The 55,147-nt window shown below is 59.2% G+C and carries 53 protein-coding genes and 1 pseudogene; 28 read left to right on the top strand and 26 right to left on the bottom strand.

Annotation, left to right across the window (positions count from 1 at the left end; translation table 11 throughout):
• Positions 1 to 445 precede the first annotated feature (445 nt).
• The gene (locus tag NCR35_RS27970) at positions 446 to 850 is read right to left on the bottom strand and encodes an HU family DNA-binding protein (protein ID WP_250537161.1); all 405 of its coding nucleotides are present in this window, start codon (positions 848 to 850) and stop codon (positions 446 to 448) included.
• Between the two features lie 356 nt (positions 851 to 1,206).
• Positions 1,207 to 1,827: pseudogene (locus NCR35_RS27965) on the bottom strand (TetR/AcrR family transcriptional regulator); the annotation flags it as partial.
• Between the two features lie 357 nt (positions 1,828 to 2,184).
• On the opposite strand from NCR35_RS27965, the gene NCR35_RS27960 reads away from it, so the two are divergent.
• The 3 genes from NCR35_RS27960 to NCR35_RS27950 all read left to right on the top strand — a co-directional run bounded on the left by NCR35_RS27960 (position 2,185) and on the right by NCR35_RS27950 (position 4,887).
• Positions 2,185 to 3,996 carry a site-specific integrase gene (locus tag NCR35_RS27960; protein WP_250537160.1) on the top strand — a complete coding sequence of 604 codons (1,812 nt, stop codon included), beginning with the start codon at positions 2,185 to 2,187 and terminating at the stop codon, positions 3,994 to 3,996.
• Positions 3,997 to 4,333: 337 nt separating this feature from the next.
• The gene (locus NCR35_RS27955) at positions 4,334 to 4,591 is read left to right on the top strand and encodes a type II toxin-antitoxin system ParD family antitoxin (protein ID WP_250537159.1); all 258 of its coding nucleotides are present in this window, start codon (positions 4,334 to 4,336) and stop codon (positions 4,589 to 4,591) included.
• Positions 4,588 to 4,887, top strand: a complete 300-nt coding sequence (locus tag NCR35_RS27950) for a type II toxin-antitoxin system RelE/ParE family toxin (protein ID WP_250537158.1) — start codon at positions 4,588 to 4,590, stop codon at positions 4,885 to 4,887. The genes NCR35_RS27955 and NCR35_RS27950 overlap by 4 nt, the downstream gene beginning before the upstream one ends.
• A gap of 172 nt (positions 4,888 to 5,059) precedes the next feature.
• On the opposite strand, the gene NCR35_RS27945 is transcribed toward NCR35_RS27950, so the two are convergent.
• The 5 genes from NCR35_RS27945 to NCR35_RS27925 all read right to left on the bottom strand — a co-directional run bounded on the left by NCR35_RS27945 (position 5,060) and on the right by NCR35_RS27925 (position 11,548).
• Positions 5,060 to 5,359, bottom strand: a complete 300-nt coding sequence (locus tag NCR35_RS27945; protein ID WP_250537157.1) for a DUF4148 domain-containing protein — start codon at positions 5,357 to 5,359, stop codon at positions 5,060 to 5,062.
• 599 nt (positions 5,360 to 5,958) lie between these two features.
• Complete coding sequence (locus NCR35_RS27940; RefSeq protein WP_250537156.1) at positions 5,959 to 6,984, bottom strand: helix-turn-helix domain-containing protein; 1,026 nt, start codon at positions 6,982 to 6,984, stop codon at positions 5,959 to 5,961.
• Between the two features lie 304 nt (positions 6,985 to 7,288).
• Positions 7,289 to 8,296: a ParB/RepB/Spo0J family partition protein gene (locus tag NCR35_RS27935; protein WP_250537155.1), complete on the bottom strand. Its 1,008-nt coding sequence runs from the start codon at positions 8,294 to 8,296 to the stop codon at positions 7,289 to 7,291.
• Positions 8,289 to 8,984, bottom strand: a complete 696-nt coding sequence (parA, locus tag NCR35_RS27930; RefSeq protein WP_250537154.1) for a ParA family partition ATPase — start codon at positions 8,982 to 8,984, stop codon at positions 8,289 to 8,291. Before parA ends, NCR35_RS27935 begins: the two co-directional genes overlap by 8 nt.
• 1,052 nt (positions 8,985 to 10,036) lie before the next feature.
• Positions 10,037 to 11,548: a replication initiation protein gene (locus NCR35_RS27925; protein ID WP_250537153.1), complete on the bottom strand. Its 1,512-nt coding sequence runs from the start codon at positions 11,546 to 11,548 to the stop codon at positions 10,037 to 10,039.
• A 1,785-nt stretch (positions 11,549 to 13,333) separates the two neighbouring features.
• On the opposite strand from NCR35_RS27925, the gene NCR35_RS27920 reads away from it, so the two are divergent.
• The 14 genes from NCR35_RS27920 (at position 13,334) to NCR35_RS27855 (ending at position 28,394) form a co-directional block, all read left to right on the top strand.
• Positions 13,334 to 14,038 (top strand): VirB8 family type IV secretion system protein, encoded by a 705-nt coding sequence (locus NCR35_RS27920; RefSeq protein ID WP_062607219.1) that lies wholly within the window; start codon positions 13,334 to 13,336, stop codon positions 14,036 to 14,038.
• A gap of 2 nt (positions 14,039 to 14,040) precedes the next feature.
• Positions 14,041 to 14,913 (top strand): TrbG/VirB9 family P-type conjugative transfer protein, encoded by an 873-nt coding sequence (locus NCR35_RS27915; protein WP_250537152.1) that lies wholly within the window; start codon positions 14,041 to 14,043, stop codon positions 14,911 to 14,913.
• A gap of 83 nt (positions 14,914 to 14,996) precedes the next feature.
• A complete protein-coding gene (locus NCR35_RS27910; RefSeq protein WP_250537151.1) occupies positions 14,997 to 16,166 on the top strand; it encodes a TraB/TrbI/VirB10 family type IV secretion system protein in 1,170 nt (389 codons plus the stop codon).
• Positions 16,159 to 16,959, top strand: coding sequence for a transglycosylase SLT domain-containing protein (locus NCR35_RS27905; protein ID WP_250537150.1), 801 nt, complete (start codon positions 16,159 to 16,161; stop codon positions 16,957 to 16,959). The genes NCR35_RS27910 and NCR35_RS27905 overlap by 8 nt, the downstream gene beginning before the upstream one ends.
• Positions 16,956 to 18,218, top strand: a complete 1,263-nt coding sequence (locus NCR35_RS27900; RefSeq protein WP_250537149.1) for a TrbG/VirB9 family P-type conjugative transfer protein — start codon at positions 16,956 to 16,958, stop codon at positions 18,216 to 18,218. Before NCR35_RS27905 ends, NCR35_RS27900 begins: the two co-directional genes overlap by 4 nt.
• Positions 18,215 to 18,637 (top strand): lytic transglycosylase domain-containing protein, encoded by a 423-nt coding sequence (locus tag NCR35_RS27895; protein WP_250537148.1) that lies wholly within the window; start codon positions 18,215 to 18,217, stop codon positions 18,635 to 18,637. Before NCR35_RS27900 ends, NCR35_RS27895 begins: the two co-directional genes overlap by 4 nt.
• Entirely contained in the window at positions 18,544 to 19,302 is a 759-nt protein-coding gene (locus NCR35_RS27890; RefSeq protein WP_502801733.1) for a toxin co-regulated pilus biosynthesis Q family protein, read from the top strand. Before NCR35_RS27895 ends, NCR35_RS27890 begins: the two co-directional genes overlap by 94 nt.
• Positions 19,303 to 19,307: 5 nt before the next feature.
• Positions 19,308 to 20,939 (top strand): type II secretory pathway protein, encoded by a 1,632-nt coding sequence (locus tag NCR35_RS27885; RefSeq protein WP_250537147.1) that lies wholly within the window; start codon positions 19,308 to 19,310, stop codon positions 20,937 to 20,939.
• Positions 20,940 to 20,958: 19 nt separating this feature from the next.
• Positions 20,959 to 22,239 (top strand): type IV pilus inner membrane component PilO, encoded by a 1,281-nt coding sequence (locus NCR35_RS27880; RefSeq protein WP_250537146.1) that lies wholly within the window; start codon positions 20,959 to 20,961, stop codon positions 22,237 to 22,239.
• Between the two features lie 34 nt (positions 22,240 to 22,273).
• Entirely contained in the window at positions 22,274 to 22,831 is a 558-nt protein-coding gene (locus NCR35_RS27875; protein WP_250537145.1) for a hypothetical protein, read from the top strand.
• A 3-nt stretch (positions 22,832 to 22,834) separates the two neighbouring features.
• Entirely contained in the window at positions 22,835 to 25,294 is a 2,460-nt protein-coding gene (locus NCR35_RS27870) for an ATPase, T2SS/T4P/T4SS family (RefSeq protein WP_250537144.1), read from the top strand.
• Between the two features lie 11 nt (positions 25,295 to 25,305).
• Complete coding sequence (locus NCR35_RS27865) at positions 25,306 to 26,424, top strand: type II secretion system F family protein (protein WP_250537143.1); 1,119 nt, start codon at positions 25,306 to 25,308, stop codon at positions 26,422 to 26,424.
• A gap of 11 nt (positions 26,425 to 26,435) precedes the next feature.
• Positions 26,436 to 27,077 carry a hypothetical protein gene (locus tag NCR35_RS27860; protein WP_250537142.1) on the top strand — a complete coding sequence of 214 codons (642 nt, stop codon included), beginning with the start codon at positions 26,436 to 26,438 and terminating at the stop codon, positions 27,075 to 27,077.
• Between the two features lie 15 nt (positions 27,078 to 27,092).
• Entirely contained in the window at positions 27,093 to 28,394 is a 1,302-nt protein-coding gene (locus tag NCR35_RS27855) for a hypothetical protein (protein ID WP_250537141.1), read from the top strand.
• Between the two features lie 789 nt (positions 28,395 to 29,183).
• Here NCR35_RS27855 and NCR35_RS27850 read toward each other — a convergent pair.
• From NCR35_RS27850 to NCR35_RS27825, 6 genes are all read right to left on the bottom strand, one after another.
• A complete protein-coding gene (locus NCR35_RS27850; RefSeq protein WP_250537140.1) occupies positions 29,184 to 30,176 on the bottom strand; it encodes a CAP domain-containing protein in 993 nt (330 codons plus the stop codon).
• A 210-nt stretch (positions 30,177 to 30,386) separates the two neighbouring features.
• Complete coding sequence (locus NCR35_RS27845; RefSeq protein ID WP_250537139.1) at positions 30,387 to 30,761, bottom strand: hypothetical protein; 375 nt, start codon at positions 30,759 to 30,761, stop codon at positions 30,387 to 30,389.
• A 3-nt stretch (positions 30,762 to 30,764) separates the two neighbouring features.
• A complete protein-coding gene (locus tag NCR35_RS27840) occupies positions 30,765 to 30,935 on the bottom strand; it encodes a hypothetical protein (protein WP_250537138.1) in 171 nt (56 codons plus the stop codon).
• Between the two features lie 11 nt (positions 30,936 to 30,946).
• Entirely contained in the window at positions 30,947 to 32,146 is a 1,200-nt protein-coding gene (locus NCR35_RS27835) for a FlhC family transcriptional regulator (RefSeq protein ID WP_250537137.1), read from the bottom strand.
• Between the two features lie 67 nt (positions 32,147 to 32,213).
• A complete protein-coding gene (locus NCR35_RS27830; RefSeq protein ID WP_250537136.1) occupies positions 32,214 to 33,455 on the bottom strand; it encodes a coiled-coil domain-containing protein in 1,242 nt (413 codons plus the stop codon).
• Between the two features lie 396 nt (positions 33,456 to 33,851).
• A complete protein-coding gene (locus tag NCR35_RS27825; RefSeq protein WP_250537135.1) occupies positions 33,852 to 34,538 on the bottom strand; it encodes a nuclease-related domain-containing protein in 687 nt (228 codons plus the stop codon).
• 386 nt (positions 34,539 to 34,924) lie between these two features.
• Here NCR35_RS27825 and NCR35_RS27820 point away from each other — a divergent pair, with 386 nt between their 5' ends.
• The 6 genes from NCR35_RS27820 to NCR35_RS27795 all read left to right on the top strand — a co-directional run bounded on the left by NCR35_RS27820 (position 34,925) and on the right by NCR35_RS27795 (position 38,783).
• A complete protein-coding gene (locus NCR35_RS27820) occupies positions 34,925 to 35,224 on the top strand; it encodes a hypothetical protein (protein ID WP_250537134.1) in 300 nt (99 codons plus the stop codon).
• 107 nt (positions 35,225 to 35,331) lie between these two features.
• Positions 35,332 to 35,766, top strand: a complete 435-nt coding sequence (locus NCR35_RS27815; RefSeq protein ID WP_062255929.1) for a hypothetical protein — start codon at positions 35,332 to 35,334, stop codon at positions 35,764 to 35,766.
• Between the two features lie 10 nt (positions 35,767 to 35,776).
• Entirely contained in the window at positions 35,777 to 36,559 is a 783-nt protein-coding gene (locus NCR35_RS27810; protein WP_250537133.1) for a hypothetical protein, read from the top strand.
• An 11-nt stretch (positions 36,560 to 36,570) separates the two neighbouring features.
• Complete coding sequence (ssb, locus tag NCR35_RS27805) at positions 36,571 to 37,110, top strand: single-stranded DNA-binding protein (RefSeq protein WP_061138281.1); 540 nt, start codon at positions 36,571 to 36,573, stop codon at positions 37,108 to 37,110.
• Between the two features lie 256 nt (positions 37,111 to 37,366).
• A complete protein-coding gene (locus NCR35_RS27800) occupies positions 37,367 to 38,449 on the top strand; it encodes a DUF7146 domain-containing protein (RefSeq protein ID WP_250537132.1) in 1,083 nt (360 codons plus the stop codon).
• Positions 38,450 to 38,558: 109 nt separating this feature from the next.
• Entirely contained in the window at positions 38,559 to 38,783 is a 225-nt protein-coding gene (locus NCR35_RS27795; protein ID WP_008343128.1) for a hypothetical protein, read from the top strand.
• Positions 38,784 to 38,851: 68 nt separating this feature from the next.
• Here NCR35_RS27795 and NCR35_RS27790 read toward each other — a convergent pair whose 3' ends face one another.
• From NCR35_RS27790 to NCR35_RS27775, 4 genes are all read right to left on the bottom strand, one after another.
• Complete coding sequence (locus tag NCR35_RS27790; RefSeq protein WP_250537131.1) at positions 38,852 to 39,070, bottom strand: hypothetical protein; 219 nt, start codon at positions 39,068 to 39,070, stop codon at positions 38,852 to 38,854.
• Positions 39,071 to 39,074: 4 nt separating this feature from the next.
• Positions 39,075 to 39,227: a hypothetical protein gene (locus NCR35_RS27785; RefSeq protein WP_250537130.1), complete on the bottom strand. Its 153-nt coding sequence runs from the start codon at positions 39,225 to 39,227 to the stop codon at positions 39,075 to 39,077.
• 267 nt (positions 39,228 to 39,494) lie between these two features.
• On the bottom strand, positions 39,495 to 39,851 hold the full coding sequence (locus tag NCR35_RS27780) for a hypothetical protein (protein WP_250537129.1): 357 nt from the start codon (positions 39,849 to 39,851) through the stop codon (positions 39,495 to 39,497).
• An 8-nt stretch (positions 39,852 to 39,859) separates the two neighbouring features.
• Entirely contained in the window at positions 39,860 to 40,876 is a 1,017-nt protein-coding gene (locus NCR35_RS27775) for a PRTRC system protein D (protein WP_250537128.1), read from the bottom strand.
• Between the two features lie 1,774 nt (positions 40,877 to 42,650).
• On the opposite strand from NCR35_RS27775, the gene NCR35_RS27770 reads away from it, so the two are divergent.
• A complete protein-coding gene (locus tag NCR35_RS27770) occupies positions 42,651 to 43,787 on the top strand; it encodes an integrase domain-containing protein (protein ID WP_502801732.1) in 1,137 nt (378 codons plus the stop codon).
• Between the two features lie 125 nt (positions 43,788 to 43,912).
• Here NCR35_RS27770 and NCR35_RS27765 read toward each other — a convergent pair whose 3' ends face one another.
• From NCR35_RS27765 to NCR35_RS27725, 9 genes are all read right to left on the bottom strand, one after another.
• Positions 43,913 to 44,053 (bottom strand): hypothetical protein, encoded by a 141-nt coding sequence (locus NCR35_RS27765; protein WP_250537126.1) that lies wholly within the window; start codon positions 44,051 to 44,053, stop codon positions 43,913 to 43,915.
• Between the two features lie 69 nt (positions 44,054 to 44,122).
• Positions 44,123 to 44,788 (bottom strand): Lar family restriction alleviation protein, encoded by a 666-nt coding sequence (locus NCR35_RS27760; RefSeq protein ID WP_250537125.1) that lies wholly within the window; start codon positions 44,786 to 44,788, stop codon positions 44,123 to 44,125.
• A gap of 101 nt (positions 44,789 to 44,889) precedes the next feature.
• Positions 44,890 to 45,078 carry a hypothetical protein gene (locus tag NCR35_RS27755; protein WP_250537124.1) on the bottom strand — a complete coding sequence of 63 codons (189 nt, stop codon included), beginning with the start codon at positions 45,076 to 45,078 and terminating at the stop codon, positions 44,890 to 44,892.
• 51 nt (positions 45,079 to 45,129) lie between these two features.
• Positions 45,130 to 45,525, bottom strand: a complete 396-nt coding sequence (locus NCR35_RS27750) for a DUF7682 family zinc-binding protein (protein ID WP_250537123.1) — start codon at positions 45,523 to 45,525, stop codon at positions 45,130 to 45,132.
• Between the two features lie 70 nt (positions 45,526 to 45,595).
• Positions 45,596 to 45,895 (bottom strand): hypothetical protein, encoded by a 300-nt coding sequence (locus NCR35_RS27745; protein WP_250537122.1) that lies wholly within the window; start codon positions 45,893 to 45,895, stop codon positions 45,596 to 45,598.
• Positions 45,896 to 45,903: 8 nt separating this feature from the next.
• On the bottom strand, positions 45,904 to 46,335 hold the full coding sequence (locus NCR35_RS27740) for a hypothetical protein (protein ID WP_250537121.1): 432 nt from the start codon (positions 46,333 to 46,335) through the stop codon (positions 45,904 to 45,906).
• A gap of 137 nt (positions 46,336 to 46,472) precedes the next feature.
• Positions 46,473 to 47,678 (bottom strand): DUF1173 family protein, encoded by a 1,206-nt coding sequence (locus tag NCR35_RS27735; RefSeq protein WP_250537120.1) that lies wholly within the window; start codon positions 47,676 to 47,678, stop codon positions 46,473 to 46,475.
• A complete protein-coding gene (locus NCR35_RS27730; protein WP_250537119.1) occupies positions 47,662 to 47,991 on the bottom strand; it encodes a hypothetical protein in 330 nt (109 codons plus the stop codon). The genes NCR35_RS27735 and NCR35_RS27730 overlap by 17 nt, the downstream gene beginning before the upstream one ends.
• A 34-nt stretch (positions 47,992 to 48,025) precedes the next feature.
• Positions 48,026 to 48,472 (bottom strand): hypothetical protein, encoded by a 447-nt coding sequence (locus tag NCR35_RS27725; protein WP_250537118.1) that lies wholly within the window; start codon positions 48,470 to 48,472, stop codon positions 48,026 to 48,028.
• 413 nt (positions 48,473 to 48,885) lie between these two features.
• On the opposite strand from NCR35_RS27725, the gene NCR35_RS27720 reads away from it, so the two are divergent.
• The 4 genes from NCR35_RS27720 to NCR35_RS27705 form a co-directional block, all read left to right on the top strand.
• On the top strand, positions 48,886 to 49,692 hold the full coding sequence (locus NCR35_RS27720; RefSeq protein WP_250537117.1) for a hypothetical protein: 807 nt from the start codon (positions 48,886 to 48,888) through the stop codon (positions 49,690 to 49,692).
• A 63-nt stretch (positions 49,693 to 49,755) separates the two neighbouring features.
• Positions 49,756 to 52,875 (top strand): SNF2-related protein, encoded by a 3,120-nt coding sequence (locus NCR35_RS27715; RefSeq protein WP_250537116.1) that lies wholly within the window; start codon positions 49,756 to 49,758, stop codon positions 52,873 to 52,875.
• Positions 52,876 to 53,124, top strand: a complete 249-nt coding sequence (locus tag NCR35_RS27710; protein WP_250537115.1) for a hypothetical protein — start codon at positions 52,876 to 52,878, stop codon at positions 53,122 to 53,124.
• A 386-nt stretch (positions 53,125 to 53,510) separates the two neighbouring features.
• Positions 53,511 to 55,147 (top strand): P-loop ATPase, Sll1717 family (locus NCR35_RS27705; RefSeq protein WP_250537114.1); only part of this gene is annotated, 1,637 nt, incomplete at its 3' end.

The following is a 55,147-nucleotide window of genomic DNA, read 5'->3' as shown; positions in this document are numbered from 1 at the left end:
TATCGGTCAGATTCATTTTGCCCATGACCTGCATCTGAACACACTTGGGGTGCCAATTCAATGATGCAATGCACTAGGCGACTGCAAACACGCGGCGTTCGTCGAGAGGCGAGCGACGAACGAAGAAGCGACGCACAGTAATAGGAAGTACCTAGTTCTCGGCGTGCTTTGACGGATACACGCGGCACGGCAAACCTTGGCATAATCAGAGCGACACATGCTCCCGCTCGCTCATGCCCTCATCGACTCGCCGTCGCACGAAGCGAAAACCGTCACGCGGCACGCTGGCGCGCTACCGCGATCGCATTGTAGAGATCTTGGGCGACGCGCGCGGTCAGCGCGTCATGATCCGCTCGATTCATCCCGATGGGCGCGAGCGTCTGACGGCCGTCAAGCTAGCTAATTTACTTCCCCTTGACAGCCAGTTGTTCTGATTTGGGGGCGCTCACGCTCCTAAATTGAATCCTCCAGACGCATTGAGCACGTCCTTGAAGGGCCGCACCGGCGGAAAACTGACGGTCTTCGCGGCGGCGGTCTCGCCGGCCTCGCCGGTGTGAGCGTTATGGCCAGTGCGCGCCGGATGCGCGCCCGGTCGAAGCTGTCCTATCCCAACGGTTGCACCGCGCGCCCGCACGCGTCTCTTTCGTGACCAAAAATCCTGCTCGTGGCCCGGATCGGAGCTGCTTTCTCGCGGCTTGCCGCAACCGAGCAAAACTTTTCGGCGGCCGCTTATGAAATTCGCGTCACTGCCGATATGTAGGCATGGAACGCCACCTTCACCCTCCCTCGGCCGCTTATGAATTGTTGCTGATCGACGCGGACCTTGAGCACCTGCACCGCGCGATCGCATTGGAAGTCGCCGCCGCGCGCCCAGTCCTGCCACTCACTTACTGGCGACGTCGTGTCACTCAAATTATCGAAACGCGGCATCTTCTACCCGCGCAGTTGGCCGTCGCGTGCGCATTGATGGACTTAATCGAGTCGACCAGCACTAGCAACCCATTGCTCGCTAAGGCCAGTTGATTCGCACACTCGTGCCCGCTCGATAAAGCGACAGCGCGATGGTGGGGGAGCAAGCAAACTGCACGGAAGTGAATGACCGATCGTTCGGTCCCGTATTGGACGCGTCCGGTGAGTTCCGGGAACAAACGCGACTGAGGCCTGGGACGCAAGAGCCTTAGGCGATGCGCCCTGCGACGTCGGCTGTAAATACGCAATGAGCATCTTGACTTGCATCTCAGTCACTGCCGCGATGACCGATGGTTCGCTGTAGTCACGCCCGACGAACGCTTTCAGGGTGAAGCGATTGGACACGAGGTAATAACCCATGGCGGCCAGCGTGACGTAGAAATCCAGCGCGTCCACATCGGCGCGGAACTCCCCCGCGGCTGCTCCGCGCGTCAACGTCGCGCGCAACAAGTCGATCACGGGCGAAAGGGCCTCGGTCAGCTTTGGCGACCGCTCGAGGTACCGCCCTTCATGCAGGTTTTCGTTGTTGATAAGATTCAACCACTTCGGATTCGCCCTGAAGTAACCCCAGATGGAAAGCGCAAGCGTTCTGATTGCGGCTGCAGGCTGCAGGCCTGCAAGGTCGAGGCTGACCTCATGACGCGCAAATTCTGCGTACATCGCCTCGAGGACTGCAACGTACAGGCCCTCCTTGCTTTGAAAGTAGTAATAGAGCATCCGCTCGTTGGTGTCCGCGGCCGTTGCGATCGCGTCGACGCGGGCTCCCGAAAGTCCATACGTTGAAAACTGGTGTGTCGCTGCCTCCAGGATGCGCCGACGTGTGCCCTCGGGGTCTCGCCTAATTCTCGGCTCGTTCATTCTCGTCGCCTCCCGCGATGCAGCTTACAACGGGATTATGCGCGCGGCGTGCCTAAAGGTCGCGACATGCCGATCCCGGCGCGCAGCGATCCGGGTCGAATCTCCAGTTCGGGGCCAGACCCGACGCGCAATGCGCCAAGCCATCCGTAGTGGCAGGCATGCATTAGTGGCCCGATCGCGGCCGAAAACCGGTTCGGCAAGCTGCGCGGGAAGTGCGGCCTTAAAACTGGCGACGTCTAGCTTATGTTCAAGCGTGATAAGTCGTATTATCACGCTTGCGTTTAATGGATAAAATCCGGGGGGAGGGCGTCTACGTCCCGTCCAGACGGGCCCCTAGCCACCATAAACGCCGCCAACATGGCCAACAAGCCGCAGACCGTCACCAAAAGCCGCGCCGCGTACACGCGCAATCACTTCGCCGCGCTCCGTGCGTACGTGCAGCGGATTCCCGCGTCGACGATCATGCGGCTGTATTTTTCCGAGGACGACGATGGGAACGAAGCGACGCCGGGCTGGGTCGAGTCGTTCCTGCGGCGGATGCAAGCGGAGTTGGTTGAGCTGGCGCTCGAGCACGGCTCGTCGGTATTAGCCGACCACCTCAAGTCATCGGCCAGAGCCCACGGCAGCGCCCGACTGACGGCGTTGACGCTCAAGATGGTCGAGCAGGCGGCGCTGTTGGCCGTCGCCAAGCCCGAGCCGACGCACAGCGTCGGCATGTGGTTCCGGCCGCTGGTCGCCCGACGGCTGAAAGACGCGGGCATTGGCACGCTGGCCGAGCTGGTGGACTTCTGTAACCGCAGAGGCGGGAGTTGGTGGCGCGCAGTTCCGCGCATTGGGCCCGGGCGCGCACAGCGGGTTGTGTCGTGGCTACGTCAGAACGAGGACGCGATCGGCGCCCACGTCGGCACAGACGTGTCGCTCGACGATCCATTGTCCGCACCGGAAAGCAAACTCGTCACGATCGATACGGATTCGGGCGTTTTCGTACCACTGGAGCGTGTGCGGCTGCCGAGCGAACTGTCGGGCGCCGGCGGCCTGAACCGACACGCGAGCTTCCCGTACATCTTGGCGCACAACGACCTCGAGGCGATCCGCGCCTACCTGCACCGCTACCGCGAGCAGCCCAAGACCCTGCGCGCTTACACGAAGGAGCTGGAGCGGTTCCTGTTGTGGACTGTAACCATCAGGCGCAAACCGCTCAGTTCCCTGCTGGCCGACGATTGCGAGGCCTACCGCGACTTCCTTAAAGCGCCCTCGCCGGCTTTCGTTGGTCCGCGCCAGTCACGGGCGAGCGGGCGCTGGCGGCCGTTTGCGACGAGCGAACTGAGTCCTGAAAGTCAGCGGTATGGGGTACGCGCGCTGCGGGCGGCGTTCGCGTGGCTGGTCGACGTCCGCTATTTGGCAGGCAACCCTTGGAGGGCCGTATCCGACCCCGTTGTTATTGAACGAGAAAATGTTCTCAAAGTCGAACGCGCCCTGCCCGCCGAGCTTTGGGCGCGTATGCGTGGTTATATCGACAGCCAATGCAAGCCCGACACGGCGACCCATTGGCGATCGGTGCGCGTCGCGCTCCTCCTAGCTGCCGACTCTGGTCTTCGCCGTGAAGAACTAGCGGGCGCGCGCAGGGAACGAATGTCGCCGACCACCTACGGGGACGGCGACGATATCTTGTGGCAGTTGTCGGTCATCGGTAAGCGGAACAAAGAACGAACCGTGCCGGTCAGTCCCGCCACCATCGAAGCGCTGGCGGCACACTGGCGCGATCGCGGCGAGCATTTCGAGAGCGCAAGCGCCGGGCCCCTGCTCGCGCCGATTTTCATCCCACCAACCGCGCAAGCCCAAAGGAAGCACGCCGACGGGAAGCCGCTGGGCTATCACGTGAACACCGTCAACTTACTGATGGAGTGGGCCAGGAAGCGGATCATCAAAGGGATGCCATATCTAAGCACCGACGATATGAAGCTGCTGGCGGGCACGTCGACGCACTCGTTTCGCCATACCTTCGGCACGCACGCTGCGGCCGAAGAAGTCCCACTCGATGTGGTGCAAAAGATTCTCGGACATGCGTCGCTGCAAACGACGTCTATTTACGTTCAAGCGGAGAAGCAGCGCATGCTTCAGCAGGCGGCGGCGTTCTATCGGCGCCCGGAAGACAAATCCGGCCCCTGACCTCACGCGACCTACGGTCGTAGGCCGCGCTCCATGCGCTCTGGGGAATGACGGGAGCGGCTAGAGTACGAGCGCCGACGCGCCTATTATGGTTGTAGAGAGTTGATAGGTACGACGATTGCAAATTGACGAGCGTCTTATTCTCCAAAATCCTGCCCCTCGGACATGGAATTAGCCCGCCCAGTGAGCGGGCTTTTTTCTGCCGGCGCGATGCGGCCCGGCCTAGGCGTTTGTCGAGTCTATCTTCGGAGGTCGTCGTTTTTTGGCACCCTCCCCAGCATCATGATAATAGTTGATAATCGCTGCATTATTAACGCTCTACTCGGAGGGCGAACCCATGATTAGCGCAGACCTTGGACAGCAGCTTGAGGGGTACATTACGAAGCTGGTCGAATCAGGACGCTACGGCTCGAAAAGCGAAGTGCTCCGCGAAGGCGTGCGACTGATTCAAGATCGCGAGACGCAGCTTGCCGCGCTGGATGCCGTGATCGAGCGAGGCATCGCCGATTCAGACGCAGGTCGAGGAAAACGCGCCGAAGAAGTGTTTGACCGGCTGGAAGCCAAGTATCAGGCGATGGCGAACCGCAAGGCATGATCGTTCGTATCCTGCCTGGCGCCGAGGCCGAGCTTGAGGCCATCGGCGACTACATTGCCCGCGACAATCCACGCCGTGCCTTGAGGTTCGTTCGCGAGTTGCGTGACAAGTGCATGAGCCTCGCAGACATGCCCCTCGCCTACCCGCTCGTGCCTCGCTACGAAGATCGCGGCGTGCGACATCGCGTTCACGGCAGCTATCAGATTTTCTATCGTGTTACTGCGCAGCCCGAGCGCATCGACGTCATTCATGTGCTGCATAGCGCCCGAGACATCGCCGCGATCCTTTTCCCCTAGACACCCACGAAGAAGCAGAGATCGCAAAAAAGCCCAGGACCTTTCTGGTGCTGGGCAAGCCATCGGCTATGCCGGTGGCGGAGGTGCTAATAAGCAAACTGGCCGTCTGCGGTATCCCGGCAGCGGCCAGTTCTCTAGTACCTAGCGCGAGCTACTTGGCTCGCTCGGTCGATTAGTGACCGAAATAAACGGGAGCGATGCTATTGCCGGTGTGAGCCAAGCCGCCCGATGCCGATGCAGTGTCGGCGACGCCACCGTAGCTATTCTGGCCGTTCTGTGCGGCGATCTTGGCTTCGGCAGCTTGGATCTGCGCCGGGTACGTCGTGCGATCCATGCTCGGGTTATATCCGGCATCCCGGAGCTGGACCAGTTCCGCCTTTACCTGCGCGCGAGTCACCGGTTGGCTTTGAGCGAACGAGGAAGCTGCAGGAATAGCGAGTGCAGCGGCGACGATAAGAGTTGCGAGTTTCATGATGCTTACCTCCAAATCTTTGTTCTTCGCAAACAGCCCTGTTTGCGTTTCAGTGATCTCAGTATAGGTAAGCGTCCGCTTAAGATTAATGAGCGATCGAACAACAAATCGTTGCTGTATACGGGATAACCCTTACTCTCGACCTCACCGGTTCGCTCGCACGCATCTACAGTTTCACCGGTGAAACTGGGTGGGGTTGCCGCGCTCCGCTAGCATGTTTTTTCGTTGTTCAGTAAGAGGCGCAGCTTTTCTAGCGCAACGAGTTGACCATGCCCCTCCTCTCGCCAGCACTTCTCGATTACCTGCTGAAGCGGGTAGGCATCGTCGACAACTCCGCGGAAGCGCTGTACCTCTAAGACGAGTCGCTGCACGTCGGGATCCCGTGCCCTGTACCTGGACCAGAGCAACCTGAGTTCGTGGTAGCTGACCGGCAGGAAACTAGGAAGCGGCATGAGGATCTTCTAGTACTGTATAGATATACAGTACTCTAACCCCTTTTGGCTGCTTGCTCCATATTCTTTCGGCGCTTCGTAGTCACCAGTTTTAGGCGGACAGGTGAAATTCAGTATATCGACTTTAGCTGCCAGGCCGCGCTGTATTCACTGCTTCTGTCCTGCGGTCCAACGAGCGACTGTCGTCTTCGAAACTGCCAAATCCACGGCGATTTCGCGAAGCGACCTTCCAGCTGCGGTCATACGTCTGGCAATGGCGCGCTTGTCTGCGCTGTCACCCCACCGTGCTTTGACGCGAGTGGGATCAGAATCGGCATTGCGCTTGAACCGTACGTTCATCATCGCCACCTGGACCAGCGCTGCAATCTCATTGGTACCAGTCATCAGCTCTTCGGTCTCGTCTAGCGGGACCTTGAACTCAAAGACCATTGCAGTCTTGTCGCGGCGAACTGCCAATTCCACCCCCTGTTCGGGCCGCACTAGCAACAGCTCCGCCAAAATCTGGTCGGTTGTTCTACGGCGAGGTGCGCCCAAGATCTTTTTCGCACGCGCCGTCAACTCGCTTTCGCCGATTGCGTTTCGCATTTTCACGAGGATAGCGCCAAGGTCATATGTGAGGCGCCTGAGCTCAAAGAGCTGTAACACCTCGGTCGGAAGCTCTGAGATTGCAATCGCTTTTGCAAGCCGCGTCCGGTCCCACGCCGGAGAAGCGGCGACGGCAGTAACCATCGAGGTCCATCGTCCTTCCTCAATTCCTCGCTGGTATTCGGCCGCTAGTGTCAACGGCGCGATCGCACGCACGATTCGTTTCGGTGGCCGCGCATCCCTACCGTCAAGAAGATCGATGATCTCGGTCCAGTGCCGTCCTAGCGGATCAATTTCGGTCGCACGCTGACAGAGGACGTCGGGCCCGTGTTTCCAAACCAGTCCTGCCAGGTCTCTAGCCGTCTCATGCCATATCCCGGCCGTTCCAAACAATGCCAATACCGGCGGCGGCAGCTTCGAGACAGTAATGGCGCGGTTTAGTGCTCTGTAAGTCACCTTAGGAGTGAATCGGGCGAATGCAACGACCGCTCCCCGTTGAGTTGTCCATGAAGTGCCAAGGCCCGAATGGTAGAGCTCAGCTAGTGCGAGAGGATCGCGAGAAATCGGCGTGCCAGCGAGTGCGGTCATTTGTGTCCTTGTCCCATTGCCCGCGGCGATTATCCGATCTAGCAGCGCTGCGCAAAGCGGCGAAAGGCGGCAACTAAGGTGTTCTTTTCGGCCTATGTGTACATCGAATGGGGTCCGTCCTACCGCCCAGAATCTTGCGTTTCTTCAATCACGCATCGGCCGCGTCGGCTTTGCTGCCGCCCCCGTCGTGAGCACTCAGCGTTTAGTTGGCGAGCGGACTGTTTGGATGTCTACCTCTGCTGGCGGTGAGGGGGAAGCCGCCTCATCGTCGGGCGGCTTCCACGCCTTTTCACACCTCAAATCATTACACCGAGGCCTCGCCGTCAAGTTCGCGGGTCCAACTTTCGATAAGCTGTTTCATGCGCTCAGCTAGCATCTGTTGAGATTCGCCATCGACGCCTTGGAGACTAAGTTCCGTCCTTCCGTCGGCGAACAACTTCAATTCGCCAAGAGGACCACCATCACGCCGCTTGAACTGAACTCGCGATTGGTAATGAACACGCCTCGAACCTACCCGGCGCGTCGGTGCTTCTGCGGAAGCAGCTTGTTCAAGCCGTCTCACGCTCGCCCGGCCTTCCAGAATCTCTTGAAGCCAATGTTCGGCTACGGCCTGCCCTCCTCGCTCGAGAATGAGCTTGAGGTTGTACGCATGGGCAAGACCGACAGTATGCGAAGACTGAGCCATCCGGCTTAAGAACGAGGGAGGTAGGCTGTTAAGAAGTATCACCTTGTTTACGTGTGTCGGCGCTTCATTCACGGCCGCGGCAAGCTCTGAGTAATCTCGGTAAATGCCTTGTTCGAGAAGGCGGCTCCACGCAATTGCGTCGTCGAAAACCGTTTGCGCGTCGCGCTCTTTGTTCGCCTTGTATGCTCGAAGATAAAGTGCCTTGTTTTCCAGGCGCTCTTCGTGGAACTCTGCGTCGATGTATTCTGCGCCGCGTGTTTTTGCTGCGCGTACCCGCCGTTCGCCGTCGATGATCACCCATTTTCCGGGATACTCCGAAAGCCGAGTTACCTTAATGGGCTCAAGTTGTCCGTCTACTTCTAGGCTCCTAGCCAAGCCATCAATCGTCTCTGCGCTATAAAAAGTTCGAGGGTTGTAGGGGTTCGAAACCGTATCTGCGATTTTGATTTTTTGCCTTGGGACTCTTGTCGCCACGTCATCGCCGTGAAACGGCGGCACACCGACAACCGTTGCTGCCTCCCTCAGCGCAGTCTCGGCGACTGCGTTCTTCTGCAGGCGCGCCTCCGCAGATTGACGTTCCAAAGCCATGCCGGCCCTTACCCGGCTAGTTAGGTTTAACTTAGCCATGCGACACCTCTGCAGCCTCTTCCTCGCTATTCAACAACTCCACGAGTTCGTCGAAGAGAGCGTTGATCTCCTCTTTGGCCGGCTTCACGCCGCGAATTCCGCGGACATCAAAAACCGTTCGTCCTAGTGCCGCCGCCTGCGGATAGACCTCTCGCTGCCGTACAGCGGTTCGTAGGAGCAACACATTGCTTTCCCGTAACACCTCGCTCATCTGCTTATGTAGAACAGTTTTTGAATTTGCTTTGCTCACCAAAATTGCAAATTTACCGGCTTTGTTATGGAGCCGTGTCCGCTCAATCAGTGCCATCATCCCTTCGCTACTCCAAAGGTCGAGAGGCGACGCATTGGTCGGAACTATGGTTGCATCGGCAACTGCTAGGACGCGACCGGTTGTTAAGTCGTCAATGTTCGGGGGACAGTCGACAAGAACGACGTCGTAGTCGTCCGCCAATCGCCCGATCTCGTTGCCGATGTTCTTTTCAAGTTTGCGGACCGCCCCGACGCGGAAAGGAAGCGGCTTTTCAGGATCTGCAGTTGCAGCCCAACTCATGCACGACTGCTGTCCATCCGCGTCGGCAACGAACACCCGATAGCCCGAGGCGGAAAAGGCTCCAGCTAGGTTCATCGTTGTTGTCGTTTTTCCTACCCCGCCCTTTTGATTCGCGACTGCGATTACGAGTCCCATCATCGGCTCCGGAATATGTTTAAGAAACTTTTCATGCGATTCTACAAGCGAGCGCGGTCAGAATCTAGAAATTACTTTAGGTTAGAGCCCCGTCTTGTGCGCTTTGTGCGAAATTGGCACTACCACGTGGTAGTGCTCGATCGAACCAAACCATTGGCAACATGCCCTTGCCGTATCGCGAGTTCATCAGTATCCACTACGCCGCCGCGCAAGGGCGGTGGGCACCTAGTCGCTTTACCGTCTGCCAAGTGGTACGCGCCGGTGCCGCCCGTGGACTCACGACGACCGATATTCATCTTATGAATTTGTGCGCGCCGCACTTCATATGGAATCGCACTGCGTTGCGGTGCTCACCCCGCACTACCACGTGGTAAAACACAGTCGCCCAATCGCTGCGGTTGGGGTTCACACTACCGCGAGGTAAGCAATCAGGCGCCGGCGGCGACGTTGCCCGTGCCGCACTACCACGTGGTAGCCACGCAGACTTCATGCGCGACGTTCGCGCGCCGCACTACCACGTGGTAGCCCGCATACCCCATGGGCGACGGTTCGCGTGCCGCACTACCACGTGGTAGCCACGCAGACTCCATGGCGACGGTTCGCGTGCCGCACTACCACGTGGTAGCCTCGCAGAATCCATGGGCGACGGTTCGCGTGCCGCACTACCACGTGGTAGCCTCGCAGAGTCCATGCGCGTGCCTACCACGCGGTAGGCAGGCGGGCTCCCATGGCGACTGCTCGCGCCGCGGTCGCTGGTGGCTACATTGCCGCCATTGCCCCGAAGGCTTTGAGCTGTACCGACCTTAGACGTTACTACCGCGAAGATGGGGGCGAGGGGGCTTCCAGACGAAGAGAGGAGGCGGCCGCGCTCTCGTCGCTATACACGTGCGCACTCGAGAACTTTTGGAAAATCGCGAACGAATATTGGGTGAGCGGCGGATCCGTGATCGTGAGAGAGACGCTGTGTGGAGCTTGACGCGTCTCCGCTTGTCACGAGCAAACAGACATGGATCCCGGGCTTAGAAAGTCTGAAAAAATTATGGTTTTAGAGAAATTCAAATTACTGATAACCGATTAAGATAATCGACAAAGCTCGCCCTTGCCAGTGGGTGGGTGACGTCAGGCCTGCTTCCGGGCGAGAGTTTTCGAGCTTGTCGGAAATGCTTTCCTTCCGGCGAGCTCAGGAAGCCGTCCCACAGTTCCTGGCGGCTGCCTTCCGAAAGTTGCGCCCAATACTCATCCATCCGATTGCTTTTATCCTTCCGGGCGGCGGTCCGACGCCGCTCCAGCTCCCGCTCACGGCGTTGATTATCTTCTAACAGGGCCGCCTGCTGCCGCTTCTCTCGGAACAGTGAGAGTTCGGCCTTCTCCGAATTCGTTAGTAGATAACGGTCCTCTTCGTCTCGCAGGGCACTTCTAAACAAGGAGAACCAGTTCTTAACAGGGTTTTTTTGTCTGTTTAGAACGTAGCGATACAACAAGACATCAGCTATCGCTTCGATTCGTTCTATAGGGAAAGCTTCTGCGATCTCTTTGATCTGCTTCTGATTGAGACCGAATTCTTCCCGAAGTTCTTTGTACCGGCCCGGGTCAAGGTAGGCACTCTCAGACAATAGTTTGCTGTTGGGATTTTGAACTATGACGAAGTTAAGTGAAGTGACGAATCGCTTCTCCCGGCCATATCGCACAGAGGCGAAAATGTCGCCCAGCGACTCAAGCTCCACTAGTGCCGGTTGTATCACTCTCATACTCAGACGTTTGAACTCCGTATATTCCTCTGGGCCAACGCCCATTCGCTCTCTGAATTCGTCGAGCGTCATGTAACCCGTCTCTCCTCGCCACAGGTTTTCTCGCAACAACTCATATAGGTTCAGGGTGTATTTACTTTTGAATCGCGCATTCATCCTCATCGAGACGTGATGGTACCGATCCGGCGCGGCGTAGAGCCTGCATAGGAACGCCGGAATCTTGTAGTGCAGGGTCGTCCCTTCGATGAGAACATCCTGAATCATCTGCGTTGAGAACCATCGATTACCATCCGGAATCTGCATTAGCGCTTGCTGCATCTCTGACAGTGACGCTTTCAAGTATGCGTAGTCGTTCACGTTGTGATCCACTAACCACGATAGATAATCAAGTGAGACCGAGAAGACCTGCTGCGTCGACATTGTCGGGCGCGCGACGAAAATGAGAGCGTTATGCAACTTGCTCTGCAGAAGCTTTAGCGGGTTTATAAACCGTACTCGCTGGCTGACTTTTTTCAGAAGGAGTTCTTCTTTTACTTGGGTAACCGGAACCCCTTCCCTGAAAAGATCGAGACTCTGCTGATAATTCCTCTTGCCCTCTGATTCGTTGCTCAAATAAAGCCGCGCCATGTCCGTCGAAGATAGCCTCTCAAGAAGCGCAGCCTCGTCTTCTTCAGTGAGAACCTCCACGGCATCGCTGCCGAGCTCGGCGATTGACGCGGTTGTCGACTCCTCCCGTGTAGCAAGGTGGGAAGGGGCTAACGTCGCTGCAGCGACCGGGAGCAAGAGTTGGTTTTCGATTTTTCTGGTCCTGACGCCCATAGTCCCTCCAACGATGTAGGCGCTACTATGACCGGCTCCAAGCCCCATGTCAAAAAAAGGTATGTAGTCTTGTCGCTCCGGTCACTAATAAATGTAGTCCTGAGCGCAAGGTTGTGCGGGTATCGACGGTCGCAACGACCGGGCGTGCGCCCATAAAAGTAGTCTTGACGATGTTGCGGTACCACAACGCGCGACGGCCAAAGAAGAAACAGCCGTCAGAGAGCGGCGGAGCCCTCGGTTCCTTGACAGTGCGAGGCATTGAAAAGACGGACATGGTCCCATTTGGCACTCAACGCCGTACCGGGCCACCATGAAGACTACGTTTATTGGGCGCATTACCTGACTACGCTTTGGTAATCGGGGCTTGCAACTCGGCGGAACAGCCCGTATGCGTGCGGAAGGCCGCTAACCACGAGTCAAGACTACATCTATAGGAGCCTCGTGTGGAAAGGGCCCGATAAATGTAGTCTTTTCGGGGAATTTTGCGGACACGCGGTGCTAGCACCCCGAGACATGTAGTCCTGGAAGCATCGGCTAGGTTGGTTTGGTCGAGCGCCAGCAGGTTTCGAAGCCTCGACTTGTGCCTTCAATGGGATGGTGCCGATCTTTCCCGGGTCGATCTGATCTCTAAGTAAAAATCTAATCTGATCCGTTAACGTCACCTAACCCCTTGATCGCTAAGCTGATTTCGGCTCATAGAACTACGTTTTTAGTGGGGATAACCCCGAGAAGTGTAGTCTTTGCGGTTCAGGACTACTTTTATCGGGAGTCGCAAGACTACTTTTGTGGTGGTTTAGGGCTACGTATGTCGGTGAAAGACTACGCCTATAGGTGTAGTCCTCAGCAACGCTAGGCGTTGGTTCGGGGTTGTGATCTCCGCATCGATTGACGACAGCGCTTGTATGCGTCGGCGTTGGACCCCGCGAGCTTTTGCCCCTGAACAGGTGTTACGGCTTAGTCGCCCGCAATGGGTCGAAGTTGCGTTGATCGGCGCGTTCGGGTCCACATGCGATGGGTACTCTCGAGGGCTCACCGGCACGTAACCGCCGGACACACCCCGATCAACAACAGGTCCAAAGCGAGTTAGCAACCAGTCACGCAAGTGACTGCTCGATGCCTTGCTGCGCAGATAGACATTGATGTCGCCTTCGCCGGCCCAAAAGAGGGGTGACCTTCAAAAGAGAAAGACCAGACAGAACGGGTGCGGGCCTTGGCAGGGAAGTCGTTTGCCGGGCCTAATGGCGACATCTGGTGCGTCGAGGAGTACGGCGTGATGAGGATCGACGCCGCTGGGCGCAGGAGTTCTAGCCCATTTTGCAAGTGCGCGAGGTAATTTCGGCAATACTTGAGCACCGGATGCCTGCCGTGGAGCCGGCTGGACCCCGTGACGCTGACAAAAGCGATGGTGTTTTGCCTCAATCGCCCTCGCCACACGCGCGGGCACGCGAGGTCCTTGGCTCGCTGCGGCAAGGGCTCAAACAAGTCCGTGGATGATGAGAGACGCTCTCCGGAGAGCGTCCCACTGCGACCGGGCATTTGGTTAGTGCACTGAATTTAAAGGAAAAAAGGCTTGTTACAAAATGAGCCGGATATTCACACCCCCCTTAGTCGGCTCACTTTTCGTGTTGAAACGCTGCATCGCGGACGATTTGCGCGTTGCTCGCTCACATTTTTGAAGGTCAATTGTGCGCCAGACCACGGAAATGGCGCGCGAAATTAGCCTCCTTTCGAAAAAACACAGGACGCTCGTGCTGTTCCAATGGTGACCATTAATAAAGGGTTGCCATGCGTCTTTTCAAAAACAAGCGTCGGGCCGCGCTGTCTACAGCTCCTGGCATGTACGCGGAGGAAGATCCGAGCCAAGTCATCTTCGAGACAAGCACGAAGCTAAAGCTCGAAGCTAACCGCTGGATGCTGATTTCGTTCGGCCTTGCCGTGATTGCCGTAGGCGCGGTATGGACGCGGCAACCTCCGCCTTCCGTCACACGTGTCGTTGGCGTGTCTGCCGATACGGGCGGGCACCCGATCGTAACCGAGCTTGTCGCCTATAAGCCCGACTCGCAAGCTGTGAGAACGACGGTCAAGGAAATGGCCGTCCGCTGGTTCACGATCGAGCCGGTGCTGTCGGACCGTCTCGAGACTTCGCGCATGACCGCTAACATCAACTCGGTCAAGGCGCAAATGATCGGCGCAGCAGCCGGTCAGTTCCGCGACTGGTTGAAAGCCGACACACCGTTCCAGCAGATCACGGCAAACCCGAAACTGATCCGCGAAGTAGACGTGCGCAACATCGCCTTGCTTGAAGACTCGACGGTACTTGTCGAATTCACGACTACGACGTCGCAAGCTGGCGCCACGGGTAAGCCGGACGTGAAGTCATATGCGCTCACGCTGCGCTATCAAATCGTCGCGCCCACTGCTGAGCAGGCGCTGACGACGAATCCCTTCGGCATCTTCATTCCGTTCTTCCGCCTTGAGCGGACCGCATAACCATGACCGCAACCACTCTCATTAAACGGCCGGTCATCGGCATGTGCGTTCTCGCTGCGTGCGCAGCGTTCCTTGCTCAACCGGCTGTAGCTAAGAAAGCCGCAAGCGACTCGGCTTTTAATGCCGCGATGGTCGCGGGCGACCCCATGAGTCCGATCAATCCGTTCAACGGCGGCGCCGATCCTTTGACGATGCCGGGTGATGCACGCATCGGCGTCTTCCCGTACAGCCGCGACCAGATCTACCGCGTGCTGACCGCGCCGCTCAAGCTGACGACGATCGAACTTGAGAAGGGCGAGAAGCTGATTGCGGACCCCGCGATGGGCGACAGCGTCCAGTGGGAGATCGACGACGACAAGATGAACCACGTGTTCATCAAGCCGCACAAGGCGGATCTCGTCAACACGCTGCACCTGACGACGAATCTGCGCGAGTACGACTTCACGCTGATTGCGTCACCGGCGGGCGGCATGTTCTATCAGACGGTGCGCTTCCAATACCCGCGCGCGCCAATGGCCCGCGTCAGCGCACGCGATGACGCGACGGCGACTGGCGGCCGCGGTGGCGCGGACTCAGGAAGCATCGGCGTTGCGCCGGACAAGCTGAACTGGGACTACAGCGTGGATGGCCGCGCTGAGTTCACGCCGGAGACGGTCTTCGACGACGGACATGCGGTGTGGATGCGCATGCCGGCGAAGGCGCAGGAGTGGCCGGTTCCGTTCATTCTCGACCACGGCGATCGCGTCGTCGCAAACTTCATTCGCCGCGGAGACTTCCTCGTCCTGCAGCGTCTGGCTGACGAGATTGTCCTGCGTTCCGGCAAGGATGAGGTCACGGTGACGCGCGGCCGCCGCCGCCTTTTCGGGGTGTTTTGATCGTGGCGAAGAAACCGGACTCGGCTACGCCTAGCGCGGAGCAAGAAGCACTCGTCAAAGGCAAGACGCCGCGCAACGCGATCATGAGCATCGGCATTCTCGCTGCAGTCGTCATCGGCGGCCTCGGCTTTTACTATCAGCTACAGGCGACGAACAAGGCAGACGAAGAGGCGCGCATTCGGAAGGCGACCGCGCTCGAGTCGAGTACGGAAGCGCCTGCTGCTGCGAACAACAACGATATCGACCAGATGATCCGCCAGCAGCGCGAAGCAGCAGCGTCGGAGGCTGCCGCTCGCGCAGCGTCTGAAGCAGCGGCTCCGAAGCCCGCTGTCAAACCGATGCTGACTGGCGCGGACTTCCAGGAAGAAGTCAAAGGCTCGGGCACGGACACGCGCGAGCTCTCACGGCAGGCGGCGCAAGACGCCATCTATACGTCCTCCATCTTTAAACAGGCCGGCGCATCGCGTTCGGCAAACCCGGCGACCGGCGTACTGCCCGCTGGCGTTCCTTCGTTGGACGAGGTGCGAGCTGCCCGTAACGCTGCGGGAGCCAACACTCCCGATGCGATGGCGATCGCCTTGACGAAGCAGGGCCAAGCACCGGAAGATCGCGACGGCGCCTTCTTACGCGATGCTGGTTCGCGCGGCGTCATAGAACGGACGACTTTCAATGGCCGGTCGACGGGTTGCACGTTGACGCCGCCGCACGTCATCCACGTCAAGACGGTCGAGGGGCTGAACTCGGACAAGCCTGGTCGCGTGTCGTTGATGGTGGACGAGGACATCTATGACAGCCTGCGCGGCGACTGCTTGATGATCCCGAAGGGCGCGTTCATCAATGGCATGTACAGCGCGGACGTCAAAGTTGGCCAAGAGCGCCTGCTGGTCGCCTCGACGAGTCTGCGTCTGCCCAACGGCAAGAGCGTGCCGCTCAACGGCATGCAGGGTGCGGACCAAAACGGCTACGCCGGTTTCTCGGGCGACGTGAACAACCACTTCCTGAAAATCTTCGGCGCGGGCTTCATCACTGCGATTTTGCTAAAGGCGTTCGACAGCAGTTCGCAGACGGCGACGACAGCGACGCCGAACGGCGTCACCACTTATGGCGACACGGCGGGGCAGGTCGCGGCGGCGACGGCCCAGACTGTCATGCAACGCAACCAGAATATCCCGCCGACCATCACTGTTGAACCGGGCCAGAAGTTTCTGGTGCAGGTGACGCAGGACATCGTCATGGAGCCGTACCATGACTAAGACGTTGGCGGCTGCATGCGTGTCGGTGATCGCGTTCGGCGCACACGCGGCGACTATTGATTCGATCATCAGCCCGACGCGCATCGTAATTGATGACGGCACTAAACGCGCAATCGTCGAGTTGCCGGGCGAGCCGGTGTACGCATGCGGGCTGAAGCCGTTTCTGGCGTGGGCTAACCGCTTCGAGGGCCAAACGGTCGAGACCGCGGCTGGCGGTGTCGCGATTAACATCGACGGATCACCTGTCAGCGTCGAAAGCCTGTTCGTGAAGGCCGGCTGGCTTCGTCCCGCGACCCTTACCGACGACGTTCAAGCTAGCATCACGGAGCGGCGTGGGGGTTGGTCGTGCGCATCCGCTCAGGCGCCGTTCGACGCGATGCATACGTCGGTCGATCCGAAGATTCTCGCTGGTATCGCACTCAATGAGTCCGCTTACAACGGTCGTGCATGGCCGTGGACGTTGAATGTTGCTGGTCGGGGGTTCTTCTTTCGCACCCGCGAAGACGCGTATCGCGCGGTCCGCTATTCGATCAGCAACGGCCGGTCGAACTTCGACGTCGGCATCATGCAAGTGAACTGGGGATACCACGGCAAGCGTTTCGCGAGTGCATGGGATGCCCTTGCGCCGGCGACCAACATCCGCGTCGCCGAAGACATCCTCAACGAGAACTACCGCCTCACGCACTCCGCGGTGAAGGCCGTCGCGTACTACCACAGCGCCAACCCCGCCCCGGGCCGCGAATACCTCGCGCGCTTCGTGAAGCACCTCTCTCAAATCGAACGCGGTCTATGAAGCACACGCTCTCTGTTCTCACTTTCGCGCTTGCCGCAGTCACGCTCAATGCAGCGGCCGCTGGCACCGACCCGCTCGACTTTGACTATGAGATCGCGGGCAACGTGCTTGAACGACCGGCGCTCGTCTTCAACGATGGCAGCGACACCTACTTCCAGCCGCGTGCCGGGCAGTCCCTGCGCGTGGACGGTGGACATAGCCAAGGACCGTACATCGTTGTGCCGGGCACGCCCGAGGTCATCCGTTACTCGGCGGGCGGCTCGAGCGCCACCGCGTATTGGAAAAAGGCGAACCGCTTCATCGGCGATAAGGCGCGCAGCGACACGCCCTCCGGTTTTTCTGGCTTCTCGGGGCGCCTCGCGCTTATCGGGCCGCGCAGCAGCCTCGAAAGTACGCGGCCTTTGAACGCCACGCTGCCACTCGCGCAACTGGTCAAAGCGCTGGTGCCGCAGGGTTGGACGGGATCGGCACAGAAGGACATTGACCTGACGGCCTCGACGAGCTTCGGCACGCGCGATGGCGAGAACTGGATGCAATCGCTCGACCGCCTGGTGGCCGCGTCCGACCTGTACGCCGACGTCGATTTCAACTCTCATCATGTAACACTTCGCCGCTCGGCTCCGCAGTCGGTGGCCGTCAACTACGTTGCGCCGGTGTCGCAGGTCGCGGGAAGTCCTGTTGTCGCGTCGTCGAGCGTCACTCCCGGTGCCGACCCGATCGCAGATATCGCGAAGAAATCCGACGCCGACGCGCCCGCCGCATCAGGTTCCGTTCTGGCAGCCAAGCTAGGCGCCGTGGCGATCCGCGACGGTGACGATAGCCATATCCAAATCAAGTTCTCGGCGAAGCCCGCTGCGGAGCTCAAGGTCACCGGCCAAGACGGCAAGTCGCTGCGTCCGAAGTGGGATGACGCGACCGAGGTACTGACCTTTAACCGCGCCGAGCGTTTCACGATCGCGAGCGCCACCGACAAGGTTGAAGTCGCCCGTGTCGCCGGAACCGTCTACGAGTTCGACACAGCAAATAAAGCTGCTCTTCAAAGTGTCTTCGACGAGAACGGCTCGACGTTCTTCAAGTTCGCGGACACGGTCGGCAAGGTGACGGTCGCCGACGTGGCTCACATGGGCTCGGGCGAACAGAAGGGCCGCTACTACAAGTTCAACGGCACCGCCGACCAGTTCATCGTCAACGCCGACGGCAATGTCGTCAACGTCCTGCGCAAACACGATGTGCGGTTTTTCGATCGGCCCGCGTCATGAAAGGAATCCTTGGCTTCTCGACGCTGCTTTGCGCGGCTGTCTCGCTGCAAGCGCGCGCGGATTGTCTTGACGATGCCGCGCGTTACCACCGCGTGAGCGTCCAGGTAGTACGCGCCATCGCCCAACAAGAGTCGGGCATGCGCCCGTATGTGACCAGTCGCAATACCGACGGAAGCGAGGACATTGGGTTGATGCAAATCAACTCGTCATGGCTTCCGAAACTGGCGCGCTTTGGCATCAGTCGCCAACACCTGTTCGACGCCTGCGTGAACGCCTACGTGGGGACATGGATCCTCGCTTCGAACATCAAGCAGTTCGGTCCGACATGGAAAGCGGTCGGTGCCTACAACGCCGTTTCGTCGAACAAGCAACTCATTTACGCCAACAACATTTACCGCCGCCTGCAACGCGCGAACTGACCAACATGACGCCTACTTTTTCTCTTCAAACGCATCGCACCGCGCGCATGGTGGCCCACTTGTTCGCGTGTCTGGCACTCACGACCGTATCGGGTCTTGCGGCAGCGGACCCTGACCAGTCCCGTCTCGCACCGCCGCCCGGCGACGGTTGGCAACTGCTCTCCGCGCCGGTCGCAAAGGTGCCGGCGACACAAGTAGCAATGGTGGCACCTGCTGCGCACGTGGCCGCCGCGGCCCCGGCCGTGACCGCTGCTCCTGCCGCTCCAGCCTCGCTCAAGGCAGCGATCGGGGGCGCAGCGCCTTTGGCGCTTCCGGCAGCGGCCGCGCCGTCACCTGTCGGTTCGTTGAACGTCGCTCCGGTCGTTGTGCCGTCGCAAGGTGGTGCGACAGCGCCCGGCGGAATCCTGAGCTTCACGATCACGCCGCAGGACATCAACCTACGCAACGCGCTCGACCGCTGGCTGCAGCAGCAGGGCTGGCAGCTCGCGTGGAAGATCGACGACGACTTGCCGCTCGAGTTCAACGCGACGTTCTCCGGCGACTTGAAATCGGTTCTCACGCAAGTGATGCAGGCAACCAATCACATGCGCACGCCCACGCGCGTCTGCAAGCACACCAACAACGTTATCCGCGTCGTCGCACGCGCAGCCAACTGCCAAGAGTAATCGCCATGCGCCTCACGAAAATTAGATCTGCTGTCGCCATTCTCGTCGCTGCATCGCTTACTGGCTGCGCCGTTTCGCAATCCGATGTGAACCGTGCCTATGACGCGACGAACGCGGAAGCGACGCGCGCAATGGGCAATGGCCCCGAGTCGATGTCGCTCGTTGAGGAAGTGCCGACCGCGTTCCTCGGTGACCGACTTGTGCCGGTCGCATACGAAGCCACGCTACCGGCGATCTTCCGTGAAAAGACCGTGGTTTTCCCCGGCAATCTTCCGCTTTCCAAGATCGCGACACTCGTCTCGACCGCTACCGGCTACCCGGTGCATTTGAGCCCGGACGTCTTTATCCCGCGCGACGCGCTGATTCCGAGGACGAACGGAGGCGCTGGTGGGCCGAACGCACCGATGCCGTCGCAAGCCATCGCCAAATCAAACGTGGAACCGGTCTACGCCCAAGCATGCAACTGCAAGGTAGGCGAGTATCTTCGCGGCGTCAGCGAGAACTTGGGCCTCGACTGGACGTTCGACGGCACGACCATCTCGATCAGCCGATTCGTGACCAAGACATTCACGATTGCCGCGATTCCCGGCAAGGTTTCGATCAAATCGACGATGTCGAAGGGCACGGATACCTCGACGGGTAACCAAGCGTCGGGCGGCACGACCGGCGGGACAACGGGCAATACCGGCTCGTTCTCCGCTGTCACGTCGATCGGTCGCGACGGCACGTTCGATCAGATTGCAATCATCCAGTCGGAACTCGAGAAGCTGAAATCGCCGCTCGGCGAGGTGGTGGTCAATCCCCAAAGCCGCCTTGTGATGGTACGTGACACCAAAGAAGCGGTCGATCGCATGGGCGCGCTGCTCGCGCGTGAGAACGCCATTTCCACGCGGCAGGTCGCGCTGCGCGTTCGCACGTTGCAAGTGGATCTGAGCAACAGCTCCCAGGCCGGTGCGAGTGCAGACATCGTATTTAATCGCATCTCGGACGGCCTGAAGCGCTATGCCGTGACGGTTGCATCGCCTACGTCGCTTGCGACGGCGATCGGCGGCACGGTCGGTCTGTCGGTCCTCAAACCCGGCTCACCCATGGAAGGCACGAACGCCATCGTTAGCGGCCTGAACGCGTTCGGCAAGACGGTTCAGGACAACACCCAAACGAAGCTGACGTTGAACGGCCTGCCGGTATCGATCGGCTCGTTTGAAACGAAGGGCTATCTCGCCGCAACGACCCCGAGCCTTGGTTCGATTTCGGGCGGCACTGCCGGCGTTCCGGGCTTGCAGCCGGGATCCGTTACGGTCGGTGACTTCGTGAACATCCTTCCGTCCGTCAACGATCACAACCAGATCATCCTGTCGTACTGGAGCGATAGCTCGAAGCTCAACGGCCCCTTCACGACCATCAGCACTGGCTCGGGCGACACGCTTCAGCAGATCCAGTTGCCGGACATCCTCGGCAACAAGGACGACCAGACGATCGCGTTGTCGGACGGTCAGACCGTCGTGCTGTACGGCGCGGTGAGCAATCGCTATGACGGCAGCAACAACAACGGCATCGGTGGTCTGTCGGGCGCATGGAACAAGGGCAGGACGTTCCAGGTGATCATGCTGACCGCGACTGTCGTCCCCTCGATGTGAGTGCGAGGTAAGCAAACCCATGCACTTTGAATCGATACCGGGAGAGAAGGGCGCGAAGCTCGCGTTCGGGCTGGAATGGCGTGCCTATTCGGCAAAGGGCTCGCGCGGAGAGAGACGGCACTACGCGCATGAGTCTGGAGCGACGCACTTTACAGAGTTCAAAGCCAACGACGAGACGATCGTCGGCTACTGCGAGCTTGAGGCTGCGCAGCGCAAGGACGGCAAGCTGTATTCCGCCGCGGCGCGTATTGCCCAACTGGACCGTGTACGCCGGCGCCCCGCAGTCCTTGTCCTGATTCAGAACGATGAGCGCGTGCACCTTGTCCTCGTGCAGCGCGGCGCTGTGTCGATGGACGAGGAGGTGGCCCTCAACGCGCTTGCTGAGCGACGCGAGGAAATTGAGGATCGGTGTGCAAAGGCGGGGCTAGACCTCGCCACGCTTGGCCACGGCGCACAACTGCACGCGGTCGATGAGGCGTTCGATATTCGCGAGCTGCTTGTCGCGCGCAAGGTCGGGGTCATCAAGAAGATCCCGGTCGCGGTGCCGACGGCTGTTCCGCTGCTTGTGATTCTGGCGGCCGCATTCTTCGGTGGCAAGCAGTTGATCGACGCGCTCAATCCGCCTCCGCCTCCGCCTGCGCCCCCACCGACCTTCGTGCAGGACTATCAGTCGGCGGTGATACGGACGCTCGCTGCGCCCGCGCCGCTGGCGAACCAGATGGTACCGAAGCTCTTGGCAGCTTTCGGTGCTCAGGAAACGAACTTAGCCGGATGGCAGTTCCAGAAAGCGACATGCACCATCGCCGGCCCGTGCGTCGTGACGTACAAGCGGCAGGGCGGAACGTTCAAGGAGTTCGACGCACGCGCGCCCGAGTCACTGCGTCCTGTCGTCTTTAACCCCGACGGGTTGCATCTCACCACGCGGGGCCCGGAAGTCTCGGTGGCGGAGCGTGTCGCACTGGCGCAAGCGAAGACGTGGCCTACCCAACAGGCGCTTATCAAGGCTTTGCAGACAGACCCGCAGCGGCTTTCGAGCAAGCCCGAAACGCTGGATAGCCACGGCTACGTCGTTGATATCAAGCCTGCGGAGCGGCTTATTCCACGCCAGCCAGTGGCGGGCGAAGTGCAGGGGCCGCTCGTGCAGCGCGGCACGTGGCAAATCGACGGATTCAAATGGCAAAGCGCGTTGATCTCGCGCCTGCCCGACAACATGGCGCTGGACACCCTCGACGTCGATCTGAAGGACGACGGTACCGGGGTGCATTTCACTGCGAAGGGTAAATATTTTGTGCTCAACTAAGTTGCCAGTTCGTGCCGCATGCTTTGGCGCGCTCATGTTTGTCGCGGGCGCGGCTCTCTCGCAGGAAAGCCATCTCACGCTCGACGATATCGACAAACTCGCGCGCGAAAAGCTGGTGGATTCGATGCGCAAGGGGCAGGGTGGCGACGGCAATCGGGCGCCCGCGTCCGGGGGCGTTGGACTGAGTTCACCGCTCGGTGCCGCACCTGCGCCGGTCGCGGCCGCGCCCGTCGCGCCAAAGATGGAGCGCAAGCCTACCGCTCCGGTCAGGCTGATCATTCCTGCCACGTTCGTCGGCGCGTATTCCGATATGTCTGGCTCGTACGTGCTTTACGACTATCAAGGCACGACCTATACCGCACGACGCGGAAGCCGCTTGCTGAACGGCTGGACGGTCGAGTCTATCGACGGCTTCATGGTCAACCTCGTCGATGGCAAGCGCCACTGGACTGCGACGATTGCGGCACCGGCTGATGTGCCCGCTGTCATGCCCGACGGTCCGGGCGTCAGGGCGATTACAGACCTCTCGTCGCCGCTCCCACCCGGTGGAGTCGCGTCGACCGCCTCTACTTTCGTACCGTTCGGGAAATAAGACATGGGTCTGTTTGCACAAGAAGAGCAGGACACGCCGGAGACCCGTGGGGGTTTCCTCAAGCGCTTCCGCACGCCACGTTCGAGCTTCGTCGAGCCGGGCAGTGATGCCGAGCCGCAGTTCAAAATGCCGAAAGCCGAGCGCGAGAAAGCCCGCGCAAATGAGCACCCGCAGTCAGCGGCAACCCGCGCGGTGAATCCCCAGGTTGTGTTCCTCGGACGCGCACTCTCGGGCGGCGACATTGAAGACGTCGATAGCACTGAGCTTGACGATGACCGGTACGCGCCGCAGCAAGGAGCGGAGCACGGATCGCGGGCTCCAGAGCATGCGGACAGGGACGAACCTGTGTTTCAACCGTTCGTGCCGCCCACGTTTGAGCGTCCGACATACGCCAGCATGCGGGCTGCAATGGACAACGTCGAGCGTGCTCAGTCGGGAGTCGAGGCGACCGCCGAGCAAGCAGCTTCGGCCGACGCCCTACGCCAATCGGAACCTATCTTGTCGGTGACCGCAGCGGATAGCGTTGCAGCCAGCCCGGATGCGATGCCAGACCGGATGGCGCGCGGCCAGGTCCAGCCGCGCAGCAATGAGCGACAGCCGCAAGCCGAAGTTCGACGGCCGGCTGAAGCCGAGTCACCACCACATGTCGTCACGCGTATATCGACAGCCGCGAAAGATAATCCGCGCGTTGAACAGCGTCAGCCGGAGGCGGCGAAGGAACGCGCCAAGCCTTCGTGGACGAACGTCGCGGAATCGGAACCGGGATCCGACGACGATTCGCAGGGAGCGGCCAGTGGCCTGTCATCGGGGCGACCGGAATTGGTATCGCCCGACTCGCTCCCGGACTTCAAGCGGATTCTCACGATCGCCGACGACGACGCTGCACTGCGCATTCCTGCCGCCGCACGCAAAGAATTCGTCGCGGTAGAGCTTCAACCGGGCGTTGCGATCACGGTGGCGACAGCGCGCTTTGCGGAGAAGGCGCAGTATGCAACCTTCATCAAGGATATCGGGAATAACGACATCCTCGTGCGCGAAGAAATGGTCGCGACTGAGGCTGTCATTGCTGCAATCTATGCCGGGAAGGCGGCCGCATCTTCGAACTCGGCCGCGCGTGAGTCGAGCCGGGCTATCGGCATTTTCCGCGACATCGTCGAAGCGGCGCATACATACGGCGCGAGCGATATCCACTTTGAGCCGCGTGAATTCCACAACGAAGTCGAAGTCCGCTTCCGCGTGAACGGCGACATGTACACGTTCAATCGGATGCCCAAGGGCATCGTGCGACGTGCGCTGTTCGCGGCATACAGCGACCTCGTGCAGAAAAACACCAACTCGGGCAACAGCTTCCAGCCGAGCGCGCCGCAGTCAGCGATGATTCCGCTCGTCGTGAAGACGGACACGGTCAACCTTCGTTGGCAATCGTCCCCGCTCGTTGGCGGCTATGACGTCACGCTGCGTCTGCTCGACGGCAACTTCAAGAACTACTCAGTGCTGCTGCCCAAGGATATGGGCCTGGAAAAGAGCCAGCTCGAGCTGATCGACACGCTCAACTACGTGAGCGGCGGCATCACGGCGCTTACTGGCGAAACCGGCTCGGGAAAGACTACGACGCTTCGCGCGTTGTCCTACATGCTGCCGGACCGCGAACTGAAAAAGCAGTTCGCGGTGAATGAGCCGTCCGAATACCCGATGCCGTGGCTCTCCGACTATTCCATCATCCGGCGTCCGGACGAGACCGACGATGAGGCAAACCGCAAGTACGCGGAAGTCATCCGTACGCTCATGCGGCAAGACCCAGACGACCTGACCATCGGTGAAGTGCGCGACCGGGTGGTGATGGGATTGGTCGCTGAACTTGCGTTGACCGGTCACCCAGTGCGGTTCTCTCTGCACGCCGGCGACATCATCGCGGCCGTCATGCGTATGGCGGGCGGGCGGCTGCAACTGCCGATCGACGAACTGGCCTCCGAAGGTTTCATCAACGCGGTCGGCAATCAGAAACTGATCCCGACGCTGTGCGACCACTGCAAGCTGCCGGCCGAAGACGTCATGCCGAAGGCTGACCTTGAACTGCTGCGCACCAAGTTCGGCCTCGACACGTCGCGCATGGCTTGCCGGAACTACGACGGCTGCGCTCACTGCCGCCTCGACGGTCTGTTCACGCGCAACGGCAAGGTGGCGGGCGGCACGAAACGGCCATCGCTGGCCGCAGAACTCTATCGGCCAACTCCTGAATTCTTGGACCGTGTAGCCCAACGCGATTGGGCCGGCGCACGCCAAGTTTGGCGCGGCGAGCGCCGTTCCGGGTTCGATAACGCCGATATGACCGGAAAGACGCTATATGAACACGCTCTTTTCAAGGCTTCTCGCGGTTTGATTGACCCACAATTCATCAATCGGTCGATGCAGTCGTTCGCGCAGTACCGCGTAATGCCGGGCGTCGATGGTCTGATGGTCTAACTTGTCCCGCTATGTTCACGACGTTCGCAAAAATGCTGCCGCCTCGGCAGCAGTTGGTCGCCGCGCGCTGGCGCTTCCAGAAGGTCCGCGAGGACTTTTATCGCGAGACGCGTCTCGATATCGCAGCAAAAGGGCTGCGCAACACCGAGACGCTTTTCGATAGGCTCGAAACCTACGAGAAGCGCAGCCGCTCGCGAGGAAAGCTCGAATGGCGGGTGTTCGCGCGCATCCGGGAGGCCATGCAGCGCGGAGAGAGCTTCGCAATTGCAATCAAGCCGTTTATTCCGGGCGACGAATACGCGCTTTTCGACATCGCGGACGAGTCGTCGCGCGAAGACGCGGTTGTGCGCGGGTTCGAGCTGGCAGAAATGGCGGCAAAGGCGAAGCGCGTCCTGTCGTCGACTACGTCTGTGCAGATGGCTTATCCGGCCCTGCTGCTCGTCTATATGTACGCGTACTGCATGCTGTTTGGCGGCGTCATCTTCCCGCAGGTGCTCGACGTGCGGCCCCTTGACCAATGGCCGGACCTCGGGCGGTTCCTCTACCACGTCGATACGTTCTGCTTTGAGTATTGGTGGCTAACGCTCACAGCGATGATCGGCCTGGTGTTCGCCTACTTTTCGACCTTGAAGCGTTGGGCAGGCCCGCTACGCGACAAGTTCGACCGCATGCCGTTGTTATGGCGCAATCGCCGTGACCTGCGCGCGGCGCTGCTGATCGTTTCTCTGGCAGGGCTGTTCGATTCAAACTTGACTTTGCGTGCGGCGCTTGAACGGCTGTTGAAAACTGCCGATCCGTGGCTGCGCTGGCATTTGAAGATCATGGACCGACGCCTGACAGCTCGTTCAGACGAGCCGATGCGCGCGCTCGACACGGGCATCTTCTCGCTGACGATCGTTGACACCATCACCGACGCCGCGGGCCGTGACCAGTTCGAAGCCGCCATCAAAAGCCTGGGACGTGAATCGCTCGATCGCGTCGTTGAAGCCGTCAAGCGCAATGCGCGGTTAACGCACTACATGCTGCTGGGCTTTGCGGCGGCACTGTTCCTGACCCTTGGCATCGGCTCGTATGTCGTCACCGGTGCCGTCAATCTCACATCGGGGAATCCCGCCGCTACCAGCTACTAAGGAAATAGAAAATGACCAACGAGAACCAAGAAGTCGCCCAGATGGACCCGAAGACGGTCCCTGTTGAAATCGATCCCATCAAGGCACGCCGCGCACGCATGCTGAAATCGGCACGTGCGACGAAGCAGTCGGGCGAGCTGTCGATGATCGAAGCAGGCGCAGTGATGGCGGGTGCAGCGCTGCTGTCGCTGGCGGTCTATGCGGGCGGCAAGTACGTGCTCGATCTGATTCACTCGTCGCAGTTCAAGAGTGAAGCGCAGATGTTCCACACCGGCATCCTGAACGCGACGCAAAACGACGCGGACTTCTCGGCAGAGACCCTGACCGTTCTTGCACAGAACCACGCGTTCGACTCGGCAGGCTCGCGTGTCGCCTCCGACCATTCGTCGGTAAAGGGCATGTTCAACGGCACCGTGACAGCTTCTATCGGTACGCTCGTCACGTCGAACGACTCCCTGATCCTGACCTACCCGGTCACCTCGACGGTGTGCTCGCTCGCCGCGGCCGCGCTGATCACGGTGTACACGCAGGTGACGGTCAACGGCACGACGATTTTCTCGCCGACGACGACCTTCAATCCCCAAACGGTCGCGACCGCCTGTGCGTCGAACGGTTCGATGGCGTCGATGGCGCTGTGGACCACACGCACCTGATCGTAGGCCGCCGACATGGGAAGCATTCTCGAGATGTTGATCGTCCTCGTCGGCGCGGCCTTGCTGACGGTACAGGGAATCAAGGAAGACATCGCCGCTAAGCGCCAGAATCTGCTGCAGATCGAGGGGCAGAATATCGCCTCCATCAATTCGGCGCTTGGCAGCTACATCACCAACAACTTCGCCTCACTCATTCCAGCTGGCTTCTCGCAGACGACGTCTACGCCTATCACGGCGCCCACGCTCGCGCAGTTGAGTGCGCAGTCCAATAACAAGGTGTCGTTCAAAAACGGGCCGTTCTGGGGTGGGACGTATCAGATAGCGTTGTCCATTGTCCCGGATAACTGTTCAACGGCGTCTGGTAATTGCCACATCGCATCACAGATCTATCCCAGCTTGCCCCTCATCAGCACGAGAGACAATAAGCCGGATATTGCTGGCGCGGGTGCGCTCGCAGCGGCCGGCGGAGCACAGCTCGGCTACTCGACAACGAGCGCGCCGGCGACGATCACCGGTATGCATGGCGCGTGGACATTGCCGAATCCAGTCGGCAGTAAGGCGGGGATGGTGCTGGCGATCAATGGTTTCGGCGCAGATGGCAATTCGCCGTATTACCGTCGCGATGGCTCACTGCCGCTGACCGGCACGATGAACGCGAACAATCAGGACATGCAGAACGTCGGCAATGTCACGTTGGGCGCGAACAAGGTGATGAAGCTGCAGGCGGGCAACAGCCTCCAGATCGACAATGGTGCGATCTACTACGGCGACAGTGTTAACGCGGCCGTTCGTACCAAAGGTGCCTTGTATGTCCAGAACTACCAGGGAACAGGTGCTGCGCCGATAAACGTTGGTGACGTCAATTCGTCTGGCACCGTGAGCAGCAACGTCGTCACCGCGAACAACGCCAACATCAACTCCGCCGCAAGCAATTGCGGCTGGAACGGTGTCACCATCCGCAACAACTTGATGTACGTCTGCAACAAGTGGGGAAACTGGGTTGGCGTCAGTAGCTTGGTCAGTAATCACAGCAGTGATGCTCACTACAGCGGGTGGAAGAACGGATGGGGAGTCAACGTTCCAGCGTGCGGGCCAGGGGGAACGGCCTGGTGGCGTATCACTCCGCAGGCCATTTCAACTGACTACGCTTACCACAATCCTCCCATTGGCGGGGCTACCTTCAACATGGGCTGGAACGGCAGTCAGTGGGTGGTCTTGATCAACGACGTGCTCGCAGATGGGGCCAACAGTCAAATACAGGACCAGTTGGATCTCACGGCCGAGGTCGACGTTGGCTGCACATATAACAATCAATAAAGGAAGAAATGAGAAGAACCGGTATTGCTTGTGCGGTGATCGCCGTTGTGTGCGCGGTCAGCGCAGGGAGCGGAGCCGACGCCGCAGACGTCAGTCAGCCTATCGCGGTGCCGACCACGCCAGGCTGCAGCCCTGGATATTCGTGGCAAAGGATGCCTGTGCGGTACCAGTGCGCCACGCCACAGCCCACGTGCGCGTATGGCTTTGCGAGCGGCCCTTCTTGGAACGGCAGTGCATGGGTCTATTCCTGCAATGCGCCACCACCGCCACCGCCACCGCCACCGCCAACGTGCCCGAGCGGGACTAACCAGGCGGCTGCTCCGTCGTGGAACGGCGCGGCGTGGGTTGGGCAGGTGTGCCAGCCGGCTGCGCCGACAACTGGAAACCCCGTTGACCTGAGTGCTATTTGCTACGCAGCGGCGACGAAACAACTTGGCCCCATTCCACCCTGGCAACCTCTCTCCACTACACGCACCGCGACGCAAACTAGCTTCCAGACCGATGAGTACATGGGCGGTCGTCCCACGCTTTATTGGGAAATAGACGAGTGCACGATAAATAACGACGGAACGAACCCGACCGTTATATATTGGGGTCACGGCAATGACATGGGTGGCTGACCTTCAGCCGGACACGGCTTAAAAAAAAGCCCCTAATCAGGGGCTTTTTGTTTTTTCGCGGCAGGCCGTCTACGGCTGCAAATCGACCTTCCGTAACTGAGTTCGTTCGGGCGATCAGATAGATAAGCCGCCAGCGCGACGGCGGGCGGCTTCTATGTTTCGAGGTGCGTTAGCCGACGATGTTTCCCGTGGTGAACGTGAAGTTACGCGAGAAGGCTATACCGTTGATCGTGCCGGTGAGCGAAACCGAGTAAGTAGCGTTCGGAGACAAAGGCGTGGTCGGGTAGGCGACGCCCATCCACTTTGGCAAGACCTTGTTCGGGTCCGTGGCTGAGTCCAGAACTTGCAAGGTGATTACGTGCGACGACGAATCGGTCATCGTGCCAGTCTGCATCACGATGGTATCGGCCGGGTTGCCCGCAACTGCGACCGGTGTACCCCAATTTCCCGACGTAGCGGGTGGCGTCGGGGTTTCTCCAAAGGAGGAGTACGCAACGCCAGCCGTCCCTTGGCAAGGGAACGTCAACGGCGCGTTCGACGTGACCTGCTGATAGTTGGTCAGATGCAGAGCGTAGTATTCCTCCGGGAAACCGTTGTAGGTCGTGGCGACCTTGCCGATACCGACCGTGTTCGTAGGCGAGGCCGCAATCATGATGTGATACACGCCCGAGATCAGGCCATAGACGGCTTGCTGACCATATTGTGTTTCAGTCCACGTGGCGTTCGTATAGAAGCCACCTGACACTCCGACCGAACCGTTGCCCGCCGTGTACCCGAAATGGGCTGCGCGATCACTGTAATTCACCCCGGTGAAGCCGGGATTGCCCGCCACTTCTGTATCGGTGAATACGTTGTTTGTTGCAAGGTACTGCGCGTGTGCTGCCGTCGCCTGGTCGAGCACGGTATTTTCTTGTAGGGCCGGGAAGCCGCATTGCTGGCGCTGCTGGTTGAGCAGGTTGAACGCGGCCAAATGGAAGCTATCAGCCGGGTACTGAGGCGTCGTCAAGTTCGCCGGAGTCGTCGTGGCCGGGGTGCTCGCACCGCTTGCCGGGGCCGCAGGCGACGCGCCGCTGCTGCCGCCGCCACCGCCGCCGCAAGCAGCGACCAAAAGCGATGCAGCGATCGCGGCCATCGAGAGTTTGAAGTTCTTCTGAATCGTCATTTGTTGTTTCCGATCTAGTTGTTGCAGTCGCCCCCGCGATCTGCTTACTTTCATCTTATCGAGCGGTGTTCGAAGTCAAGGCCGCTTGGAAGTCCGCCTCGATAACCGCTTTCCTCGTTGGTAAATCGCCGTTGACCAGTGGCGGCGCAAGCATTTTAGTACCCGGTGAGGGCTTCAAATTCCGCACCGTTGTTTGGGCGCAACCGTTTGCTAATGGTGATTGGCGCGGGCACCGAAATGCTTCAGCCGCAAGGCGATAAAGACGACCGCGAGCACGGCAGCTACCGCGATGGGCTGTGTCGCGCCGACGGAAGAGAGGAGTGCGGTGCCGCCCCAAAGAAGAATGAGGAAAGTCGCGAGCGCGCCGAATGCCTTGCTTTTCGACACGGCCGCGAACTGTCGCCTGCCAGGGCCAAAACTTTGCGCAAAGCGAGTGTTGCTTTGCTCAAGGTCGAATGCCTCCTGAGACTCCGCCGTCGCTCGATCTGCGCGGTAATGCCTTTCGTACCGTTGGAATCGCGCGTCGCCGCGGCCTTCGAGCCACGCTGCGGTGCTGTCTGAAAACAGGTAAGCGAAGTCCTGCATGGCTCAGTGCGTCACGTCAGAGTGAAATTCGATCGCACCGATTGCGTCTGGGATGCAGCGTCCATCGGACTCGGCGTGGTACTCCCCGGTCACTAAGTCAAGCCAGCCAAACTGAGGGCGGCCGTCGCGTGAGAAGACCACAAGACCGGCCTCGACTTTGAATTCATGCGACATCAACAACTCCTTCATCTGTGACTATTTTTGGTCTTTCGACCTTTGCTCTTAGGCTCGGTCAGGCGCGGCTTCAGATCGCCAGTGCAGCCCGGACATATGAAGTCCTTCGCCAATTCGATCTTGCCTTCGTCGTTCGCTAGGATGTACTCCGTCGCGCAAGTTCTGCACGGTGCGACATTCAACCTCGAATCAATCGCCATGGAGCGGGTGAGATGGTTCGCGCGGTCAGCCGAAACGGCGAGCCGACTACCGAACATCTTGTCGAGCACGTCGTTGGATGCAATCAGCGCTTCCGGGATGTTCGCTCCGTTTTTCAGCGCGCACCGATAAAGCCATACCATCATGGTTGCTTGGAGCCGGTGCACGGGACGCTCGACGTACCACGTCAACGAGCTTGCGCTATTTCCGCACGGCGAGCTGACGCCGTGGATCTCTCGATAGGTATTTCGAGCGATCGCCGAAGTCACGCCGAAGAGGTTTGTGGCGGTGGAAGCGCGACAACCCTGGGTCATCAACAATCTTGCGTAGATCTCACGTCTAGCGCGGTCGAGTCGCAGGTCGGACCATAGATTCCTGAAAGGTAGTCCGCTCGGTTTGAGGTTCGAGGTGCGCATGACATAGTGAGCGACGGCCTCTTCGGTAAGCGAATCTGTGCCGTATTGTCGCCAGAAGCGCTCGTCGTCGAACCGCCATCTATACAACGGGAAGCGAATGCCACCGATCGCTGCTTCCAGCCGTCCGATGGGCAAGCTCATCAGGTACTCGGCTAACTCGAAGGAGATGCCCAAGAGCGGCGCTGCGAGCACGCTTTGGTGGAGCACGTCTTTCAGCAGCGAAACATAGGCGCAGTTGTAGTGAAAAATATCGCGCGCCGTCACGTCGTCGACGAATGGCATCGCTGAAGACAGCTTCGACACTGCGGTCGAAAACATTATCCCGTCGACAAACGTCGCCCAATCGCGAGGATCCTGCAGCGCAGGCGACAGCGCTAGGAAGGGCATGTTCATGAGCTTGGCCATCGGTACGGCGTGCGCCTTGAACGTTTCCATGTTGTCAAACGAGACGCCAAAGAATGCTTCAGCGCTGCTGTACCGCGCGAGTATCTTATGGATAACCGCGGTCAGCGAAAAGTTGGTCCTTTGTATCTTCTCAGCGAGATACTGCCGAAGGGCAATGTTGGTCTCAACGGCATCAAGCGTGGTGGTCGACATATTATTTGTATTTTTGCTGGCGGATGCGACCCCATCGCGTCCGCCTTATCGTTATGGCAGGTACGTCTTACAGCTTTCGCAAACCCGTCTCAATCTCGCTGAGGTGCTTGCGCATCATCGCGGCCAGCGTTTGGACCAACGGTTCGTGCTGCCCAAGTCCATCGGAAGCCTGAACCGCCACCTGAGCCAGCGTGAGCTTGCCCGCGAATTGCTCAAAAGCAGATAGCGCTTCTTGCATCGCTGCTTGAACGCGATTTGCAGCCTCAATGGCGCCGGCCTCTTTCTTCCTGTCGGCCTCAAGTCGTTCCAACTCGGCGCGCCTCTCGACAAGCTGCGCTTCTAGCTGTTTGAGTTCAGCGTTGCGCTTTTCCAGTGATTCGGAAATGCTCTTATATCCAGCGGGAGTCGTCTCAACTTCCTTGATCTGGACTTCCGGCTTCCGGTTGAGCAGCGCGTTTCTTTCCTCGTTCAGCCTTGCAATTTCCTTGTCCTTGTCCGCAAGGTCCTTCTCAAGGTTGGCTAGGCCCGCTTGCCGACCGGTGTAATAGCTGTCCATGCGCTGTAGCTGGGCCTCTTTTTCCGCAATCAGTTTCGCAGTGGCGTCGAGCTGTTGCTGAAGCCGGTTGGCTTCGTCCTCGGCGACCCGCTGAGCGGTTTTGCTGTCCTCGAGCAGCGCCTCGTAGTTGTCTAGCTCTGCTTTTCGGTCAGCGAGTGCCTCTTCCTGCTTCTGCAGCGTCGCCAGCATTTTGCGAATGTCTTCGCGGGTCATATGCTCGTTGGCCTGCTTTGCCGCAAGAATGGCCGCCACCTGCTCGTCGGTCACGTGGTCGGAAGCGAGGATGTCCAGTTCGCCGACGTTGAATACGCGGATAGCCTCGGTGTTGTCAAGAAACGCCTCATAGCAACGCATGTACTTGCGGGCTGCGTGCATTTTCACGCCGAGAGCCATGTCGAAGAAGGAATATCCCAACGTCGCGGCACGTCGCAGGGCAGTTGTCTTGTTGCCCGACGTCGTGAGCAGCGCGTTTTTGATCAGGTGCATGGAGTTGATCAACAGGCCGCCTATCGTTTTAAGGTCGGTTGAAACTCGCTGTCTCGCCTCCGCGATCGTTACCATGTTCTCGACGAGCTGAGCGATCAGATCGGTGAACTCGGGGCCGTCTCCGAAAAGCTGCCGGGCAACCGTTTCGATCTTCGAGCGTTCGGCACCGCCGGCCGAAACTGGGCCAAAAATGTCGTCTAACGGATCGTGAAGTTCCGTTTTCCGCAGTTGCAGGTTCTTCTTAGAATCGTCACTACTTGAGGCCATAGCTTCTCTCCAGATGTTGCAGCGCCCCCGGAGCGCAGCGTTCAAACCCCGCGAGGACTTCGCTCGCGGATATGAAAATGGCGTCCGTACACCACCAGCCGCTTCCTCGGGTGAGCGCATTCAGTTGCCGCAAGCGGCAGTTCTCGTCCCGTGCAATCTTTGCCGTCGGAGAACGCTCTTTTCTCACAGATGTAAGCGATCGTAACGGCGCTCAAGAGCGCATCCGGCATCAAAAGACGCCGTTTTTACCCCGTCTTTCGCCTTCTGGGAGTGAAAGGCAGTGTTTTTGTCCACCTTTGCAAACGATTAACGGTTCATTCATGAAACACTTAAGAGCTTGATGGTGCAGAAAAGTGGAAGCATTTACCTAGATGAACGACTTGAAACCTTCCGGCATTACCGGTATCGGGTCTTCGCACGTACCTTGTGCGCCGTGAAACCTTCAGTCGAGGCGTCCGCATACATGAGTACCGCTTGGCGGGCCCTGGGGACGTCCACTGTTGGCCTGCCGGAGTACTCCGCACGCTTGGAACGCAACCAGTGGGGGAGGTCGTCCAGTGCCAATAGATCGGTCGGGAGTTCCGGATGCAGGACGACTCGTGGCGACACGAAGAGACCCGCGCCAGCGACCGGCCATATCGCAGGAAGCTGCTCTCGGAGGAAACGGATCTTGCTGCGGTTTTGTTCGATAGGCGAGCGGCGCTCGTCCGCCTTTCCGTTGGGCGCGATGCGTGTCAGCATCGCGGTGCAATGCGACGGCGCGATGCGGCCGGACCAATTCTTCGTCTCGAAAACGAAGACGCCGAACGGCGTGATCGCGAGGTGATCGATCTCCGCGGTAGGGAACGCAGTCCCGGGCGCATGTTCTATTAGTAATGGCCCTTCGTGCAGGTAGAAGTTATCGCCGCACAGCCACCTGAGGGTCGTTCGAAGCTTTGCTTGAGCCAGAGCTTCGCCGGCCGCACCGATTTCGTCCGATGAGCGTTTAGCGCGGTGGGCGCTGCGCGAAACAGATCGGCTCCGCCGCTTGATGGCTTTAAATTCGTGATAGCCGCCGACTGCGACAAGCATTTCGAAGAACATTCGCTGCCTCCCTGTTGAGCATGTGACTAGCATGCCAAGGGCAATGGAAGTCAAGGGAGCGCCGCGGCGCTGCCACGTTCCAAGCCGAAAATCGAAAGGCGGTGTGAAATTGGGAGCTTTCGCGCGCACGCGCTCGCGGCCCACGCGTAAATTGCCTGTTATCCCCGCGTCACCGACGCATCGACCCAAGCCGCCGCTGAGCATGAGTGGGCGCGCTTGCGATCTCTTCTTCCATCCGCAGAAAGTTGCTTCCGCCACGCCTTCATCGAGCCGTGACGAAAGCGTCTCTCCGCGCGCCCGTTTTTCCCTGCTCACCCGAGCATCGAAAACCATCCAGCGCTGTACTGGCTGGACATCCCCTAGTGCGTCTTTTTCTGGAGAGAAAAATGCCGAAGCAGTTGGTCATGAAGGCGATGAAATCGCCCGGCTGGTTGGTCGCTGTTTGCTTTGCGTTGTGGCTTGCTGCGCACTCGTTCTTCGCCTTTCTGTTTGTTTCTGCCACCGTCGCTGTATGGATCAAGAGATCCATCAAGGCGGCGCTGAAAGAGGAGAAAGCTGAGGATTCGAAGGCGCCAGCGCACGCCGTTGTCGCTCCGGCTCCCGCCGAGGCCAACGTCACGCCCATCAAACGTCAGTACGCCAAGTCCGCAGTGGTCGTTCCACTTAAGACAGGCACCGACGACTAGTCGCTACGCCTGAATGTCAAGACTGCCCGCGCGGGCGGTCTTGACCCCTCACCCCAACGGGAAGCCATCCCGTTGCGGGCATGGGTTCCCGTTTATCGGAGATTCCCATGCAAGCAGAAGTAGCAGCATGGCAACTGGACATGTTCGACGCTCCTCCAGCGCCGATCACGCGTGCCCGAGCCAAGCCTGATCCTCTGCCCGATCCGCATCTGTGGAGCGAGGCGGTAAAAGACAAAATGGTCGACGCGTTGATCAGTCTTGCGACTGACAGCAGGCGCGGCGACAACATGCCCGAGTCGTTGATGGACTGCGCTGTACTTTTCAGCGAGCGACTCAGAAACAGAAAGAAGATGGAACTCGAAGACTACCGAGCAACGCTCGGCTGGGTCATGGAGTTCTGGAGCGGGGCGTTGCCGTATCGGTTCGTCTGCCAGATCAACGGCGTCGATCCCGAGTTCTTGCAAGACGTCATCCTGAGCAACCCGCTGCTCAAGCGCGACATGGAAGAAGTGCGTCGCGAGTGCTTCGGCACGCTGGTATAGGAGGCCGACGATGAGCACATCAACATTCGGCCGGCTGATCGGGACGCTTTTCGGAGTGACGCCGCAGCCGCAGCGTCGCAGCGACAATCCCACAAGCCATTCATCCCCGATCGAGGTAGGTAAGGGCGGTGCCAACGAACGGCACATCGCCATCGCAGGACAACCGATGTTGTTCCGCGATGAAGGTGGAGTCGTCGTGCAGTTTCGTCCGGCGTTCGACTACGAGCTGCGCCCCACGGCTGTCGGCATGAAGCTGATACCGGCGCTCGCGCCGCACTGGGAAGTGCTGCACGAGTACAAGGGCACGTTGACCGACGCCATTGCGGCTGCACTCAAGGGCGCTCATGCGCAGGACACGCCTCCGCCCGACGCCAAACCCGTTCGACCAGTCAATGTCAACGACGCGCGACCCCGGCAAGAAGTTACGGACGCCGTCGTGACAGCGCCCCCTCGACCCGCTGAGTCGTCAGATCGGCGGACCGAGCGCGCGAGGTACGGGGTCTTGAGAGAGTGGGGGGAGAAACGATTCCCCGATGGCAAGCGCCCTGACAAGACGTATGAATCGTTTTGCGTGACGCTCGAGCATCGCGGCGAGATGCACGTTCTCCAAGGCGAGGGCCTCCGTGACGCAATCGCAGAGTCGGCCTGTCGCATCGGTGACCGCGTTGAAGTCAAGCGGATCGGCAAAACCAAAGTGCCAGCAGTCGATGGACGTGGGCGACCTAAGCTAGACGCCAGCGGCGAGCAAGTGCTGTGGGACAAGTGGCTTTGGTCTATTTCCAAAAAATCTTAAGGGAGTTAGTTATGGCATCAGTAAACAAAGTCATCCTCGTCGGCAACCTCGGGGCTGATCCTGAGACGCGCTACCTGCCGAGCGGCGATGCGGTCGCCAATATCCGACTCGCAACGACCGATCGCTATAAAGACAAGGCCTCGGGCGAAATGAAGGAGCAGACCGAATGGCATCGAGTGTCGTTCTTCGGTCGGCTGGCTGAGATCGTCAATGAGTATCTGAAGAAGGGCTCGTCGGTGTACATCGAAGGCAGAATCCGCACGCGCAAGTACACGGACCAAGCCGGGCAGGAGCGGTACTCGACGGAAATCGTCGCAGACCAGATGCAAATGCTCGGCGGCCGCTCTACGGGCGATCGTTCATCCAATGACGGCTTCGAGAGCCAACGCCCGGCACGTCAAGAACGCTCGCAGCAGCCGCGATCGAGCAACCCTGCGCCGGCGAGTCGCGAACCGCAATCGACGTCGTATGGTGGAGGAGGCGGCTTCGCAGATGACGACGACATACCCTTCAGGCCGCATCTGATGGGCCGCGAGTGGGCTGCGATCTGATCCCGTAACGGCTCACCTCGCTTCCTGTTTCTTCTCACGTTCGTTGCTTCGTCGAACCGGAAACGGTCGGCGAAGCCGCGAAGCGTCTCTGTCCTACGCGACACGACCTCATTCGTCGCTACACCCACCTTTCGCTTCCCCTGCTGAAAAAAGCCGCCCGCCGTGCTCGCCTCGCGCGAGGCGGACGGCTTTTTTGAGCACGGTTTCACCGCCTGTTCAGGCATCGACCTCAACCACACCACAAACTGGAGTGACAATGAATGTGAAGGACATCAAGCTGTCCCCGGAACAGTGGATTGCGTTGCTCCAGAGGTATGGAGTGCCCGCAAGCTCACTGACCGGGAAGGGCGCACCCTGTCCCATCTGCGGCGGAAACGACCGCTTCACCTACGACAACAACCGCGGCCGCGGCGACTGGGTCTGCCGCAAGTGCAACGACGGCGACCGAAAAGCCGGCGACGGCTTCGAGCTCATCTGCAAGTCCGCCGGAATGACGTTCCGCGAACTCATGATCGAACTTGAAGGCGGCAGTCTGGCCGATGCGCGGCAAAACCGAGCGCAACCGGCGGCCCCGGCGCCTGGCCGAAAGGTCGACCCCGAGTGGGCGCGCAAGCGTCTCGACTCGATGTGGGATCGAGCGACGCTGGTCGGTTCCGATGGCCTCGTTCCGCGATACCTGCGCGAACGGGTGCCGGGTCTGAAAGTGGCGCCGTCCTCAGCGTTGCGCATGGCAATGCTCGATTACCGCCACGAGAAGAAGATCATCGGTCAGTGGCCGGGCATCCTTGCCCGCTTCACGTTGCCGGACGGCCGGCTCGGAACGTTGCACCGCACCTTCCTTGAACGCTCGAAACCGGCGAAAGCGTCGATCGTCACTAACGATGGCGAGATCCTTCCGGCCAAGCTGAACGACGTGACGCTGCATAAGCTCAACGGCGGCGCAGTCCGGCTGATGGATCCGGTCGACGGTGAAATGGGCGTCGCGGAAGGTCTTGAGACGGCGTATGCCGCGCACATGCTCTTCGGCGTGCCGGTCTGGTATTGCTTGAATCGAATCCTTCTCGCCGATTTTGTTGTGCCGGACGGCCTCGGAATCCGCGTCGTTCATATCTTCGCGGACTTCGATGCGGTCGATCCCCGCACCGGCAAATCGCCGGGCGTCGATGCTGCATTGAAGCTGGCGAAGCGGCTGCGAGCTGAAGGCTACACGGCTATGGTTCACCGGCCGAAAAAGCGGGAAACAGATTTTGCCGACGAGTGGTGTGCGTCTCAGGCAGCGCATCGCCCTGCGATGGCAATGGTGGTGCGCCGCGACGAACGCGAAGCACTGCACGTTTGATTGTTTGATTCCGCGGCCGTCTGGCCGCTAATAGTAACTTTCTGCCCGGTGGGGATTCGTCCCCGCTGGGGCCGCAATCCGCCCGAGCTTTTCCAATGGAGAAAAGGAAATGAGCTTCAGCATGATTGTTGGCCGGTATGAAATCGTGGCAACTTCCGGTGTCGAGAACGGCTCGGTCAGGGTAGGGAAGTCGCAGGCGGAAGCCTATGACGTCATCGACCGGAAGCGAGGCGGTCATGCCCGACTGGAGAAACAAGGCGTCACGCTGGACACTGCTTGGTTTTACTGCATTCGTCGACAGGCGAGCGCACAAGGTGTATCTCTGCTGCATTGAAAACCCCTTAAGACAAAAGCCCCGACCATTGGTCGGGGCTTTTCTGTTTGTGGCTCGCGGTTCAGAGGCTACTTGTAGCGCACGACGTACCACAAACGCCACCTCAGGATAAAAAACGTGACCTTGAGGAAAGGCACGAGGAGGCCGGTTGCCCAAAAAATAATGAATGCGCCTGAGCCGATCAGCATTTGAGTCAACCCGCTCTTTGGCAGATAGGCACAGACCCACATCACGAAGAGAGACGCCATGGCGATGATGAGGCGTCGCGCAAAAAAAGGCAGTGCCATGAATTTAGCGTACATCATCGGCTCCGTTGGCTTGGCGGAACAGAGCGCGATGAAAAAAATAAGCCGCCTCGAAAGCAGCCAGCGCGGCGGCCACGAGAATCCACATGCGCACGCCGCGCGTCCAGTCCAGTTGCGTCAGGTTATTGAGAATGTCCATAAAGCGTCTCATTGGTCGTTGATCAGGATGTGCATCGGCTGCACTTAGAACTCATCTTGCCATCAAAGCGCCGAAGTCAAGCCACAGCGCGAATTAGCCGGGTGGCGATACTGTCACCATGTTGCAAGCAAGTCGCTTGATCCGGACCGCTCGTTGGCTTAGATGGAGTTTCTAAGTTTTTCAGCCGGGCGCGAACCCGACTGCGGGGCAGTCGGGGAGACGCGATATCTACGATAAAAGCGGTGACCGGTGCCGGGCGACAGTCAGCTAGAAATTAGAAAATTGATCGCCGATCTCATCGTAATTGAAACGACCAAGCTGTGCGGGCAAATCTTGATCAGCTGCGCGAGAAGGTGCTGCCGAATGCGCCGCAACAGTCGAGATTGACGATGCAGGAAGAGCAGAGGCTTTAGGAGCCGAGAGCGCTTCGACCGGCTGGTCCGCATTGGCTGGCAACGGTTCGCGTTTGCCGGCACCGACTAACTCGCGCCCGCCGATCACGGCCCGTGCTGTGTCGCTCGCAAGTGATCGGAGCACGGCCGCGCGCAATCGTGGATTATGTTCTTCCAGACGCTGATAGAGCTCAGGGTAGAGAGCCTCGTCCACCGTCACCTTGATCAGCATCTTTCTTGTCATACTGCCACCCCGAGCTTACGCTCACGCGCGAGCGTCGATTCGCCGATGATCAGAAAGCCCTTCGCGTTCGCAAAGCACGGCGCATCCATCAATTGAACCCGATTCTTTGGAAACGCTTCCCGAACTGCCGACTCGTAAAGAGCTGCACCGCCGCCGCTCAGGACGATGGACCGAACTGTGCCGGTGGCGCCAACCTTTTCTTGGATCGCTTTGATCGTGCTCCGGACGACTGCTTGAGACTTTTCCACGTACGGTTCGAGATCCATCTCCTCGCTATAGAAAAGGAAAGGCTTCTTCATCCGCAGGCACTTATCGAGTTTCTCGATATCGGTGACGATCTCGCCCCGCCCTTCGCTGATCAACGATGCAATGCGCTTGTAGACTTGGGATGCACCGCCCGGAACCCCGCCGCTGCGCGCGTCGTTCATCGTGAAGCCGTTTGCGACCACCCAGTCGGTTGTGAAATAGCCAACGTCGATGACGATATGCTCATTTTCCCGGTCGAACTCATCGCCGCCGTACTCGGAAAAAGAGACGAGCGAACCAAGAGGCTGCGGGATGACTTTCACGCTGCCAATACGCACTTTGTGCTCACCAAATGTCAGCGTGCCGCTGAACGCGTCGCGCACGGAGTCGGCGTACTTGCCGATGCTATGAACTGGTAAGCCCAGAACTAGACGTTCGACTTCCGTCACGCCGGCGAAGTGAAGGGCGCCGTAGAGCAGCGCCGCGTAGTTCGGCGTTGTGCAGAAGTCCTCAGACAGCGTCCGGCCTGCGTTCCCATAAGCTGACGATCTTTCAACGCCGGGACCGACTTCATACACTGTTCCATCGATTTCAATGGCAGCCACTTTGCGATCGGACAGCACACCGTTGGCAAAACTCGAGACCGCCTCGCTGACGCGAAGCGGGGCAAGCGAAGGAAACATCATCGTCGCGAGGTCTGAGCCCATACGAAACGCGCATTTAGTATTGCCGTAACCAACATCAACTGCAAAAACCTGTGTTTTCATGATTCTCTCTCCAGAGTTCAGATAAGCCGTTGCCAACAAAGTTTGCCCGGCCCCTGGCCGGTCCCTGCGTGGCCGATACACGGGCCAAGAGCAGCGTTCTGAAGGGTGAAGCTGCTCGTAGGTCCCCTGTTTGGTCCCTGGTTGACCCTCGTTGGGGCCAAGCCGCGACGCGCACTGAGCGGCAAGTCTTGCTAGGGAACCTACAGGTACCCACTAGGGGCCAAAGCTGCTGCTGACGGACCTAATCTATCTGGAACGCCGCAATGTCAAGGAAGCAAAAGCTCGCAACATTTAGGCAGCTTTTGACTCTTCGCATGATCACGGCGCCGGTATTCTTCTAATCACCAACCGCGCGCATGCGCATCGACCTCCTGAAAAGGACCATCGAGGGGACCGCTTTGCCTAGCGAAAACCCCCTCTGTTACGGCCGCAAAATGAACCCGCCTTTTTCTGAATCTAATCAAGTTCAAAGCGACCCAAGTTGAGGACGCTGGACACGCGATATCCATTGGGTTTGCGGGCCGTTATGCCCGAATCTTCGAGTTGAGACGGCTTGGGAGTGGACGCGGACACGGTTCCGGTCGCTGCTGCTGAGTACCTCAACGACGATGGACGCATCCCTACAGCACACGACGCTGGGTACGTTGCATGAGGCCCGACACACCGCGGCCGATTGAACGCGCTTTGGGATGGGGGATGAGCGAGCCACGGAAGGCGGACTTAACTCTGTACGGAAGACGAACGGTCGGCGCAACCGGAGAACAAACAGCGCATAACGATTACCGAGCAAATGGCCAAGGTCGTGCTGTCAAAAGACGGGGCACACGGGCGCGCGAGAGCGTGCTCTGGCCGGCGCGGTAGCCGTAGCAGCGGCACAGCCGAGTCGCGCAGCGAAAAGCGCGCGATTGGACTGCTGACAGCAGCGGGGAAAAACACTCAACGACGAGAGGTGCCGCGAAGCGGGCCCGCGTTGATTGGCACCGGCAGTTGTCAGTGGCGGTCACCACGCGAAGCGTGAGACTCGCAGCACGCGGCAATACGGACGGTCGATGCACGTTTCTTCCACGTGCGGGGCTATCGAATGGAATCGCTAAAGGACAGGAAGGCAGGACCCGGCGGGGATACGCAGCGTGCAGCGCAGACAGCACTCGGGGATAGGCTCCCGGGGCATTCGACGCGGCAGCAAACGGCGGCGCACCGCGCAAAGATAGCGGACGGTCGTCGAATCGGTTTTCACAAGAGGACAAGGCGGTGCTGAAGCCATCAAACAATAGCGTGCGTTCTCTGCGACCCGGCGTTAGAGGCAGGATTGGACTTTGATGTCATCGCGGCAACTCGTACCAGCGACTGCGCGGAGGAGCCTAGTTCTACGGAACTCCTGCGGCGAGCGGCCTCGAGCTCCGTGATCCCGCATGTTGCCCCGGACAACGCTGAAGGCCGGCGAGCGAACGCAATTCGGTCCCTTTCGGACACGGGTTACAGGCAGGGCGGGCGGTGCAAGAGGACGTTCACGGGCATAGACCATATGTTCGAAGCCGACGTCGCGTGGTCGATGTGGCGACTTGCTGCGAGGTACGGCTTTGACGATGCACGTTCGAGGCGAAGAGCGTTGCGACACGCGGCCATTGCTGGCTGGGCCGCCGGATCGTGGCCGCCGGGCAAATCGCTGCTTTACGGCGCCGCGCTAAACGGCGAGTTTGCAAGCGCGTTTGAGAGAGGCCGGAACATGTACCTAGCGGCGCGCGAAAAGCTGAACAAAAAGGGGGATTGAAAGGTGACGGTGACTGTCTACGTGAAAGGGATTCTGGCGGACTACCCGGGGTTACGTGCCGATTTCAAATCGGCGCTCGACGTGCTGTTCACCGCCAATGTGAATCGCGTCCACAGCCGTACGCGAATCAGCAGCAAGCCGCTGTCGGTCAAGACGCAGGACTATCGCCTGCGCAAGCTTTGCCGGTCGTTCGTCGAGCTGCGCGAAAACGGATTCGCGCTCCAGTCGCCGTATGCTCTCAAGGAGAAGCACATCGAGTTCCTTGTCACGCTCTGGCACAAGAAAGGCCAGAGCCCAGGGACGATCGAAAACAAGTTGACGTACTTCCGCGCGTTCGCACAGTGGATCGGCAAGCCCAATCTTGTCAGAAAGCTATCGGACTATATCGATAGGGACGAGCACGACTTCCATCGGTCCTATGTTGCGACGGAGGACAAATCGTGGGAAGGCAACGGCATTGATGCCGCATTAATCATCGACGGCATCGCGAAGACCGATCCGGTGGTCGCCGTGCAGATGAAGTTGCAGTCAGCATTCGGGCTCCGGGTCGAGGAAAGCTTCCTGCTGAGGCCAATAGACGCAGTGCGCAAGGACGGCCGGCTTAATGTGGTTCACGGCACGAAGGGAGGTCGAGGACGCACCGTCCCGATCGATTTCAAGCTTGATGTTCTGCGGGAAGCGGCAAACTACGTCAACAGCACTACCGGATCAACGATTCCGGATGGCTATACGAAGACCCAATGGAAGGACCACTTTTACACGGTGCTCAAGCGACACGGTGTGACGAAAGCCGGTCTGGGCGTTACCTGCCATGGCCTCAGGCACGAGTACCTGCAACAGATGTTTGCGCGATATGCGGGTGTTCCAGCGCCGATCAAAGGAAGCGACGCACGGGCGGACAAACGAATGCAAGATGAAGCAATGCAAGCGGTCGTTGAGGCGGCCGGGCACAGCCGCAAGCAAAAGGCGGGTGCTTACCTGTCGAGCTACTCTGCCCAGAGGAAACTGAAAACGCCAAAGGTGACGATTGAGCAGGTCAACAATGCGCTCGCCGCTAGCAACGGCGAGAAGAAGGCTGCTGCCGCCGCTCTCGGTATCTCTAGAACGGGCTTGTACCGCATTTTACAATGCGAAAAGTGAGCCGACTAAGGGGGGTGTGAATATCCGGCCCATTTTGTAACAGGGCTTTTTTATCTTAAATTCAACAACTTGACTCTTAGGGCTGTTTGAATGGGACGCTCTCCGGAGAGCGTCACTTTCGCGTTTCAGTCCAAGAGCCAGCTCAACTGCGGACTGGTCATCGCGTGATACGTCAGGATCACGCCGAGGGCGAGCAGCGTAAAAAGCTGCGGCGCTAGTTTGTTGCGGAGTCGGTAGGCGGCGACGATGTACTGGATGGGTGACATATTCGGTCCTTGTTTGCCGTGTCTAGTTTGTAGGTTCCTTCAGTATGACCGGCGCCGAATGAAGTCAAGTCACCAGCGGTTGCGGTCGGGGAGGTCATCGACCGCCTCGTTGACGCTGTTTTCAAAGTTGCCTTCGTCACCGCCTGTCGCGGGAATCCGGGGAAACTGGACCGAAGCGATTCCGTCAATGTATATGCGCTTCGCTAGCTGCTGCAGCTTTCGGTATCGCGCCGCATCGCGGAGGACTGTGTCGACTGGCCAGAACTCGCTCATTGTAATTTTGCTGTCGGCGATTTTCTTGGCGAGCATTTGGAAGATCGGCCCGCGTTTCTCCCAGTCGTCTTCGTTCCTCGAGAGGAGGTCGATCAGGTAAGCATCGTCGACTGCGCTAACTTCTTTTCTTACGAGCTGAAGCAGATCGCCCTCGGTGGCTTTCGGCCGCCGCATCCGAGCATTCCAAATCTCGCCGGCCTTGTCCAGTGCAGCGTAGCGGTCGTTGCCGATCGGGATCCAAGGCGTCTGCATCCCGCATTCTTCGCAGAAAATGCAGCAGACCTTCTCATAGGGAACGTCGTACGGTGAGCGCGGTTCCATGTCTTGCATGGGCGGCGCCAAACTGTTGCCGAGGCGAGCAAAGTCGCGCTCAGGAGCCGACGGACGTCCGACTAATCGCTGCGAGAATCCGAAAGACCACTTCCCGCCGCAATGGTCGCAGGGAAACAGTTCGTCAGTCATGGCGCTGTCCTGTCGCCGGCAGTCCGGCGCTTTGAAATATTTGTAAGCCGCCGTGGATTATAGCTACCTGCGTGAGGGTGCCCGACCGCGCTGGCCGAAAGTCACCTTTCCAGCCGGCCCACTAGACTTTTCAGTGCCAAGAGTTGCTTCTCGAGTTCATCGGCAGACAGTCGATGCAACTCCCGTTCGTCGTCGCTTAGCGGGATGCCGTTCGGCATGCGCTCACTTTCGACGATGTCGCGTAGCGCGTTGATCGCGGTTCTCAACGCCAAATTCGGACCGACCTTCATCGCGAGTACCTCCTCGAGAGGATTACGGCGCGAAGCGTGAGTCGAGGGACGTCATGCCGCTACGCGGTTCGCCGCAATCCCATTGTAGTCTTCGTGACTGACGAGGCGTAGCGGTGCGAGCGATGGGGCGTCAAAGAGCAGGCGATAGGATCGGCCAACTGGCACGGAAACCAGCTTGCCGGCCGAGGACTTGATGAACTTTCCGTCGAGTGAAAACGGATGCACGCCGCTACTGACCTTTGCGAGCAGATCTCTTGCCTCTCGTTGTACGGCCGCGAGGTGTCGCACCATGGAAAGGTCGATCGGATCGTCGGTGGTCGAGACTCGCTTCGCAGCGCGCTTCTCTTCGAGCGCGAGACGGCGCTCAGCCTTCTGCTTCTCTTCAGCCGCGCACGCGTGGCAGTATTTGCCCTTGCCGCTGTGACCGCATTCGAAGGTTCGTTTCATGGTGCATTCCTGAGTCGTTGGTGATCTATTGCACCACTGTTCGACGGTTGGTCAAGTGTCGGTAGACGACTTATTCGGGCTTCTTTTCGCCCGGCGACATCGCATCGAGTTCCCGCGATAACTCTAGGATTCGAGCGTCGGCGAGCTCGATTCGAGATTTGAGCCGGTGGATGTGCCCCATCGCCAAGGCGTACTGCTCGGACATCATCGACAGCGCCCAAAACGGACTGAGCGTGACATGACAATCGGCGCACATGACGATACCGCCGCGTTCGACGAGCCGAAGATTTCGGTGTGCACACTGGGCCTTAACATCGCGGGGCGTGTTAGGAGCGACGGCTCGCTTGCCGAAGGGAATGACCTTGCGCATCGACGGTCTTATGAATGACGCGTGGCCGTATCGATTGGCGAAGTCTCGACGGCCGCAATGGCGTTAGGCGCAAACAAGATGCTGGAGATGGCTGGGTCGCGGCGATAGTGGAGTTCAACTACATCGAGGAATTCGCGAAAAGACGCGGTATCACCGGCGGCGATCGCCTGGTCCCGATTCGCGAAGCGAAGGTCAGTTGGCGCGAACGCGTGCTGCTCTAGCCATTTAACGTGATCAACGTTGGGCAACCACCACCGGTTCCAGCGTATGGTGAACGCGAGCCATCCCTTGCCTGACCGCTCCAGTTCATCCCAAGTCGCGTGGAAGTCGAGTATTGCACCGAGGGAACTGAAGAACACCGCGCGTAGGGACGTTTCGTCCGCGGCAGCAACGACGATCTGCTTGCGTCGTTCATCGACGGCGTCGATGGTGCTGGCCATCGCGAGCGCGGGGTAATTCACTTGCCAGTCGGCGTTACGCGCGACTGCTCGATTCAGAAAAAACGAGTTTGAGGCCATATCATTTGCTCAACATTTACGGATGCGCTCAAAGTAGCCTAGAAGGCGCGACCGTCAAGTCAACGGTTTAGGAAGCCGTACTGACGCGAGGTCGGCCGGGGGATCCACTCAACGCACGGCTTTGAGTCGCGCGCGTACAGCGCCTGTTTCTCTTTCTTGCGGGCAAGGTATTGCTCATTGCCTTGCATCCCATGAATTTCGATCGCCGTCGGCTGTCGGGTGTCCGTCAGTTGAAAGTCGGGCAGCATGACGTCGCCGGCCTCGAGCCTCAAAGGCTTGATGAAACGTCGGCGCTCGGCAACGAGCCGGTTGGCCATCTCCACCTCATAGCTCGAATCGCAGGGAAGGAAACCGCTGCTGCACAGTTGCAGCGCAAGATCGATGATCCGAAGATTTCCGTCCCGCGTCCGCTCGATCAAGGCGAGAATCACGACGCGCGCACTAGCGTTACCGACCATCGCCCAGGCGGACCTAAACGACGCGGCGGCCGATTCGATAACGTGTGGGGAGGCGAAGAATGTGCGCTTCGTTTGGCGCAGCGTGACGACGAAGCCGTACTTCGAGGCCATCACGCCGCGGAGCTCGCCGAGCAGCAAACGCCGTTGAGATGCTTGGGGTGTGTTCGTAATCTCGTCTAGAAACGCATTGAACTCGGCGACAATGGATTGCGCTTGGCTCTCGTCGTGTCGACGCATGACATGCAAGACCTCGTGGATAGGCTTACCGTTAAGCTTGCCATCGCCAAGAGCGGCCACGAGCTGTGCGTTGCACTGGCCCCAACCGCGGGTAGAACCTCCTTGCCAGACGTGCAAATTGGCCTCAAGCCAAACGCGTTGCAACAACCCAAGGAGCGGCGCCGCGCGGCGAGTTGTGGTGGTGAGCGAGGAGCCGCCTTCAGCGCGTATCGACCGTTCGAGCGTTCGAACAGATAGCGAGACGTCGAGCTTGACGTTCAGCCCAGCGGGCGTTTGCTGGATTGCACTGAGGGCGTCGGGCGTTCTTCCATCTTTGATTGACGCCGCGGCATAGAACGGACATGAGATCTCGTCGTGGTTTGGCCCGTCGTCAGGCCATCTTGCGAGATGAAAAAGCGCGCCGTAGCGTCGCACAACGAGGCGCAACGGTTTGCGCGCGACGCGCTCCCGGCAGTGGCATACAGCGTATCCCGGTGACTTCTTTGCGCGTTCGAGCTGGCGCGCATACCGCGCCGGGTTGTCTTGAACGTCTTCGAGTGCGACTGTGAGTCCGTCAAATGACACTTGCACGATGTCTTGAGGCCTCGCTCAGTGTGAGGTCCACCTGATTGGCAGGAACCTTGTGGATGTGTGCACGGGTCCCGAGGAGATTGGCCACTTTGCGTACGCTCAGGCAAAACTGCTCGGCGTGCTCGCCGCTCGGAAAGCGAAGGCCGATCGTCTTTACAGCGCCGGGCGCGGCTTCGTCGCGCGAAAAGACGGAGCCGGTTCCGACGAGCGCGTCGATCCAGCTGTCGGGGAAGCCAGGAGACGGTACAGAGTCAGCACGCGCGCCGGCGGCGTCCTTCGTGAAGTCCTCGAAGCTAACAACGATCAGATTCATCTTGTTTTGATAAGGCGAAATTGGTCGCACGGCGCTAGGCGGCAATGGCATTGGCTTCGCGCGTGGCTCGGCCTCGAGCCACGTGCGCGTCGTAGAGCGCAACGGCCCCCATGATGGCGACGATCGCACTGAAGCCGCATGCCGCCAGCAAAGCGGCTAATCGCTTTTCGTTGGCAGCGAGTTCCGCAGCGCGCAGTCTCTCTGCTGAGTCCAGGTCACGTCGCTGGGCTGCTAGGGCTGCAGCAAGCGCCGTCTCGTCCCTGAAGCCGTATTTAGACAGCAGAAATGGACGGCCAGCGGCCGGGACGTGTTCCATCGCGTCGGACAAGCCCTGAAGTCGTGCGGCGATGCTTGTATCAACGACGACCTGAACGGCTGAGCGTTCGATCGTGAACTGGCGCGCGACAACGCTGACCGCTCCGGTCATGCCGATGGCTGAGGCACTAAGGAACGCGATGGTCGCAATGTGACTTACTTTCATGGACGTGCTCGAAGGGATTGCACGCACGCGCGTGCACCTCGAAATTCTGATGTCAGCAGGCCAGCGGCGGACCGGCGAAAGGGACCGAAAAAGTTGCGCCTTTCGGGGCGGATGCGCGCGCTTGCGCGTTTTGCGCCAACCGTAGATGTATCGCCAACGGCGGGCGGCGGCTGAGGTTATCCCCAAGGTTAGCCACAGAAACTGTGGATAAGGTTTCCGAGCCTGAGCACGAAAGGCACCATGAAAAGATCGCCTTTCGTGTCAGCGGCGGAACCTCGTGCATGTACTGTTGCACTATCACCCGCGCTTCTAGCGCATCGACGATGCGGCGCTAAGCAAGCTCGCCGCGCAATCAATATCTTTCTTAACCCGCAGGGGCATGTCCCCTTTGCGGGCGTGCGCCTGCTCATTTCTTGGAGCAACGCATGTACACGCAATTAATCGAGCAATTCAAGACGGCACAAACCGCGGCAGCAGTAGCCTATGGCGCTGTAGTTCAAGCGGAACGCGATGTCTTTGCTGACGGACTCTCCGAGTATTCGGCGATGGAAGTGCGAAGCGAATACAAGGGCGAGCGCGAGCTCAGCACGTTCTGCCGAAGGCTGCTCTCGCGGCTTGTGATGGAGGCGAGTCGCAAGTTCGCACCTGCCGGCGGCAGAATCGAGATCGACCAGAGCCGCGAACTCGACCGATGCGGCCTCGACGTCGACGAGGATCTGAGAAAGGGCAAGGTCCCTGACTTGGACGGCTTCTGGCAACACCTCGAGCGAACGTTCGGCGGCGAAGCTGGCGAGCGCGTTGCGTTCGAGCAGGCTGCGAAAGCCATCATCAACGGCTTCTGGCTGAAGCCCGATACCGAGATCAAGCGCACCAGCAGCGCGGTGATTCTCGAAAAGCGCGTCACCTCCCAGTCGTGCTTCCATTCGAAGGGGCAACGCGAGGTCTATTACTCCTCTCAGCAGGCGGTTGCCACAACCTTCGACGGCTTGGCGACCTTCGCGAGGAAGCATCAGTTCGGCGCGCTGGCGATGCAACTGCGCAACTTCAGCGTCCATCGACTGACGTTCTCAACTCGCGAGAAGCTGTCGTTCACGGGGCTGGAGATCGTACTGTTCAACGACAAGTGGCAGTTCAAGTTCGCTCACGACGTGGGTGACGCGTTGTCCCTCTTCATCAGTGAGTTCGGCGCCACGTACCTCGCCTCGCGCGACCGGTACTAAAGCGTCCACCGTTCCATCCTTTCGACCCGCTCCGGCGGGTCTTTTCATTTCTAGAGGCAATTCATGCAGAGAGATCTGTTTTCGTTCGAGCGGGACTGGTATGAGCCGTTGCGTGCGATCAGAAGTTTGGGGTCGCAGTCGCCGTCCATCGCCCATCAGGGCGAGCTGGCCGCGGCGCGCCGTCAGCACCTCGGCCAATTCTTCACGCCGAACGCCATTGCGGCGTTCATGTGGAGCTTCGTCAGCGGCTGGAAGGTCAATCGGCTTATCCGGATCCTGGATAACTCGGTCGGCTCTGGCCGGCTGCTCCAGTACGCAGACCCGGAACGCCATGCCGTGTACGGCGTGGACGTCCACGCCGATGTCATCCAGCAGTGCCAAAAGGTGTTTGAGGACGCGGGGTTTGATTGCGAGTTCCGGCAAGCTGGCATGGAGGACATCCATCCGGCACGCTTCGACATCGCGATCATCAATCCGCCGTTCTCAATCCATCTGGAGTCGCCGCACCTGCAGACGCTGGAATGCACGACGTGGGGCCGGTACGGCGCGCACACCAGCGCGTTGAGCCACGATTACGCCGTCCACCAAGCGCTGGAGGCGGCGAATATCGTCGTCGCGCTCCTGCCGATCACCACCGCCGAGTCGATGATCGCGGGCGAGCAGGGCGACCGCTTGAAGCGCCGCGTGGCTGGCCTGTTCGAACTTCCAGCGGACGCGTTCAAGCCGGAAGGCGCGAATGTGCGCACGGCCGTGGTGGTGTTCGACCGATATCGCGATCGTCCCTCGGACTTCGTGCGTGCGTTGGTTGATGATCTGGCCAAGCCAGGCCCAGACCTCGGGCTGCACTTCGAGGAGCGATCCTTCGGGGAAGCTCGGCTGCGGCTGCAGAAGCTCGATGAAAGCGTGCCGTTCATCACGCGTGCGGTCACCGGCGACAAGTCGGTCAAGGTCTCGCACGATGGCCGGCGCATTCGCTTGTCGTTCGCATGCGGCTTCAACGAAGCGATGGTGCTCAACGCGGTTCTCGTGAAGCGCATTTACTCGCGCGACGGCCACCGGCTGCCGCGTGGCTTCCGTTACTCCGGGCAAGGCTTGCTGGATATGGAAACGTATCTGGTGCAAGACGATCCGGTTGCGGCCTTTGGTCAGTTGCTTGATCGAATCCGCAGCGTCGGTGGCGAGCCGCAACTCGCGCCCGGCTTCATGGAGCACTTCATCAGACGCATGCGTCGCAGCGTACGACAGGCGATACCGCTGCGGCACGTGGCGTGGACAACTGGCGCTGGATCGCGAGATCAGGTGTCGGGCATCGCGAAAGAGACCCACAAGGTCGATGCGACGCGCTGGGCCAGTCCGCTCATCAAGGCGGGCGACGAAGTCCAATTTGATCGCGAAGCCGACGGACGGTACCGATACGCGCTGCAGGGCGTTTGGTATCACCTGTCGGTCGACGAGCTCAACGCGCGGTTCGCGGTCGAGAACGTCAGTGAGGGATGGGAGGTGGTGCACGAAGGTCTGTGCGCACGCTTTCCTGACCAAGCAGCGGCGCTGCGCTCGCGCGTGAAGGCGCTCGGCGTCGATCAGTGGCTCGACTGGGAGTTTCAGGTCGACGATTTGATCGAAACGCTGTTGAAGCCGACTGGATGCATAGTCGCGTGGGAGCAGGGTTGCGGCAAGTCACGGCTCGCGTTGGCGCTGATCCTCGTCTCCGGTGTGAAGCACGGCCTCATCGTCGTTGAGTCCCGGCTCATCGAGGAGATGTTGAAGGAGATCGGCCAGTTGCCGATCGCGGCCGATCAGGCGAAGGTAATCGAATCAGCGGCGGACCTTGGTGACCTCCGACGAATCAACCTGATCTCGTATGAGCGGCTGCGCATGCCGGTCGATAAGGCAGCTTCCGGGCGCGTGACGTATGCCCATCGACTTCGCCGCCGTATCGGCCTGCTGGTGGCCGACGAAGGCGAGCGCCTCGCCAATCCGACAAGTGATCAGAGCCGCGCGCTTTGGCAGCTGTCGGCGCGGCGACGGTTCGTTTTGACGGGAAGTCCCGTCCCGAACTACCCGAGAGATGCGTTCGGTCTGATCGCGTTTTCTGGTGGTGACGGAACGGCCGCTCAGCCGTATGGCTATCGCGTCGGCTACCTGGAGCAGAACTGGATCAATTCGGTGGAGTACGCGATGCGCGGCGTCGATCGATTCAGGGACGACTTCGTGGTGCTGGAGTGGGTGACGTGGCAGTTCGCGGAGAGCCTGCAGGACGGGGCGAAGCGCGAGGTGCCCAAGATCGGCAACCTGCACCTGTACCGGGCGATGCTCGCGCCGCATATCAAGCGTCGGCTGGTCGCCGAGCCTGAGGTGTCGCGCTACATCCGGATCGAGCCGCCGCAGTTCGAGGTGGAGACGGTCGACTGGGATCGCGGCCATCTGGCCGCGTACCTGCGTGCTGCCGACGAGTTTGCCGATTGGTATCGCTCATCGCGCGATGACAAGAAGGCGTGCAACCTGGTGACGATCCTCGCTCGTATCCGTGCTGTTCACTTCTCTGCCAACTACCCGCAGTTCGGGATGGAGGGCGTGGAGTACATCGGCGGGTTGACGAGCAAGCAGCGCGCGATTGTGGCGCGCATGCGTGCAATCGCGGCGGAAGGTAAGCAAGCAATCGTGTTTGCCGAGAACCCCGGCGTGCTCGATCTTCTGGCGCGCGAGCTGGATGCGCATGGTGTGCAGACAGTCCCGTTTCATGGCGAGATCCCGATCAAGCGTCGCGTGGCCGATAAGGACAAGCGCTTTTTGGGCGGACTGGCAACCGGGCTGATGGCCACCAAGGCATCGGGCCGCGCCGGCTACAACCTGCCGAACGCCGACTACATCCTCTTCTATGACCGCTCGTGGACGTGGCGCATTGAGTATCAGGCGATGCGGCGCGCGCTGCGATGGAACCGGAAGGGCGTGTTGAAAGTCGTCTATTTCCACCTACCAGGAAGCATCGACGAGTATCAGGACCAAATGGTCGCGCACAAACGTGATGCGACGCAGGCGGGGCTGGACTGGGCGACGCCGGAACTGGACGACGAGACTTTTTTGCATATGGATTCGTTGCTGGATCGCTTCGTCGATGACCTTGCATTGCTGTCGGCGGAAACGTCCGGTGACATGCGAAAACTTTTGAAGGAGGCAGCTTAAATGCCGAAAGACTCGAACGTGTTTGTGGTGGTCGGGGAGGGCGTCGTTACGGTTAAACGTGAAGGCTCTAATCGCGCGGTGCTGGCGAAAGTCCTCGGCAAGGTACAAGTCGATGGCGTCGAGGTGCTGTGCCTCGACCGTCTCGTCCATGAAAGCCATGAACAGCAGTTTGGCGAGTGGACTTTGGCGGGGGCAGTCACGACTTTGTTGTCTCGATCTTTGCCGCCAGGGACTGGCACTGCAGCATAGGACGCAGCGGCATCCGGGCGGTGCCGCTTGTCACAGCCTTTGATCACAACCCGGCTTTCGAGCCGGGTTTTTTTTGGGTTCTTCGCGGCTTTTTGGGAACGGACCGTATGCGACCGACTCCGGTCAGACGGCTGTCTCCAAAGCGGCCAGTCAGCCGAATTCGAGTATCGCGAAGTGGAGTGCCGATAAGCGGCCGTTGGCGATCTCACCTGATCGGCCATAAAGAGTCGCTCGCCTGCTGCGTCGTTTGGCCGCTCAGACGCCGGCTCCGACTCAATATCGGCCATTAGACGGCCGAGCACTTTGCCTGGCCAACGGTACGATGGTCGGCACCGCAGCTCTTGTGAGATGATACGAACAATGTCGCGACCACAGCGGTGTAACGAATGACCAAGTTTGCCTTTGTTGCCTATCCTTCTAAAGACCAGTCGCTGCTGGGCATCTTGCGAAGTGCCGTGAAGAAAGTCACAGCAAGAACTCAAGAAGTCCGGTATGAACGATGGGAATTCAATGATATCGCGGGCACGCCACTGATTTCCCCGATCATTGAGAAAATCGACGAATCCGCTTTCATCGTCGCTGACATCACCTATCTAAACCTTAACGTGGTTTATGAAATTGGTTACGCGATCGGGAAATCGAAACGGGTTTTTCTGATTAGACACTCGAAGACAAAAGGCGACCGTGACATTGCAAAGCAAGTTGGTATCTTCGACACGCTCGGGTTTTCCGAGTACGACGACGATGAATCTTTGGCGTATCGTTTGACGGGAGAGATAGGGGAGATTCCTCTGTCAATCCAGAACCCAATCGATACCAAGGCGCCGGCATATGTTGTAGAGCCCCCTTTGAAGGGCGCTGCAGCGACAATGATGACCTCCCGGTTGAAGAAAGCGCGGTATAAATATAGAAGTTTCAATCCCACTGAGGACTCGCGCCTTTCGGCCGTCGATGCGATCAAGCAGGTGGCCTCATCAGCTGGAGTACTCGTATCGTTCGAAAGAGAAGACAAGGACTGGGCGCAGATCCACAATGTCCGAACGATGTTCGTCGCGGGACTCGCACATGGTATGGAACGCCCGACGCTTATTTTAGCGCCCTCTAATTTCGCCTCGCCGCTAGATGTCAGGGATGATGTGAAGACCTATGGGCATCCAGACGATATCGCGGAACACATTGCCAGCTTGGTTTTGGATGTGACCGACTATCTCCAAGAGGTCGAACCCCCGAGAAGAGCGGGGGACAGATCCCTTCAAAGCTTGACGTTCGGTGATCCGACGGCGGAAAATGAGATGACCACCCTGTCAGACTATTACATGCGAACTGATCAGTTCAATCGATCGCTTCGAGGAGAAGTGAACCTAGTAGTAGGTCGGAAAGGATCGGGAAAAACTGCGTTGTTTCTGCAGCTCCGGGATAGAATCAGAAGCGACAAACGTAACGTAATGGTCGACTTGAAGCCCGAAGGATACCAGCTCATTAAACTGAAAGAAGATCTTCTCGCGTATTTGACTGAAGGGTCGCGACAGCACCTTATTACTGCGTTCTGGGAATATTTGCTTCTTCTAGAAGTCGCTTACAAGGTCCTGGAAAAGGACCGCGTTATACATAAGCACAATCACGATTTATTCGATAAATATGTGAGATTGGAGGCCGCTTACAAGGTCGAGAGCTTCTCCACAGAGGGAGATTTTTCCGAACGACTTCTCACGCTGTCAAATCGAATTGCACTCGAATATCGGGCACGGTACGGCGATACGCCGGACACGAGGCTGTCGGTTGAGGACGTCACCTCCCTAGTCTATTCGCATGATATACGGGCGCTTCGAGAGAGTCTGTCCGATTACTTGAATGAGAAACAATCGGTCTGGATATTATTCGACAACCTCGATAAAGGGTGGAACACCTCCGGGGTTGATGTTATAGATACCATTGTTCTTCGTTGTCTAGTGCATTGCATCATTGAATTGGCACCCCAAGTGTGTTCAGATGCAGGTCATGGGCAAAATGAATCTGACCGATA

The organism is Caballeronia sp. AZ10_KS36, assembly GCF_023631105.1.
Lineage (GTDB): Bacteria > Pseudomonadota > Gammaproteobacteria > Burkholderiales > Burkholderiaceae > Caballeronia.
Note: the sequence above shows the minus strand (reverse complement) of the source record. Positions and strands in the feature narration are given on the sequence as shown.

Coding starts and splice junctions, on each gene's coding strand:
- NCR35_RS27970 (WP_250537161.1), bottom strand. CDS start 850: ATGCGATCGCGCGGTGCAGGTGCTCAAGGTCCGCGTCGATCAGCAACA.
- NCR35_RS27960 (WP_250537160.1), top strand. CDS start 2,185: ATGGCCAACAAGCCGCAGACCGTCACCAAAAGCCGCGCCGCGTACACG.
- NCR35_RS27955 (WP_250537159.1), top strand. CDS start 4,334: ATGATTAGCGCAGACCTTGGACAGCAGCTTGAGGGGTACATTACGAAG.
- NCR35_RS27950 (WP_250537158.1), top strand. CDS start 4,588: ATGATCGTTCGTATCCTGCCTGGCGCCGAGGCCGAGCTTGAGGCCATC.
- NCR35_RS27945 (WP_250537157.1), bottom strand. CDS start 5,359: ATGAAACTCGCAACTCTTATCGTCGCCGCTGCACTCGCTATTCCTGCA.
- NCR35_RS27940 (WP_250537156.1), bottom strand. CDS start 6,984: ATGACCGCACTCGCTGGCACGCCGATTTCTCGCGATCCTCTCGCACTA.
- NCR35_RS27935 (WP_250537155.1), bottom strand. CDS start 8,296: ATGGCTAAGTTAAACCTAACTAGCCGGGTAAGGGCCGGCATGGCTTTG.
- parA (WP_250537154.1), bottom strand. CDS start 8,984: ATGATGGGACTCGTAATCGCAGTCGCGAATCAAAAGGGCGGGGTAGGA.
- NCR35_RS27925 (WP_250537153.1), bottom strand. CDS start 11,548: ATGGGCGTCAGGACCAGAAAAATCGAAAACCAACTCTTGCTCCCGGTC.
- NCR35_RS27920 (WP_062607219.1), top strand. CDS start 13,334: ATGCGTCTTTTCAAAAACAAGCGTCGGGCCGCGCTGTCTACAGCTCCT.
- NCR35_RS27915 (WP_250537152.1), top strand. CDS start 14,041: ATGACCGCAACCACTCTCATTAAACGGCCGGTCATCGGCATGTGCGTT.
- NCR35_RS27910 (WP_250537151.1), top strand. CDS start 14,997: ATGAGCATCGGCATTCTCGCTGCAGTCGTCATCGGCGGCCTCGGCTTT.
- NCR35_RS27905 (WP_250537150.1), top strand. CDS start 16,159: ATGACTAAGACGTTGGCGGCTGCATGCGTGTCGGTGATCGCGTTCGGC.
- NCR35_RS27900 (WP_250537149.1), top strand. CDS start 16,956: ATGAAGCACACGCTCTCTGTTCTCACTTTCGCGCTTGCCGCAGTCACG.
- NCR35_RS27895 (WP_250537148.1), top strand. CDS start 18,215: ATGAAAGGAATCCTTGGCTTCTCGACGCTGCTTTGCGCGGCTGTCTCG.
- NCR35_RS27890 (WP_502801733.1), top strand. CDS start 18,544: ATGGAAAGCGGTCGGTGCCTACAACGCCGTTTCGTCGAACAAGCAACT.
- NCR35_RS27885 (WP_250537147.1), top strand. CDS start 19,308: ATGCGCCTCACGAAAATTAGATCTGCTGTCGCCATTCTCGTCGCTGCA.
- NCR35_RS27880 (WP_250537146.1), top strand. CDS start 20,959: ATGCACTTTGAATCGATACCGGGAGAGAAGGGCGCGAAGCTCGCGTTC.
- NCR35_RS27875 (WP_250537145.1), top strand. CDS start 22,274: ATGTTTGTCGCGGGCGCGGCTCTCTCGCAGGAAAGCCATCTCACGCTC.
- NCR35_RS27870 (WP_250537144.1), top strand. CDS start 22,835: ATGGGTCTGTTTGCACAAGAAGAGCAGGACACGCCGGAGACCCGTGGG.
- NCR35_RS27865 (WP_250537143.1), top strand. CDS start 25,306: ATGTTCACGACGTTCGCAAAAATGCTGCCGCCTCGGCAGCAGTTGGTC.
- NCR35_RS27860 (WP_250537142.1), top strand. CDS start 26,436: ATGACCAACGAGAACCAAGAAGTCGCCCAGATGGACCCGAAGACGGTC.
- NCR35_RS27855 (WP_250537141.1), top strand. CDS start 27,093: ATGGGAAGCATTCTCGAGATGTTGATCGTCCTCGTCGGCGCGGCCTTG.
- NCR35_RS27850 (WP_250537140.1), bottom strand. CDS start 30,176: ATGACGATTCAGAAGAACTTCAAACTCTCGATGGCCGCGATCGCTGCA.
- NCR35_RS27845 (WP_250537139.1), bottom strand. CDS start 30,761: ATGCAGGACTTCGCTTACCTGTTTTCAGACAGCACCGCAGCGTGGCTC.
- NCR35_RS27840 (WP_250537138.1), bottom strand. CDS start 30,935: ATGTCGCATGAATTCAAAGTCGAGGCCGGTCTTGTGGTCTTCTCACGC.
- NCR35_RS27835 (WP_250537137.1), bottom strand. CDS start 32,146: ATGTCGACCACCACGCTTGATGCCGTTGAGACCAACATTGCCCTTCGG.
- NCR35_RS27830 (WP_250537136.1), bottom strand. CDS start 33,455: ATGGCCTCAAGTAGTGACGATTCTAAGAAGAACCTGCAACTGCGGAAA.
- NCR35_RS27825 (WP_250537135.1), bottom strand. CDS start 34,538: ATGTTCTTCGAAATGCTTGTCGCAGTCGGCGGCTATCACGAATTTAAA.
- NCR35_RS27820 (WP_250537134.1), top strand. CDS start 34,925: ATGCCGAAGCAGTTGGTCATGAAGGCGATGAAATCGCCCGGCTGGTTG.
- NCR35_RS27815 (WP_062255929.1), top strand. CDS start 35,332: ATGCAAGCAGAAGTAGCAGCATGGCAACTGGACATGTTCGACGCTCCT.
- NCR35_RS27810 (WP_250537133.1), top strand. CDS start 35,777: ATGAGCACATCAACATTCGGCCGGCTGATCGGGACGCTTTTCGGAGTG.
- ssb (WP_061138281.1), top strand. CDS start 36,571: ATGGCATCAGTAAACAAAGTCATCCTCGTCGGCAACCTCGGGGCTGAT.
- NCR35_RS27800 (WP_250537132.1), top strand. CDS start 37,367: ATGAATGTGAAGGACATCAAGCTGTCCCCGGAACAGTGGATTGCGTTG.
- NCR35_RS27795 (WP_008343128.1), top strand. CDS start 38,559: ATGAGCTTCAGCATGATTGTTGGCCGGTATGAAATCGTGGCAACTTCC.
- NCR35_RS27790 (WP_250537131.1), bottom strand. CDS start 39,070: ATGGCACTGCCTTTTTTTGCGCGACGCCTCATCATCGCCATGGCGTCT.
- NCR35_RS27785 (WP_250537130.1), bottom strand. CDS start 39,227: ATGGACATTCTCAATAACCTGACGCAACTGGACTGGACGCGCGGCGTG.
- NCR35_RS27780 (WP_250537129.1), bottom strand. CDS start 39,851: ATGCTGATCAAGGTGACGGTGGACGAGGCTCTCTACCCTGAGCTCTAT.
- NCR35_RS27775 (WP_250537128.1), bottom strand. CDS start 40,876: ATGAAAACACAGGTTTTTGCAGTTGATGTTGGTTACGGCAATACTAAA.
- NCR35_RS27765 (WP_250537126.1), bottom strand. CDS start 44,053: ATGTCACCCATCCAGTACATCGTCGCCGCCTACCGACTCCGCAACAAA.
- NCR35_RS27760 (WP_250537125.1), bottom strand. CDS start 44,788: ATGACTGACGAACTGTTTCCCTGCGACCATTGCGGCGGGAAGTGGTCT.
- NCR35_RS27755 (WP_250537124.1), bottom strand. CDS start 45,078: ATGAAGGTCGGTCCGAATTTGGCGTTGAGAACCGCGATCAACGCGCTA.
- NCR35_RS27750 (WP_250537123.1), bottom strand. CDS start 45,525: ATGAAACGAACCTTCGAATGCGGTCACAGCGGCAAGGGCAAATACTGC.
- NCR35_RS27745 (WP_250537122.1), bottom strand. CDS start 45,895: ATGCGCAAGGTCATTCCCTTCGGCAAGCGAGCCGTCGCTCCTAACACG.
- NCR35_RS27740 (WP_250537121.1), bottom strand. CDS start 46,335: ATGGCCAGCACCATCGACGCCGTCGATGAACGACGCAAGCAGATCGTC.
- NCR35_RS27730 (WP_250537119.1), bottom strand. CDS start 47,991: ATGAATCTGATCGTTGTTAGCTTCGAGGACTTCACGAAGGACGCCGCC.
- NCR35_RS27725 (WP_250537118.1), bottom strand. CDS start 48,472: ATGAAAGTAAGTCACATTGCGACCATCGCGTTCCTTAGTGCCTCAGCC.
- NCR35_RS27715 (WP_250537116.1), top strand. CDS start 49,756: ATGCAGAGAGATCTGTTTTCGTTCGAGCGGGACTGGTATGAGCCGTTG.
- NCR35_RS27710 (WP_250537115.1), top strand. CDS start 52,876: ATGCCGAAAGACTCGAACGTGTTTGTGGTGGTCGGGGAGGGCGTCGTT.